Here is a 57,397-nt window from a genome sequence, read left to right as displayed (position 1 = left end):
GGAGAGCACGGCGATGGCTGCGGCCGCGATCATAACGGGCCGCCGGTAACGCGAGGGTGTCATGGACGTAACGCTACAGCTCCATCAACCAGGCCGGGGAACATCGTTTCCGTGGACTCACGGCCAGGGTCGCATAGCGGCGCTGAAAGCGGGATTAGCCCACCGGGCAGGATAACCTTGGAGGACAGACCAACGCGGTCTGGAGCTGCCATACCCTGAACCCGCACAACAAGGCGGATGCGGTGGCGGCCGGCCGCGTCTCATGACAGCAGAACGAAGAAGGTTGATTACGTGCCTACCGGCAAGGTCAAGTGGTATGACAAGGACAAGGGCTTCGGGTTCCTCGCGGGCGAGGACGGCCAGGAGGTGTTCCTGCCGAAATCGTCGCTGCCCGAGGGTGTGACGGAGCTCAAGGCCGGGACCCGGGTTGAGTTCGGGGTGGCTGATGGCCGGAAGGGCGCCCAGGCACTGGGCCTGCGTGTATTGGACAAGACGCCCTCGATCGCCAAAGCCAAGCGACCCAGCGCCAGGGATCTCGCTCCGCTTGTGCAGGACCTGGTGACAGTGCTGGACAACCTGTCGGGGACCCTGTCCAAGGGCAAGTACCCGGAAGGCAACAAGGGCAAAGCCATCGCCGCTGCCTTGCGTAAGGTTGCCGACGAGCTGGACGTTTAGGCACTGATGAACGCGGAAGCTGAACAGCCGGTATCAACCCAGCGGGAACTGCAGATTCCGGCCGCCGGAACCTCCGGCACCGCCGCGGCTGCCAAAGCCGTCTCTGCACGCCGCAAGGGGGTGCCGGTATGGCGTACCGGCAAGCCCGACGCCTTCCTGGCCGCCGCCGTCGACACTGCGCGCACCGCGATTGAAGGTATTACCGCGGCGGCGACCATTGGCCGGCACCTGGCGGCCAAGAGCGAGGGGGACCGCCTGGTGACGCACCTGTTTGAATCCAGGCTGCCCGGCTACGTGGGCTGGCAGTGGTATGCGGTGCTGACACGCAATTCCCGGTCCAAGGTTGTCACCGTCAACGAACTGGGTTTACTGCCCTCCGAGGACTCCATCCTCGCCCCGGAGTGGGTGCCGTGGGCGGAACGCGTTCGTCCGGAGGATGCCCAGCAGCAGGAATCTGAAGGCGCTGAACCGGAGGAAGCGTTGCTGGAAGCCGGGGAAGCGGCTCCGGTGCGGGATGGGGAAGAGGCCGCGCCGGCCGGCGGTGATCCGGACGCTGCGGATTTTGACGCTGACGTTTCCGACGTTGTGGATGGGTCCAGCAGGGACGACGCCGGCGAGGAGTAAGCGCGGAGTCTCCCTGTGCAGGGGAAGCATTTCCTGCCCGGGCTCAACGGAACGGCGCCGCCCGGGCAGGACCCGGGCGGCGCCGTCGTACATTAACTCCTTGGGTTGGACCTTACTTGCGCAGTTCGCCCACGACGTAGTCGATGCTTGCCAGCAGGGCAGAGACATCTGCCGGTTCGATGGCCACGAACGTTGCGATGCGCAGCTGGTTGCGCCCGAGCTTCCGGTACGGCTCGGTGTCCACGATTCCGTTGGCCCGCAGGACCCTGGCCACCCCTGAAGCATCCACGGAGTTGTCGAAGTCGATGGTTGCGATGACGTTGGAACGCTCGTCCGGGCTGGCGACAAACGGCGTGGCGAATTCGGAGGACTCCGCCCAGCTGTAGATACGCCCGGCGGAGTCGGCAGTACGTGCTGAAGCGAAGTCCAGGCCGCCGTTGGCGTTCAGCCACTGCACCTGGGCATCCAGGGTCACCAGCGTGGACAGCGACGGGGTGTTGTACGTCTGGTTGAGCCGTGAGTTGTCGATGGCGGTCTGCAGGTCCAGAAAATCCGGGATCCAGCGATCCGTGGACTTGATCCGGGCCGCGCGTTCCAGGGCGGCGGGGGAGAACAGGCCGAGCCAGAGCCCGCCGTCGGAGGCAAAGTTCTTTTGCGGGGCGAAGTAGTAAACGTCGCTCTCCGCCACGTCCACGTCCAGGCCGCCTGCAGCCGACGTGGCGTCAACCAGCACCAGCGAGCCTTCGTCCGCGCCGGTCACGCGCTTCACGGGAGCGAAAACGCCGGTGGACGTTTCGTTCTGCGGCCAAGCATAAACGTCAACGCCGGCTTCCGCCTGCGGCTCGGGCCGGGTGCCCGGCTCCGACTTAATGATGGAGGACGCTTCCAGGAAAGGTGCCTTGTTGGTGGCGGCCGCGAACTTCGACCCGAACTCGCCGAAGGAGAGGTGCTGCGCCTTCTTCTCCACCAGGCCGAAGCTGGCAACGTCCCAGAAAGCGGTGGAACCGCCGACGCCGAGCACTACCTCATAGCCCGCAGGCGCACGGAAGAACTGGCTCAGGCCTTCACGTACCGATCCCACCAGGTTCTTGACCGGAGCCTGCCGGTGCGAGGTGCCGAGAATGGTTTTCGATACAGCGGACAGGGCATCAATCTGTTCCTGCCGGACCTTTGACGGGCCGGCACCGAACCGCCCGTCCTGGGGCAGGAGGTCGGCGGGAATAGTGATGCTGTTTTCGCTCACAGGTGCTCCAATTTCGGCGTGGACGCGGCAGGGGTCCGGGACGGTTGTTTGCTGGCAGACAGTCGGCGGTGACGGCGACTCGGCCCTCCTCATTCTGCCCGAACAGCTGTTGCGGCGGGAACCGGGGCCGTCATAGTCCAGACATTGAGACGGAGTCCTGTGCCCCCGCCCAACTATTCGGACAAAGTCAAAATAGGCTAAGCTTTCCAACGGACTACGTCGCTCTGAAGGCGATACGGTGGGACAACGCAAGGTACTGCGCTCGAGGAGCTGAGCTGGATGACGGATCTGATCGACACTACGGAGATGTACCTTCGGACCATCCTGGAGCTCGAGGAAGAAAACATCGTCGCCCTCCGCGCGCGGATCGCCGAACGCCTGCGCCACTCGGGGCCCACGGTCTCGCAGACCATCGGCAGGATGGAACGCGATGGCCTGGTTGTTGTTTCCGGCGACCGGCACCTGGAACTGACGGAGGTGGGCCGGAAGCGCGCCACTGAGGTGATGCGCAAGCACCGGCTCGCGGAGCGGCTCCTGGCCGACGTCATTGGGCTGGACTGGGCCTACGTGCACGATGAAGCGTGCCGCTGGGAACATGTCATGTCTGAGCGGGTGGAGCGCCGCATCTACGAGATGCTGGACCACCCCACTCAGTCTCCGTACGGCAATCCCATTCCCGGCCTGGCCGCCCTGGGCGGAGAAGCAACTGCGCCCGCTGCTGACGCAGCCATCAGCCTGCTGGAGGCGATGAAGTCCTACGGGCCGGCGTCCGCGGTCACGGTCAGCCGCCTGGCTGAGCCCATCCAGGTGGAGCCCGAGCTTCTGGTCCAGCTGGATGAGGGCGGCATCCGACCGGGGGCGGCGGTATCCCTCGAACGGGTGGGCGACTACATTTCAGTGCGGGTTCCGGGCATCGAAGGCGCCTTGGAGCTGCCGCCCGAAGTAGCCGCGCACGTGTTCGTGGCAGTCCGCTAGCGGGCCCATATCCGGCCGTCCGCTTACCCCTTGTGGGACCGGTCACGCGAAGATAACGGAATTGTTACTTAGGGACTTAAGGCCCTATAGTTAACGGCAGCGTTGATACATAAGCGTTACCTGATCTGGAGCCGAGCTCTGCCAGCGGATCAGGTGTACGAGTCATTACTGGCAGAGGCGGGGGAACCACAACCGGCAGCGGGGGACTGCCTTGGGGTGAAGTCCGTCAGCAGCAAGCCTCTTCCAGTGAAGGATCCTTCCGGGGATATCTCTGTGCCGAAGCTTGCCTACGGCGGACCGGGTCTTTGAACTCTCTGACCCGAATCCGACAGCTAACTTCGCAGGCTTTTCAGAGAGGAACCCTACTTGACCATGCAGACCCCCAGGGGACGCCGCCGTGCGGCAGTCCCCGGTTCGACGCCGCGTGCTGTCGAAGCCGTCACGATGGAACGCCCCCGCGATCCGCACCGTGATGCGCGCCGCCGTCGAGGTCCTTTCCGTCAGATCACCGAATTCGCGTCAGCCAGCGGAATCGGCCAAAAGGCCGGCATCGCGCTTGCTGCAACAGGCCTCGTGCTGACCGTGACCGTGCCGGCCACCAGCCCTGTCATGGCAGACGAAGCAGCAGGTGTCACCCCGGTTGCAGCCACCGCTGTCACCCCGCAGCCACAAATCACGGCCGAAGCGGCCGCACAGATCGACTTCAGCCGCTCCGCCGTGGTCACCCAGGCAGACCCTGACGGCAAGCTGAAGCAGCTGCTCAGTGCGCAGTCTGCCGGTGCCGTCAGCCGCGCCGCCTCGGTAGGCAGCCTGGGGGCTCCGCTGGCCACCCTTTCCACCGCTTCCCCGTTCGGGTACCGGGTCAGCCCAATCACCGGCGGCTCTGGGGACTTCCACCGCGGCCAGGACTACGTGGCCCAGTGCGGCACCTCGGTTCTGGCTGCCGCCACCGGCACCGTTACCTTCGTGGGCTGGCACCAGTACGGCGGCGGGAACCGGGTGGTAGTGGACCACGGCAACGGCCTGGAGACCACGTACAACCACCTCTCGTCCTTCAGCGTGACCGAGGGGCAAACGGTCTCCCGCGGCGATGTCCTTGCCCTGAGCGGCACCACCGGCGCCTCTACCGGCTGCCACCTGCACTTCGAGGTGCAGGTCAACGGGGAAGTTGTCGATCCCACCGGTTGGCTCTAGTCAAATGATGGCTTGCTATCAAATGACCGTGACCTGCCGTGACCTGAATGTGACATTTCCGGAAAACTGCTGTACCGTCTAACTCGCGTCAACTTTTCCGAAGTTGACGCTCTTGCGCGGATTGCCTAACTCTGCCACCGCTCAAGGTCCGTTCGCATTTCATCGTCTGGCAGGGGCGGGGGAACCAATTTTTGGTCTTGGCTTTGGCGAAGACCTTGGGGTTAAGTCACAAAGCTTCCTGGGGAAGCAGCGTGGCCGGGTGACTCCCATCCGAATCCGACAGCTCACCTCGCAGGCATTGGGAGAGGCTACCTTCGTGTCTTCACGCCATAATTCTGCGCGCCACCGTGCCCACGCGGTTCGTACCAACCCCTTGGATACCGTCTCCAAGGCCGTTAGTGCCAATGCCGGGACAGTAGGTCGCCAGGCTGCCGTTATCGCAGCCGCTTCCGGTCTCATCCTCAGCGTAGGACTGCCCGCCAACGCAACGGACGCCACCGCCGGTATTTCCGCTTCCACCGAGTCCGGGTCTGCACAGTCCGCCCTGGCAGTGACTGCGGCGCCCACTGCCACCGTTTCCTTCGAGCGTCCGGTGGTCAAGACCACCGCAGCTCCCAAGCCTGCACCGGTGCGGGCACAGTCCACCGCCTCCGAAACCCGGGAAGCCTCCACGGCGGCGGCTCCGGCGTCTGCGGCGGACAAACTGGCTGAAACCGCCTCTTCCGCTGCCACTTCCGGGCTGGCCGCCATCGCCTACACCGGCATCGGCAGCCCCTACGTTTGGGGCGGCACCAGCCCCACCAGCGGCTGGGACTGCTCAGGATTCACCCAGTGGGTCTACGCCCAGGCCGGCATCAGCATCCCCCGCGTCAACGCCTGGACTGCCATGACGCCTACCTCCACCCCCCAGCCGGGTGACCTGGTGATGCAGAACGGTGGCGCACACGTGGGCATCTACGTCGGCAACGGCATGATGGTCAGCGCACTCAACCCTTCGCAGGGGACCCTGCTCCACTCGGTAGCCGCCACCGGAAGCTCGGCTTTCTTCACCATCAACAAATAGTTCTTGGACCTTCGGGTCCAGGAGCTTTTTCTTTGCTCCACGCACTTTCCGCTCCACCACATCCCCGTTCGGGACGTGCCGGCGTACCCCCAAGATGCCGGCGCGTCCAAACCCCTGTGTGCCCACACGGCGCTGAGGACAACGAAAGAGAGAACTGATGACTACTCGTGCTACCGCACGGCACCGTGCCGAGGTCACCAAGACCAACTCAATCGCCATCATTGCGAAGGCCGTCGGCGACAACGCCGGTGGCGTAGGACGCCAGGCAGCAGTCATCGCGGCTGCCTCCGGCCTGGTGCTGACCAGCGGCATTGCTGCAAACGCTGCCGACTCCAACGTTCAGCGCGACTCCGCTCCCGCTTCCACACTGGAAGTTGAATCCACTGTCGAGGCACCGATCTCTGCAGCCTCCACCATTGCCATCACATTCGAGAAGCCTGCCGTCACCACCACGCCGGCGCCTGTCATCGAAGAACCCGAGCCTGTTGAGGTCGAGGAAGCCGAACCGGCTCCCGCAGCCGAGCCGGTGGCTGCCCCGAAGGTCACCGCCAAGGTTGCCACCGCTTCGGCTCCGGCTCCGGCTCCGGCCGCAGCTCCTGCCGCTTCCGCCAGCGGCAAGGGTGCAGCCATCCTGTCTGCCGCATACGCCCAGCTCGGCGTTATGCAGGACTGCACCATGCTGGTCACCAACTCCCTGGCAGCAGTGGGCATCAACTTCCACGACTGGCCCGCAGGGTATCTCTCCCTTGGCCGCACGGTGAGCGCTGCGGAGGCCCAGCCCGGCGACCTGATCTACTACGCCGACGGCGGCTCGGGCATGGCCCACATTGCCGTTTACGCAGGCAACGGCCAGGCCGTGCACGGCGGTTACAACGGCAACCAGACCGTCGTCTTCAGCGCCAACGTGGGTTCAGGCCCGGTCTTCATCCGCGTGAACTAGTACACTCCGGCTCCTGCCGAGCTGGATAAACTTTGCGGAAAACCCCTGCCGGGCGGCGGGGGTTTTCCGCTTTAAACCCCGGCAATGGGGGATGCGCGATCGCCTGGTAACGGACGTGCAAAGCTCCGAAGACCCTGTGACAGATCCGACACGGTGGTTTCGCAAATCTGCGATTAGCTGATAGTGCACTTCTTTGTTTACTCTTGTGGTGTCGATCCATAGCCCGGATATGCCGAGGGCAGCCGGCCCTCGTGCCCCTGACGGGTGCGGCCGTGAAGAGGTACGTGCATGCGCACTCTCGTTCTGAATGCTGGATATGAACCGCTGGCGGTGATCACTTTCCGCCGGGCGCTGGTGCTTGTGCTCACGGGCAAGGCCAGTGTGGTTGCGGAAGGCGACGACCCCGTGGTGGGGCCGCAGGAGATTCTGGGCCGCCCGTCCGTGATCCTGCTGAACCGCTACATCCGTCCCAGATACAACCAGCCCACCGCTGTCAGCCGACGCGGGGTCCTGAGGCGCGATGGCCACAAGTGCGCGTACTGCGGCAAGGCGGCACACACCATCGATCATGTCCACCCGAAGTCCCGGGGCGGCGCAGATTCCTGGGAGAACCTGGTGGCGGCCTGCCTGCGCTGCAACAACGTCAAGGGCGATCACACGCCGGCGGAGATGGGCTGGAAACTGCGGATCGTCCCCGAACCCCCGCATGGAACCATCTGGCAGATCAAGGAACTCGAAAAGCCGACACCGGCCTGGGATCCCTTCCTGTTGCCGGAGCGCGCCGCCTGACCGGATCTGCCGGGCGCTTCCCTGAAGCTCCTGATGGCTAGGCTGGGGGAGTGGAGCAGAACGTTGTGGACTTCGATGCCGTAATTCTGGCCGGCGGCCGGTCTTCCCGGTTGGGCGGTGTTCCAAAGCAGAGCCTGGTGTTCCACGATGCCACCCTCCTGCAACGGGCACTGGCTGCTGCGGCGGGTGCCGGCCGCGCGGTGGTGGTGGGCCCCGAGACCGCAGTGCCGGTGCCGGGCGTGCTTTGGTGCCGGGAGGAGCCGGAGTTCGCCGGCCCGGCAGCGGCCGTCGCCGCGGGACTGGAGACCTTGTCGCAGGATGGGAACGACTCCGACTATACGCTGGTGCTGGCCTGCGACATGCCCAGGGTCCAGGATGCGGTGGTGGTGCTGAAGGCAGCGCTGGCCGCCACTGGTGGAGACGGCGTCATGGCCCGCGCCGAGGACGGACGCCTCCAACCCTTGGCCGGTTTTTACCGCACAGCCATGTTAAAAAGGTCGGCAGCGGAGCTTGCCTCCCGCGGCTCCTTAATCAACGGTTCGGTGCGCTCCCTCCTTGCTAGTCTTGACGTGCAGCCTGTCACCGTGCCCGCCGGTTCCACAGCAGACGTGGACACCTGGGACGATGCCGCCGCACTAGGGATTGCCGCCGGACGCCAGGACCAGGACCGGCGGAGCCGGAGTCGATTTGGGAGGCAAGTTCATGAAAAGCCAGGATGAAACACTGGACGAGTGGTGCAGGTCCCTGCTGCAGGCCTATGAACTCGAAGATGTCCAGGTGGACGTCAACGCCGTACTTGCCCTGGCCGGCGTGGCCGCCCACTCAGTGGTCCGTCCTGCTGCACCGTTGACCACCTTCATTGCCGGGTATGCCGCCGGCCTGGCCTCCGGTTCAGGCCAGGCCACCAATACTGCTTCGATGGCGTCCGCGCTGGCAGTGGCCCGCTCCCTGGCCGCCGACTACGACGACGAAGCCGCCGGGACCCCCGGCGAATGACGACGGAAGCACAGGACGAACCAAGCCCTCCCGAAACCGGGCCGCCGCGGCACCTGGCGCACACCTGGGAAGAAGCACGCCAGGCCGCCTTCGATGCCGCTACGCCAATTCCTGCCGGCCCTGTCGCCCTGGAACTGGCGCTCGGGCGCAGGCTGGACCGCGACATTGTTGCGCTGCACGACATGCCCCACTATGCGTCGTCGGCCATGGACGGCTGGGCAGTCAACGGCACCGGGCCATGGATCCCGGTGGAGCCAGGCACCCCGCTGGCCCCGCACCAGGCAAGTCCCATCGTCACGGGCGGCCTCATCCCTCCCGGCGGCAAATCCGTACTCCGCAGTGAAAGCGCGGTTCTGGGCGAGGACGAGGAGGGACTGCCCATCCTCATGACCGGTGGAACGGCGCGCCCAGGTGAGCCCCGCACCGGCCAGCACGTGAGGAAAGCAGGGGAAGAAGCCCTCGAAGGGGACGTCCTGGTCACAGCCGGTGTAGTGCTGAACCCCGCACACCTGGCACTGGCTGCCCTCGCCGGGTACGACGAACTCGTGGTCCAGGGAAGACCGCTGGTGCGGCTCTTGCTGACCGGTTCCGAGGTTGTGGAGCATGGGGTCCCGCTTCCCGGACAGGTGCGTGACACGTTCGGCCCGCAACTGCCGGCAGTGGTGGAAATGCTCGGCGGGATCGCCGGCGGTCAACAAAGGATCGGCGACTCCTATGCGGACTGGCTCGCCGGGCTTGAGGACGTGGTACCTGAGGCGCCGGGCGCACCGGACCTGCCCGCCGACGTCGTCATCACCACTGGCGGAACGGGACGGTCCCGCACGGACCATCTCCGGCGGGCAGTGGCCGAACTGGGTGGCCGGCTCATCATCGACGGCGTGGCGATGCGTCCCGGGCATCAGGCTGTCCTGGCGGAACTCCCTGACGGCCGGTTCGTCCTGGGGCTGCCGGGCAATCCGCTGGCTGTGATGATCACCCTCTCCACCATCGGCGCTCCGCTGCTGGCGGCCTTGGGGCATGCTGCCCTTCCGGCAGTGCAGGAGGTTCCCTGCGGAACGGTCCTTGAACCCGAACCGGGACCTACGCGCCTGATGCCCTTCCGCCTGCTCTACGGGATGGCCTCCCCGGCGCAGCACACAGGCCCTGGCATGATGCGCGGGCTGGCTGCGGCCGACGGCGTCATGGTGGTTCCCCCGCACGGGGTCCAGTTGGGGGAGCTGGTGCCTGCCTTCGCACTGCCCTGGGGGCCGCCCATTCCGCCGCTGCCCGACCCCTCCGCCAAGGCCAAGCCACGCAGCGGCGGGCGGACCGAGAGGACCACGGCCAAGCCCGCGGCATCCGGACCGGTCGACTGGAGTGCGCTCCTTGGCTGAGGTGATCCGGCACCATGTGCTGGTGTCACCCCGGCCCGGTTGCGATGATGGAGGGATGAAGAGGGAGAGTGTGGCATGGGACGCGTAACGCAGCGCCGCAAGGTGCATAAGTATGTGTTGGATGGTTCGCCGAACGCCCTCGAGTTCCCCGTCAGGTACCGCGAGGATGTGCTGGCGGTGGAGGAGCCGCTGGAGATCAGGCTGGGCAACCTGTCCTACTCGGTCACCATGCGTACGCCCGGTGACGACTTCGACCTGGTGGCGGGGTTCCTGGTGGGCGAGGGCGTGATCTGGAACTCCGAACAGCTCGTCTCGCTGCGGTTCTGTGCGGGAGAAGACGAAAACGGAGTGCAGACCTTCAACGTGGTCGAGGCGCAGTTGCGGCCGGATGTGGAGATTCCCTCCATCGGCCGGAACGTTTACACGTCCAGCTCGTGCGGGATTTGCGGCACGGACTCCATCGAGGCCGTCCGGAAATCCTCCCGCTACAGTCCTGCTGCGGATCCCTTGACCGTATCGGCGGAGGTATTGGCGTCGCTCCCGGACATCCTGCGACAGTCGCAGCGGCTCTTTGAGGATACCGGTGGGGTGCATGCTGCCGGACTGTTCAAGGTTGATGACGACGGCGGGGCTCAGCTTCTGTGCCTCCGTGAGGATGTGGGCCGGCACAATGCAGTGGACAAGGTGGTGGGGTGGGCCCTGCGGGAGGGATTGCTGCCGCTGAGCGGCACGGTCCTCCAGGTTTCGGGCCGGGCGTCCTTTGAGCTCGTGCAAAAAGCCGCGCTGGCCGGAGTTCCGGTCCTCGCCGCAGTGAGCGCGCCGTCGAGCCTTGCCGTTGAACTGGCGGAGGCCAGCGGCCTTACCCTCGCCGGTTTCAGCCGGCGGACCAGCCTTAACGTTTATGCCGGGGACGCGAGGATCACGCGGCCGGAGGCGGCAGCCCCGCCGTCGTAAGAGTTGGCCCTGGGGCTCCTGTACCGCGGAAAACAGCAGGCGATACGGTTGTGGAAAAGGTTGGTAAAAGGGCTACCAGCCGGTAGATTATCCATCGAATGGACACCCTGATCCAGTCCCAAGCGCTAAAGAGGGCCAACATTGCATGACGACCGCCGGGTCACGGAAGTCCGCCTGCAGAGGTTTGTGCGCGAGCGCATTAACCCTGCCCTGTACAGCCGCAGCCTTCCGCTGACGCTGAGCAGCTGGAAGGTGCCGGATGAGCCTGTTCCCGCGCTGGAGGCGATGCGGCAGAAGTTCCAGCCGCAGGAGCAGGGCGCTTTGTGGGGAAAGCCCTGGGGTACCAAGTGGCTCCGGCTGCAGGGCGAGGTCCCGGAATCGTGGGGCACGGAAGCGGACACCACGGTGGAGATACTGGTGGACCTTGGTTTCACCACCGAGATTCCCGGCTTCCAGTGCGAGGGCATGGCCTGGCGTCCGGACGGCACCACCATCAAGGCGATATCGCCGCGGAACCAGTACATCCCGTTGAAACTGCTGGGCAGCGGGATGGCGGTGGACTTCTACGTGGAGGCTGCCGCTAATCCGGACGTGGCGCAGGGCTGGACCTTCGCGCCCACTCCCTATGGCGACAAGGCGACGGCTGGAACAGCGCCGCAGTACAGGCTCGGAACCATCGCCATCGCTGAACTGAACCAAAACGTTTGGGAACTCCAGCAGGACATTCGGACGCTGGCCGGGCTGATGGCCGAGCTGCCGGTGGAGCTGCCCCGGCGGCACGAGATCCTCCGGGCCCTTGAACGCATGATGGACCTCATGGACCCTGACGATGTTGTGGGGACCGCCGCGGTGGGGCGTGAAGCCCTGGCCGCAGTATTGGCGCGGCCCGCCTACGCGTCGGCCCATCAGCTCGTTGCCACCGGGCACGCCCACATCGACTCAGCCTGGCTCTGGCCGGTCCGGGAGACCATCCGCAAATGCGCCAGGACGTTCTCCAATGTGGTGGCGCTGATGGATGAGAATCCCGGCTTCGTGTTCTCCTGCTCTTCAGCCCAGCAGTTCGCCTGGATCAAGGAGTTCTACCCGGAGCTCTTCAGCCGCATCCGGGAGAAGGTCCGGACGGGGCAGTTTGTGCCGGTGGGCGGAATGTGGGTGGAATCAGATACCAACATGCCCGGTGGGGAAGCGATGGCACGGCAGTTCGTGGAGGGCAAAGGGTTTTTCCTGTCGGAGTTCGGCGTCGATTGCCGGGAGGCGTGGCTGCCGGACTCGTTTGGTTACTCAGCCGCGTTGCCGCAGATCGTCAAGTCTGCCGGCAGCCGATGGTTCCTGACCCAAAAAATCTCCTGGAACCAGACCAACCGGATGCCGCACCACACGTTTAACTGGGAAGGGATCGACGGCACCCGCATCTTCACCCATTTCCCGCCCATTGACACCTACAACTCGGAGTTGAGCGGCCGCGAGCTGGCCCACGCCGAGCGGAACTACCGTGACCACGGCCGCGGAACCGTGTCCCTGGTGCCCTTCGGCTATGGCGATGGCGGCGGCGGGCCAACGCGGGAAATGCTTGCAGCGGCGTCACGCGCCGCTGACCTGGAAGGCTCCCCGAAAGTGCGGGTCGGCTCTGCGGAAAGCTTTTTCGCCCAGGCCGAGGATGATTACCCGGTCCTGCCGGTGTGGGTGGGCGAGATGTACCTTGAGCTGCACCGAGGCACCTACACCAGCCAGGCCAGGACCAAGAAGGGCAACCGGCGCAGCGAGCACCTGCTGCGGGAGGCGGAGTTGTGGTGCGCCACCGCCTCAATCCGGACGGGAGGCGCTTTCGCCTACCCTGCCGCCGAGCTGAAGCGGCTGTGGCGGCTGGTCCTGCTGCAGCAGTTCCACGACATCCTTCCCGGCAGCTCCATCGCCTGGGTGCACCGGGATGCCGAGCGCAACTACCAGGCCATCAGTGAAGGCCTTGAGGACATTATTGCGCAGGCGGCAGCTGCGGTACTGGGCAGCGGGGACCGGACCTTCCTGCTGAACGCGGCACCCCACGCCAGGGACGGCGTGCCAGCCCTGGCCGCCGGCGAACCTGCCTCACCGGCAGAACCGGCAGGCCTTGCACAACCGGCCACTGCGGCCGCTCGCCACGGCGGCTATGTCCTGGACAACGGCGTGATCCGGGCAGTCCTGGACGCTGATGGGCTTCTTGCTTCGCTGGTGGACCACGTTAGCGGCCGGGAAGCCATGGCTCCCGGCCAGCGGGGCAATTTGCTTGAGCTGCACCGCGATACCCCGAACGAATGGGACGCTTGGGACATCGATGAGTTCTACCGGCGAAACGTCACTCCACTGACCGGGGCAACCTCCCTTCGCCTAACAGGTGAAGGTGCAGAGGCGGCTGTGGTGGTGGAGCGGTTTGTGGGCAGTTCGGCCGTCAGGCAGCGCATCAGCCTTGCCCCTGGCAGCCCGTCGCTGGCCATTACCACCTCTGTGGACTGGCAGGAGCGGGAAAAGCTGCTGAAGCTCGGCTTTCCCCTGGATGTCAGGGCTGACAGGTCGGCCGCGGAGACCCAGTTCGGGCACGTTTTCAGGCCCACGCACACCAACACCTCATGGGAAACGGCGAAGTTCGAGGTATGTGCACACCGGTGGATCCATGTAGGTGAGCCTGGCTACGGCGTGGCGATTTCCAACTCTTCCACCTACGGTCACGATGTCATGCGCAGCATCAGGGATGCCGACGGCGGCACCACCACCACCGTGCGCCTGTCACTGTTGCGCGCCCCCAAGTTTCCGGACCCGGATGCGGACCGCGGGTTGCACGAGCTGACGGTGACCATTCGTCCCGGTGCAGCTATCGCCGATGCAGTGGAGGAGGGCTACCGAACCAATCTTGCTCCCCGGCTGGTCCGCGGGGGTTCCCCGGTGGAACCGCTCTTCTCCGTCAGCCACCCTGCACTGGTCATTGAAGCGGTGAAGCTGGCAGAGGATGGATCCGGAGACGTGATCGTGCGGCTGTACGAATCACTGGGCCAGCGCTCCGCGGGCCGGCTCACCGCGAACTTCCCGGTCCGGGAAGCGGTTCCCGTTGACCTGCTGGAGCGCCCCGTCCAGGCTTCGGGTGTTGAAGTCGGCGCAGATTGTGCAGAGCTGCGGTTGCGGCCATTCCAGCTCGTTACGTTGAGGTTTGTCCGGAGGTAGCGGCTGACCCAGCCCGCCGGGAGTCCGGGGCAACCTGGAGCGGCGGTCCGAATGATGCAGGCCTTAAATAGGCTGAGTGGGGGCGGTCCCCAACGGCCGCCACCACTCATCCCCCCAATGCGTGCGAAGGCCCCCGGAGCGGCGGATAACGTTCAAGAATTTATCCCCGTTCGAAAACGTCCTGAGCTCCACCTTCACACATTCATGATTGTTTCACATTCTAATGATTTTGTGAAAGCCGGTCAGGTTACTTTTCGGTATATGTCCTGTGAGTGGAGATTCTTTTCCCGCTGCGCACCCTTGCTGCCCAAATCACCGCCAGGCCAACGACGAAACAGAGCACTGCCGTGTAGTTGATGATGAATTCGAGCGCGCCCAGCGCGGGCGGGATCAACGGAAAAGTCAAGGTCAGGCCTGTGGCTACGGCGCCAAGGGCCAGAACTCCGGCAGCGATCCGGATCAGGACAGGCAACCGGCTGGGCACGGCGCGGACCATGGCGGGCAGCAGAACGAGTGTGATGTAGGCAGGGTAGGCGCGGCCTGCCGCACCGTAATACTCCAGCAAGGCGGAGTTCCAAGGGTCAGTGCCCACAACGCCTGTTAGTCCCGCAGACGATCCCGTTGTATCCATCATGAGGAACAGCGCCACCATCACGAGGGAGACGACCAGGAGCACCACCATGCCCGCCTTGCCGGTGATAAGCCGGAGGGCGCCCCCGGCCCCGAAACCCCGGCTGACGCGGATCCCCACGAAGTAAATAGCCGCGAAGATCACGAAGCGCAGCAGGAGGTTGGCCAGGTTGATCCCGCCCAGCGCCCGGTCTATAGCGACATAGGGGCCCTGGATACTCAGCAGGATAGCGAGGGTCATGAGGGCAAAGATGTAGAACAGCGACCTGTTCTCCCCGCGGATGGCACTGGGCACCCGGGCTGCGGCGATCAGGCCACAGATGGCCAGCGTTGACCACTGAAGTATTTCGATCATCCCAGGTTCTCCCAAATCTTTTCTGTTTGTGCTTGGTCCTGCTCCTGGCGCCGCAGCACCTTGCCCAGTGCCTGCAGTCTGTCGCCGGCCAGGGTTGTGAGGTCGCCGTCGGACAGGCTGTCCAGGGCGCCCTGCCGGGCTCCGGGCGGCCAGCCTGCTTCTTCCTCGGTGATCAGGCCGGTAGCCACCAGGCCGCCAGTCGGTCCAACGCCCGCTGCATGCGAGGTGGCGATGGCAAGTTCCGGTGACAGCCGGTTGGCCGTCAACTGGGCAGAGTAGTTTTGGGCTGCGATGCCGGTGGCTGCGGAGACGCGGTGCCGCACCTCGCCGTCGTCGATCGCATCAACCCAGTTCTTCACGGAGGTGGCATGCGGGGCCGGCGACAGCGGCGGCGGGCTTTTTCCGCCGGCGGCTGGATCCATGGCAGGACGCGCCAGCACTGCACGCAGGAGGTCTGCAGTGGATATTTGGCTCACCAGTTCATTGCGGGTGGGCGAAGGCAGGGGGCCGGCCAGGGACCGGTATGGCTCGAAGGTGGCCAAGGCCGCAACCGGGTTGATGTTGTAGGCGCGGCTGATGCTGACCACCGTGCTGACGGCAACCTTCCCGCGTACCAGCTGCTGGGCGAGAGTGGTCCTTTTGATTCCGGAGACCCTGCAGACATCTGCCGTGCTGGCGTCCGGCGCAATTCCTTGCAGCCAGCGCTGGAACGCCTTGGCGGGGAGGGTCATTGAGGGCTCTCTGCAGAACGGGTGATGTGATGATTTTATCCTGCCTTTTCCTGACCGGTTTTGCGCGCGCTGCCGTTTCGACTATGCTTGATGGTCGAGCCCGTTGGTCCGTACACCCCCCAAGTCCGGACCAGCGGGTTCTTTCATGTCCGGCGGCACGGACGCCCTTCGCCGCAGTGGGACGTGCCCTGCCGGTTCCGGCAGGAAACCCGTTGCCCGCGCAGCGGCGAAAGGATTATCAATGACTGCAACGCTTGTAGCGAAGGACATTTCCGGCGGTCACGACCATCGGCAGCTCTTCTCGGGCCTTTCCCTGACAGTGGCGCCGGGGGACGTTGTGGGCGTAGTAGGCGCCAATGGAGCGGGCAAGTCCACGCTGCTGCGGCTCCTGGCCGGCGTCGACCAGCCCCAGGAAGGTTCGGTCAGCCTTGCCCCCTCCGATGCCTTTGTTGGCTGGCTGCCCCAGGAACACGAACGCGTGCCGGGTGAAACGGTGGCGGGGTATATTGCCCGCCGTACGGGTTGCGCCCGGGCAACAGCTGACATGGAATCCACGGCCGAGGCGCTGGGCTCAGGTGCCCCCGGTGCCGACGATGCCTATGCACATGCTTTCGACCGGTGGATGGCCTCCGGTGCCGCCGATCTGGACGATCGCCTTCCTGCCGTCCTGGCGGACCTGGGGCTGGAGACCGACCCGGGGTCGCTGATGACTGGGCTGTCAGGTGGGCAGGCAGCACGCGTTGCGTTGGCGGCGCTGCTGCTGAGCCGGTTCGACGTAGTACTGCTGGACGAGCCCACTAACGACCTTGACCTTGAAGGCCTCGCCAGGCTCGAGGACTTCGTGCGGGGACTGCGCGGCGGCGTGGTGCTGGTGAGCCACGACCGGGAGTTCCTGGCCCGCTGCGTCACCACCGTGGTGGAGCTGGATCTGGCTCAGAATGCCGTGGCAGTTTACGACGGCGGCTACGTAGCTTTTTTGGAGGAGCGCGCAGTTGCCAGGCGGCACGCACGCGAAAAATACGAGGAGTTCGCGGCCACTAAGGCCGACCTGGTGTCCCGGGCACGGACCCAGCGTGAATGGAGCTCCCAGGGAGTCCGGAACGCCATGAAGAAGAACCCGGACAACGACAAGATCCGCCGCGCCGCGAGCACCGAGTCATCCGAAAAGCAGGCCCAGAAGGTCCGGCAGATGGAGTCCCGGATCGCCAGGCTGGACGTGGTGGAAGAGCCGCGGAAGGAATGGCAGCTGCAGTTCTCCATAGGCAAGGCGCCACGCTCCAGCTCCGTTGTGGCCACCCTCCGCGACGCCGTGGTCCGCCAGGGCAGCTTTACCCTGGGCCCGGTCAACCTCCAGCTCAACGCAGGGGAGCGGATCGGCATTACCGGTCCCAACGGCGCAGGCAAGACCACGCTGCTGCGGCTGCTGCTGGGCGGCATCGAGCCGGAGTCCGGCAGTGCAGCCATGGGCGCGTCCGTCGCCATCGGAGAAATCGACCAGGCCCGCGGGCTCCTCGCCGGCAACCTCCCACTGGCAGATGCGGTGGAGGCTGTCCTCGTGGACCTGAACCCTGCGGAGGTGCGTACGCTGCTCGCCAAGTTCGGGCTCAAGGCGGACCATACGACCCGCACCGTTGACTCCCTGTCGCCGGGTGAGCGGACCCGTGCGGCGCTCGCACTGCTGCAGGCCCGCGGGGTCAACCTCCTGGTGCTGGACGAGCCGACCAACCACCTTGACCTTCCCGCCATTGAGCAGCTCGAAGAGGCCCTGGAGAGCTATGACGGGGCGCTGCTGCTGGTCACCCATGACCGCAGGCTGCTGGAAAACGTCCGCCTGGATGTACGTTGGGTTGTGGAGAGCGGAATGGTAGAGGAGCAGCAGCAATGAGCATGGAAGGGGTGGCCTGGAACTCCCTGTACAAGATCACGCGGGCTAAGAGCGGGTCCAAGCCCTTCTCCAAAGCCACCCTGAAGCGGGTACTGGCTTTCGCCCGCCCGCACCGGGGCAAACTTATCGCCTTCGTGGCACTGTCCGTGGTGATGGCATTCCTGGCCGTGGCAACGCCGGTCCTCGCCGGGCAGGTGGTGGACGCCATCGTGGCAAAGGCAGCGGCGGAGGAGGTGATCCGGCTTGCCGTGCTCATCGCCGTCGTGGCTTTTGCTGAGGCAGGCCTGGGCCTGGTGAGCCGCTGGCTTTCCTCCACCATTGGCGAGGGCGTGATCGTGGACCTCAGGACCCGGGTCTTTGACCATGTCCAGAAGATGCCCATAGCGTTCTTCACCCGCACCCGTACCGGTGCCCTGGTCAGCCGCCTGAACAACGACGTCATCGGCGCCCAGTCGGCGTTCGCGGGCACACTGTCCGGGGTGGTCAGCAACGTAGTGGCCCTGATCCTGACACTCATCGTCATGCTGGGGACGTCCTGGCAAGTAACGGTCCTGGCCATGATCCTGTTGCCGGTGTTCCTCATCCCGGCACGGCGGATGGGATCAAGGCTGGCGGATCTGCGACGGGAGGCCGCGGAGCACAACGCGGCCATGGGAACCCAGATGACCGAGCGTTTTTCTGCTCCGGGTGCCACCCTGGTCAAGCTCTTTGGCCGCCCGGACGAGGAATCGCGCGAATTCGCCGTCCGTGCAGGACGTGTCCGCGACATCGGCGTACGGACAGCGATGCTGCAGTTCACCTTCGTGACGGCGCTGACCCTGGTCTCGGCGCTCGCGCTGGCCCTGGTCTATGGCCTCGGCGGCTGGCTGGCCATTACGGGCCAGCTTGCGGCGGGCGACGTGGTGGTGCTGGCCCTGCTGCTGACCAGGCTTTACGCACCGCTCACCGCGCTGTCCAACGCCCGGGTGGAGATCATGAGCGCCCTGGTCAGCTTTGAACGGGTCTTCGAAATCCTCGACCTCAAACCGCTGATCCAGGAGAAACCGGACGCTGTGGCGGTTCCTGCCGGCCCGGTCTCCGTGGAGTTTGACGACGTCCGGTTTGCCTACCCGTCGGCCGACAAGGTCTCCCTCGCGTCGCTGGAGGAGGTGTCCACGCTGGATACCCGCGGCGGGGAGGAAGTGCTGCACGGCATCAGCTTCCGGGTGGAACCCGGGCAGACCGTGGCCCTGGTGGGCTCATCAGGCGCCGGCAAATCGACCATTGCGCAGCTGCTGGCCCGGCTCTATGACGTAGATTCCGGCGCCGTTCGCCTGGGCGGCAGTACACCCGGCACCGGCATGGACCTGCGCGACGTGACGTTCGGATCCCTGCGGGACACTTTGGGCATGGTCACCCAGGACGGGCACCTCTTCCACGAAACCATCGCCTCGAACCTGCGCCTGGCCCGTCCGGACGCAACCGAAGCGGACATGTGGGAGGTCATCCGGCAGGCCCGGCTTGAAGGCATGATCCGTTCCCTGCCGGACGGGCTGGACACCGTGGTGGGGGAGCGCGGCTACCGGCTCTCGGGAGGTGAAAGGCAGCGCCTTACCATCGCCAGGCTGCTGATCGCCCAGCCGCGGGTGGTCATCCTCGATGAGGCAACGGCCGCGCTCGACTCGACGAATGAAGCCGCAGTGCAGGCAGCCCTGGGCGCCGCGCTGGAGGGGCGTACCGCCGTCGTCATTGCGCACCGGCTCTCAACGGTCCGCGCCGCCGATGCGATCCTGGTGGTGGAGGACGGCAGGATCGTTGAACGCGGGACGCACACCGAACTCCTGGCTGCCGAAGGGCGTTACGCGGAGCTTTACCGCACACAGTTCAATGAAGCCACGGCAGTGGCGCAGGAAGCTGTTCCCGAGTTCTAGTCTCCGCTGTGCGCGGAGCTCTGTGCAGAGCACCGCTTGTTGGCCAGTTCGGGCAGAATGTGGTCGGTCAGCAGCGGCGCGAGGTCCGGCGGCAGGGCTGCGCCCCGGTCGACGGCAGCGAGGTCCAGCCAGCGTATTTCCGCGATTTCTCCGGAGGGACGGGCGTCCCAGGTGCCGGGCGCGGCGAACACGGTGGCTTCGATGTCGGTGGCCGCCTCGTTCGCGGCGTCGGCAATCCAGACACCCATCAGCTGCAGTTCCCGCGGGTCCACGACAATGCCCACCTCTTCAGCCAGCTCACGGGCTGCCGCCTGGAGGGCACTTTCGCCCGCCTCAGGCTTGCCGCCCGGATGCATGAACATGGCCGTGCCGCGCTTCCTCACCGTGAGCAGCCGGCCGGCGTCATCAAAAACGCAGACGGCGGAAACGACTATGCGGTTCTTCATGCTGCTGTGCTCCTTGCCCGTGTCAGGTGTGAGGTCAGCAGCAGGTCCTTTCGCGGCCCTTTTACGTCCCACGTGTAGCTGAAGCTGTCCGGGCTTTGATAGGCGTAGGAAACCCGGTACGTATCCGGATCGCACCAGTGGCTGTCCAGGCTGGCTTCCGGGGAAAAGCTCATTCTGTGGAAGGGCCGGCCGTCGGGGAAGAACACGTCAAGGGCGTCAGGGCGTTCGGCGGTCCGCAGCAGGTAGTCCCGGGAGGCGGGGCCGGTGAAGGACGGCCAGTGCATGGTGCCTTCCTCACGCAGGGCCAGGCCGCCGTCGGGCGTTGGAACAAAAAGTACGACGCCGGAAAAGGTTCCGTGCGTGCCTTCCGCGCGGTCCAGCAGGTCCCGCTGGATAGTCCAGCGGCCGGCCCCGGCGCTGCCGGCCGAGGGGCTGGGGCCGCCGGCGCCCAGGAGGTAGGCGCGAAGATCTTGCTCCGGAGAACGAAGGTTCAAGTGCCCTCGATTGGAATCGAACCAACGACACCGGCTTTAGGAGAGCCGTGCTCTATCCACTGAGCTACGAGGGCCTGGTCCGTTGGGCTGGCAGGCAGTCCGGCCGGACACGGTTACAAGCATACAAGGTGCAGCGCCGTATTACGCTCAAGGCATGACTTCAGTGCCGTCCGCCGCCCCAGCCGTGGCCTTCATCCCGGACACCGTGTCCACCCGGCAGTACATCGGAGCGTGGTCGGTGCTGAGTGTGCTGCAGTATTTTGCCGCGGAGGCGGCGGTGATTGGTGCCTGGGCGGGGCCGCGGCCCTACGACCTGCGCACCGGCTACATCAGCGACCTCGGTGCGCTGTACTGCGGCGTGTTCGACGGCCGTGAGGTCTGCTCGCCGTTGAACTGGCTGATGAACGCCTCGTTCGTGGTTCAGGGCATGGGAATGCTGCTGGGCGCTGTCCTGCTCAGCTCCGGGCTGTTGTGCGTCGCGGCACGGGCGGGGATACGGGTCCAGGCGGGCCGCCGGAAGCCATGGCTCGCGGCGGTCTGGGTGCGCCTGCTGACCGGAACGGCCGGGGCGGGGACCGTCATCGTGGGGCTGGTGCCGGAGGATGCCGGTTCCGGCTGGCATTTCGCGGGAGCGGTGATGTACTTCCTTGCCGGGGCTGCCGCCCTGCTGGTGTTGGGCGTCCTTTGGCTGCGGAAATCGAAGATGGCCTGGTTCATCCTGGTGTGCGGCGGAGTCTCCCTCGCAGCGCTGGTGACCGGCGGTGTGACCGGCATGGACATCCCGGAACCAGGGACCCTGGAACGCCTCATGGCGTACCCCGTCACGGTAGGAATGGCAACCGCGGGCCTGGTGATCGCGCACCGGGTGCACCAGCACCGGAAACAGGCGCGCATGGCGGCAGCCCTCACGAAGTAGCTTTCGGCCTCCGGGCGCCCAGAATCACTGCAACAGCTCCCGCAACCAGGCTCAGGACGAGCAGGACCCACCCTGCGACGGTGAGCGATGACGCGAGGGCCACCTGCCCGGGGGCCGGAGCTTCCGTGGCCAGCACGCCGTCGATGGCAGCGTTACCCCAGAGCCGGACGACAACGAACAGCAGCGGCAACGCCCAGAGCGCCCAGCGGAGGGCCTTCCGGGCCACGTTCGTCCCGATCAGCAGCAGCCAGGTGAACCCGAAGATCAGCGGAAACAGGGTGCCTGCGGTCTTGTGGACGTAGTTGAGCTGGCCGCGGGCGTCTTCGTCCATGGCCGCGTGCAGTTGGCCGATGTAGGCGGGGTCGAAGCCGCCGATGAGTGAGTCGGGCATGGCCAGGCCGGTGGAGAGCTGCCGCAGCTGGTCCAGGGTCAGCAGGTGCAGGTACCAGAACAGGAACAGGCTGGCCACCACGCCGGCGATCACAATGAGGTTGCTGTTGCTCTGGGCCTTTTCCGGCGTCCGGGCCGTGGTGGGATTCACCGCCGGTGGAAGGTGGTGTTGCGGGACAGCCGCCTTGGAGCCGTGCTTCTTGATCCGCTGTGCAGGTGTCTTGGCCATGGCACCATTATCGCGCCCCATAAACTGAAGGCATGAGCATTGGCCGGCACAGCGCTGTTGAACTTGACCCCTCACTGGACGACTACCAGCTGGCAGCAGCCCTGGTGCGTGAGGCCGGCCAGTTGGCGCTCCTCATGCGGATGGCGGGCCTGCAGTCGCAGCAAAAGACTTCGATCTCCGACGTCGTGACGGCGGCCGACCATGCGGCCGAAGCCTATGTGCTGGAACAGCTGCAGCGCTGCCGGCCCGAGGACGGCATCCTGGGTGAGGAGGGCGCGTCGGTGCAGGGCAGCAGTGGCCGGACCTGGGTGATCGATCCCGTGGACGGCACCTACAACTTCCTGCACGGATCCACGTACTGGTGCTCCGCCATCGCCCTGAAGGATTCCGCCGATGCTGTGCTCGGGGCGATCTTCCAGCCGGAGGAGGACAAGCTTTGGCTCGGCGGCCGGGAACACCCCGCAAGCCTGAACGGCGAGGCACTGAAGGTGTTCCACGACAATGGGGGAGAGCGGAACGCAACCTCCGTAGGGCAGTTGGGAGCGGCAACGTACATCCATCCCAGCTGGCTGATGGATCCGCTGTGCGCCATGCCGTGGCACGCGGCGGCAACCTCGGCGGCAGCTCTTCGGATGCTGGGTTCGGGGTCCTGCGATCTTGGCCGGGTGGCGGACGGGCAGATCGGATGCTGGTTCCAGCACAGCTGCCCCGAATGGGACTGGCTCCCAGGCAAGGCCATTGTCCGCGCCGCAGGCGGGGCCGTGGATACCGTCCGCGTCAATGGATTGGAATGGTTCATGGCAGGAGGAACGACGGCGGTCCGCGAGTTGCGTGCCGCCCTCGAGTCCGGGTCGGTCGCCTAGGACAGGGTAATCACCCGTTCTGTGGATAAGGGCCGTCATCCACAGGCTGGAAGTCCGTGTCGGTCCCACCGCCTAGACTTGTAGGCACCATGGATATGTTGTTTGACCCGTACTCTGACGGACCGTTCAAGGCCGCTCCCACAGCTGCTGCCCGCACCAAGTCGCCCTCCGAAGGCGCTGCTGCGGCACCGGGGACCGGCGGCAGCATCCGTGAGGACCGGGTGCCGGAAGGGCAAGGCCACCGGGGCCACCGCCTGGACGCTGCCGCGCTTTTGGAGGGACTCAACCCCCAGCAGGAGGAGGCCGTCAGGCATGCGGGCTCCGCGCTGCTCATCGTGGCCGGCGCCGGTTCGGGCAAGACCCGTGTGCTCAGCAACCGGATCGCCTACCTGATTGCCACAGGCCGTGCCCACCACGGCGAAATCCTGGCCATCACCTTCACCAACAAGGCCGCCGCTGAAATGCGGGAACGCATCGAAAAGCTCGTGGGCGGACGGGCGAAGATCATGTGGATCTCCACTTTCCACTCATCGTGCGTCCGGATTCTCCGGCAGGAAGCAGCCAACGTCGGCCTGAAGTCGAACTTCTCCATCTACGACTCCGCCGACTCGCTGCGGCTGGTCACACAGGTTTCCAAAACGCTGGACCTGGACCCCAAGAAATTCGCGCCCAAAGCCATTCAGCACAAAATCTCGGCATTGAAGAACGAACTCATTGATGCCGATTCCTACGCTTCCGCCGCCAACTACAACGATCCGTTCGAGCAGGCAGTAGCGGATGTCTACAAGGGGTACACCCAGCGGCTGCGCCAGGCGAACGCCATGGACTTTGACGACCTCATTGCAGAGACCGTCTACATGTTCCGCGCCTTCCCCGCCCTGGCCGAGTCCTACCGCCGGCGGTTCCGGCACGTGCTGGTGGATGAATACCAGGACACCAACCACGCGCAATACGCTCTGGTGCGCGAGATCGTCGGCGAAGGGCCGGGGGCGTCCGAACTCACCGTTGTGGGTGATTCAGACCAGTCCATCTACGCCTTCCGCGGCGCCGACATCCGCAACATCGTGGAATTCGAGAAGGACTACCCCGAAGCCCGGACCATCAAGCTGGAACAGAACTACCGCTCCACGCAGAACATCCTCAGCGCGGCAAATTCCGTGATTTCCCGGAACCCCAACCGGCCCGAAAAGCGGTTGTGGACGGCCGAGGGCGAAGGCCACAAAATCATCGGCTACGTGGGCGAAAACGAGCATGACGAGGCCCAGTTCATCGCCAAGGAGATCGACAGGCTCCAGGACGAGGACAACCTCCGCCCCGGAGACGTTGCCATCTTCTACCGGACCAACGCGCAGTCCCGCTCAATTGAAGACGTATTGGTACGGGTGGGCCTGCCCTACAAAGTGGTGGGCGGCACACGGTTCTACGAGCGCAAGGAGATTAAGGACGCCCTCGCGTATCTTCGCGTCCTCGTTAATCCGGACGACGACGTGAACCTTCGCCGGGTGCTCAACGAACCCAAACGCGGTATCGGTGACCGCGCTGAGGGTGCCGTGGCAGCCCTCGCCCAGCGGGAACGGATCTCGTTCATGGCGGCCGCCCGCCGCGCTGAGCAGGCTCCGGGGATGGCCACCCGTTCCGTCAACGCGGTCCTTGGTTTCGTGAAACTGCTGGATGACCTCGCTGAGGTAGCTGCCGGTTCGGGCGCAGCGGCGGCACTGGAAGCCGTCCTGGAGCAGACAGGCTACCTGGCGGCCCTGCGCGCCAGCACCGATCCGCAGGACGAATCCCGGGTGGAGAACCTGGCGGAGCTCGTTGCCGTCGTCCGCGAATACGAACAGGAGAACCCCGAAGGATCCCTGGAGGCCTTCCTGGAGCAGGTGTCGCTTGTGGCTGATGCCGACCAAATTCCCGATGCCCCCGGAGCGGACATCGATGCCGCCGTCGCTGAGGCCAGGCGGCTGGGCGTGGTCACCCTGATGACGCTGCACACCGCCAAGGGCCTGGAGTTCCCGGTAGTGTTCCTGACCGGCATGGAGCACGGGCTGTTTCCGCACCAGCGCTCGGCCACCGACCCCAAGGAACTGGCGGAAGAGCGCCGGCTTGCCTATGTAGGGTTGACCCGTGCCCGGAAGAGGCTCTACGTCACCCGCTCGGAGGTCCGCAGCATGTGGGGGCAAAGCCAGTACAACCCGGCAAGCCAGTTCCTGGAGGAGATCCCCGCCGAGCTCCTGGAGTGGAAGCGTGAAGGAACCAGCAGGCAGTCCGGCGGCTGGGGCGGCGGATCCATCAGTTCGGGCCGCTACGGCGGATCCTTCTGGGGCGCCGGGACCGCGCGCGGCGCCGCTGCCGACTCCTCCGCCGGTTTCAACGCGGATGTCCCTGCTGCTGTCGCGCGGAACCGGGTGCAGCCCCAGAAGGAGATCGTGGCCGTCAGCGTGGGGGACAAGGTCAACCACACCAGCTTTGGCAACGGCACCGTCCTCGCCCTCGAAGGCGCCGGGGACAAGACCGTGGCAAAGGTGAAGTTCGACGTCGGCGAGAAGCGCCTGCTGCTGCGGTACGCGCCGCTCACCAAGCTCGACGCCTGACAGTCCCAGTTTTAGGGGCGCAGACCCCCGCAGCTCCGGCCGGCGCCGCCGTCGTATGAGCGGCGGCGCCAGGGGAGGCTGAGCCCAGCAATGCCGCATAATGGAGGCCATGCGACGGACTATTTGGGGGATGCTGGCCGTCCTTTTCCTGCCGGCTGTAACAGCATGCACCGTGGCCGTGGAGGACCCTGACTACGTGCCGCCCGGTCCGCTGCCGCCGATGGAGCAGTTGGAGCAGGCACCACTGTCAGATCCGCAGGACTTTTCAAGCGGCGAAGATGTCCTCTCCTTCATTACGCAGGACCGGACCGTAGCCTGCTCCCTCACTGCAGCCCGCGGAGCGCACCTCAACCTGCCGTATCGGCAGAACAGCTTCAGCGACGCTGAAAACAACAAACTGGCGACCGTTCCCGTGGCCCATTGTGAACTGGCGGAGTACCCGAAGCCCGTTGCCGGCGACATCACAGACGATTGCGCCGGGACCGGGCTCGGCTACCTGGGCGGGGCGGCGCTGCTCACCCCGGACATCGCCAAGTACGGCGAGTGCCGCTCCGGCGTCACACAAATGGAGGCAACCTATGGTCCGAACGGCAGCAAGACAGGCCCGCTGGCCGAACTGCCGGTCCTGGCCGAGGGCCAAAACCTGGAACGGAACGGACTGCGCTGTTCTGCCTACAACGGTGGCGTGGCGTGCGGAAACGTGTCGGCCGGGATCGGATTCTTTGTTTCCGGGCAGCGTTACGAACTGATTTCCGCACGCCCGGGCAGCAGCCCGGCGGGCCCCTCAGAGCCCTCAAAAACCCCGTAATTCCGCGGTTTTTCTACGCCTCATAGAATAGTGTCCTTACTCACATAAGAGGTAGTCTGGGACGGCCCGGTCCTTCCAAAGGACTAGAGTTCCCCATGGAGCATTACGCCGCGTGGCTCGTTTCCAGACAGGCCGCCGGTGCGTGCATTCCGCAGCCCGGTCATCGTCTTCGATGGTGTCCGACTGTACAGAAACTACTTCGACGTAGAAGGACACTAAACCGTGGACCTGTTTGAATACCAGGCGCGCGATATGTTCGAGGCGCACGGTGTACCCGTGCTTGCCGGCATCGTGGCGCACACCCCAGAAGAAGCAAAGGCAGCTGCCGAAAAGATCGGCGGCGTGACCGTCGTCAAGGCACAGGTCAAGGTCGGCGGCCGCGGCAAGGCAGGCGGCGTGAAGGTTGCCAAGTCCGCCGATGAGGCCTCTGAGCACGCCACCAACATCCTGGGCATGGACATCAAGGGCCACACCGTCAATAAGGTGATGATCGCCCAGGGCGCGGACATTGCCGAGGAATACTACTTCTCTGTCCTGCTGGACCGGGCCAACCGCAACTACCTCGCCATGTGCTCGGTCGAAGGCGGCATGGAAATCGAACAGCTCGCCGTCGAACGCCCGGAAGCACTGGCCAAGATCGCCATCGATCCTGCCGTCGGAATCGACCAGGCCAAGGCCGATGAGATCGTCGCAGCCGCAGGCTTCGCTGAGGAACTTCGCGGCAAGGTCGCCGCCGTGATCCTCAAGCTGTGGGACGTCTTCAAGAAGGAAGACGCCACCCTCGTGGAGGTCAACCCGCTGGTCAAGACCGGCGCCGGCGAGATCGTCGCCCTGGACGGCAAGGTCTCCCTCGATGAGAACGCCGAATTCCGCCACGCCAAGCACGCCCTCCTTGAGGACAAGGATGCGGCCGATCCCCTCGAGGCCAAGGCAAAGGCCCAGGACCTCAACTACGTCAAGCTCGACGGCGAAGTAGGCATCATCGGCAACGGCGCCGGCCTGGTCATGTCCACGCTCGACGTCGTCGCCTACGCCGGTGAAAACCATGGCAACGTCAAGCCCGCCAACTTCCTGGACATCGGCGGTGGAGCCTCCGCCGAGGTCATGGCCGCCGGCCTGGACGTCATCCTGGGTGATGAGCAGGTCAAGTCCGTGTTCGTGAACGTCTTTGGCGGCATCACCGCCTGTGACGCCGTCGCCAAGGGCATCGTCGGCGCGCTGGCCGAGCTCGGCCACACCGCGAACAAGCCGCTGGTAGTCCGACTCGACGGCAACAACGTCGAGGAAGGCCGCCGCATCCTGAACGAGGCCAACCACCCGCTGGTAACCCTGGCCGCCACCATGGACGAGGGCGCCGACAAGGCCGCCGAGCTCGCCAACGCAGCGAAGTAAAGGGACGCACCATGTCTATTTATCTGAACAAGGACTCCAAGGTCATCGTCCAGGGCATCACCGGCGGCGAAGGCACCAAGCACACGGCCCTGATGCTGAAGGCCGGCACCAACATCGTCGGTGGCGTCAACGCCCGCAAGGCCGGCACCACCGTCCTGCACGGCGACAAGGAAATCACTGTCTTCGGCACCGTGAAGGAAGCCATGGCAGAAACCGGCGCTGACGTCTCCATCGTCTTCGTGCCGCCGGCATTCACCAAGGCCGCAGTGGTGGAGGCCATCGAGGCCGGCATCGGCCTCGTCGTCGTCATCACCGAAGGTGTTCCAGTCCAGGACTCCGCGGAGTTCTGGGCCCTCGCGCAGTCCAAGCTGGACGCTGACGGCAACCAGGTCACCCGCATCATCGGCCCGAACTGCCCCGGCATCATCACCCCCGGTGAAGCGCTGGTGGGCATCACGCCGGCCAACATCACCGGCAAGGGCCCCATCGGCCTGGTCTCCAAGTCGGGCACCCTGACCTACCAGATGATGTACGAACTGCGGGACCTGGGCTTCTCCACCGCCATCGGCATCGGCGGCGACCCCATCATCGGCACCACGCACATCGACGCCCTGGCCGCGTTCGAAGCTGATCCCGAAACCAAGGCGATCGTGATGATCGGCGAAATCGGCGGTGACGCCGAAGAACGTGCCGCCGACTTCATCAAGGCCAACGTCACCAAACCCGTTGTTGGCTACGTTGCCGGCTTCACCGCCCCCGAAGGTAAGACCATGGGCCACGCAGGCGCCATCGTCTCCGGTTCCGCCGGTACCGCCCAGGCCAAGAAGGAAGCCCTCGAGGCTGCCGGCGTCAAGGTCGGCAAGACGCCGTCCGAGACGGCCAAGCTGCTGCGCGAAGTCTACGCAGCCCTCTAAGGCACCAGCACCCAACGCGGGACCGCTCATGCCCCTTTCCTTTGGGAGGGTAGCAGGAGCGGTCCCGCGTTGGTGTTTAACCGCAGGGACGCTAAGGCGCGACGCCGGGCTGGCGGCTTTTATGCGCGCGATGAGACTGCCACGGCTGCGGACGGACTTTTCCTGGGGCGCTTTGCGCACGATGCGGCAAACCTTGGCCGCGTGCTGGACGAAGCCCTGATGGCCCCTCAGACGCGCGACCCGCTCAGCAGCTCATCGAGCCGCTCGTAACCTTCGGTCATGCCGCCCTCCATGCCGGACTGCGCCATCCCGTCACGGGCCTCAATGCTGGGGTAGACGGAGTGGCCGCGCAGCCTGGTACGGCCGTTGCCCAGGTCTTCAAAGGTCATGAACTCGAGGCTGACGATGTCCGGGTAGCCCCCGAACTCAAACGTTTGGATGGCGAACTCATTCTCGCGGACCGTGTGGAAGATGCCCCTGAACTCGTAGGGGACCCCTTCCGGACCGGTATGGAGGTAGCTGTAACTGCCCCCGGTCCGGAAATCGTAATGGTCAACGTCCATCTTGTAGCCCCTCGGGCCCAGCCATTGGACAAGAAGGTCCGGTTCCTTGTGTGCGCGGAACACATCCGCCACCGGAAAGTCGAATTCACGCTCGTAATCGATGAAGGGGACGCCTTCAGGAACGCTGAGTTTCAGGGAATTGCTCATGATGACTCCTTGGACATTAGCCGCTGCTGTCCGCAGCCTGTGATCTGAGTACGGCGTCGAGGCTGCGGAACTGCCCTTCGCGGACCAACCTGTACTGGTCGATCCAGGCGGTCAGTGCCTCCAGCCGCGCCGGGTTCAGGTGCACGGGCCTGCGCTGGGCATCCCTGGATCGGGTCACCAGCTCTGCCTGCTCGAGTACCTGGATGTGCTTCGAGACCGCCTGCTTGGAAATCTCGAACGGTTCTGCCAATTCGTTCACAGTGGCCGGGCCCCGGCTGAGCCGGGCAATAATGCTCCGCCGCACGGGATCGGCCAGGGCCATGAAAGCCGAATCCAGTGCCGCACTTTCAGAGCCCATACCCAAGCCTTCTTGGTCAACCTGTTCGTTTATCAACCTATCGGTTGTTTAAGGATAGGCCCGGGCAGATGTTGTTTCAAGCCCTTGACTCTTGTTCTTTCAAGAAGGCATTTGTTAGTATGTCAGTACAAACTTTCTGAGGAGAAAAAGTGCCACTTGTACGAATCGACATCAATAAAGGACGCAGTGCTGAGGAGCTTCAGCGACTGAGCCGGGGCATCCATGACGCCATCCTCGCGGAGTACGGAATTCCGGAGCGGGACTACTTCCACATCCTTACCGAACACCCGGAGGGGCAGATCTTCGCCCAGGACGCCGGCCTGGGTTTCGAGCGCACCACCGGAGTGGTGATGATTCAGATCTTCACCCAGGGCGGGCGGTCGCAGGAAGCGAAGCAGCGGCTGTTTACCGCGGTGGCCGAAAAGCTGGCAGAGGCAGGTGTGGCCGGCGAGGACGTCTTCATTGGATACGTGGAAAACACCGCCGGGGACTGGTCGTTCGGCTACGGCCGGGCCCAGTACGTGACCGGCGAGCTGGCGGTTCCCAAGAAGTAGCGCCCGGCCTGCCATTGGGGGCGGGCCGGAAGTGAAATCGCGATGTAAGCATGTCAGTACAAACTTTTGACAGGACATTGAGATTCGGGCAAAGTAGTGCGTGTGGCCTCCACCACGGCCTGCCAGTCCTGGAACTCATCCGCGAAGGTTTAGAGTTTCACACCAGAAAGGTCCACGATCACCGTGACCCATGAGCTTCTAACGATCGGGCGCATCAGCGTTGATATCTACCCGAACGATATTGGGGTTGGCCTGGAGGATGTAACATCCTTTGGCAAGTACCTCGGCGGATCGCCGTCCAATGTGGCTGTCGCTGCTGCCCGGCATGGCCGCCGCACCGGTGTGATCACCCGCACCGGGGATGACCCCTTCGGCACTTACCTGCACCGGGAACTGGAGAAGTTCGGCGTGGACGATGCGTTCGTCACCCCGGTGCCGGGACTCCAGACAGCGGTCACGTTCTGCGCGATCAAGCCGGCCTCGGACAATTTCCCGCTGTACTTCTACGGGCGTTTTCCGACTGCTCCCGATCTGCAGATCAGGGCTGAAGAGCTTGACCTCGACGCCATCCGTGAGGCCGGGATCTTCTGGTCCACGGTGACGGGTCTATGCCAGGAGCCGAGCCGCGAAGCGCACATCAAGGCCCACGGGGCCCGTCCCCGCACCGGCCTGGCCGAGGGCCAGTTCACCATCCTTGACCTTGACTACCGGCCCATGTTCTGGGCCTCGGAGGAAGAGGCGCGGGCCGAGGTGGCCAAGGTCCTGCCACATGTCACTGTCGCCATCGGCAATGACAAGGAATGCGCCGTGGCGGTGGGGGAGGGAACCCCTGACGAGCAGGCGGACAGGCTGCTGGCAGCAGGCGTGGAGATCGCCGTCGTCAAGCTTGGTCCGGACGGCGTCATGGCCAAGACCCGCACCCAGCGCGTCGTCTCCGCTCCCGTCCCGGTAGAGACGGTCAATGGCCTGGGCGCAGGGGACTCCTTCGGCGGAGCCTTCTGCCACGGTCTGCTCTCCGGCTGGCCACTGGCTCAGGTCCTCGATTACGCGAATGCCGCAGGTGCCATCGTCGCCTCCCGCCTGTCCTGCGCGGATGCCATGCCGACGCCGGATGAGGTCACCTCGCTGCTGGCCGAACGCGGCCGCAATGTTCCGGGCGCTGCCCCCGGCTCAGCGGCTGCCTCCGCCCAGCAGCTTGCCACCGAAGGAGCAGCACTGTGACACTCACCCCCATCGCTTCGAACCACGCCTTGAATGACGATTCCCGCCGCTATGAGCACCTCAGCACCATCCGGCTGGAAGACCCGGAAGCTGTGGCACGCGCCGCCAAGGCCCGCCGCCGCCACCCGGGAGTGAAGGCTGGCCGGCAGAACTTCATCGTCGCGGCTGACCACCCCGCCCGCGGGGCGCTGGCCGTCGGAAATGATCCGGTGGCGATGGCTGACCGGCGCCAGCTGCTGGACCGGCTGCAGATCGCACTGGCAAATCCCGCTGTTGACGGCATTCTCGCCTCCCCGGACATCATGGACGACCTGCTCCTGCTGGGTGCCCTGGACGGCAAACTGGTTTTCGGTTCGATGAACCGGGGCGGGCTGTCCGGTCTGGTCAACGAGATCGATGACCGCTTCACCGGCCACACCGCAGCCGCGCTGGAAGCCCTGGGCGCTGACGGCGGGAAGATGCTGACCCGCATCTGCCTGGGTGACCCGGACACAGTCGCCACCCTTGAGGCGACGGCCAAGGCCATCGATTCGCTCGCTGAGCGCAGGCTGATCGCCATGGTGGAGCCGTTCCTGTCGGTCCGCGAAAACGGCAGGGTCCGGAATGACCTGTCCACGAACGCGGTGATCAAGTCGATCGCTATTGCCGAGGGCCTGGGTTCCACGAGCGCCTATACCTGGATGAAGCTGCCGGTGGTCGCGGAGATGGAACGCGTCATGGCTGCCACCACCATGCCCACGGTCCTGTTGGGCGGCGACCCGGAGGGGACCCAGGACGAGGTCTTTGCCAGCTGGCAGGCCGCCCTGGCATTGCCCGGCGTCCAGGGCCTGACTGTGGGCCGCACCCTTCTCTACCCGGCTGACGGGGACGTCGCCGGCGCCGTAGCCACAGCAGCCTCGTTGCTGAACCACACCGCAGAAGTATCGGAGTAACACCCATGGCATCAGTACAGGGATCCCGCCGCATGACGGTGGCCCAGGCCGTCGTCGAATACCTTTCGAAGCAGTACACCGTGGACTCGGTTGACGGCGTCGAGTACCGTGAACGGCTCATTCCGGGCACGTTCGGTATCTTCGGGCACGGCAACGTGGCCGGTGTGGGCCAGGCGCTGAAGCAGTACCAGCAGCTGGATCCGGCCATCATGCCGTACTTCCAGGGCCGGAACGAGCAGGCCCAGGTCCACCAGGCCGTGGGGTACGCACGGCACACGCGCCGCCGCCAGACGTTCGCGGTGAGCACCTCGATCGGTCCGGGGTCCTCCAACCTGCTGACGGGTGCGGCTTTGGCCACCACCAACCGGCTCCCTGTGCTGCTGCTGCCTTCCGACACATTCGCCACCCGCGCCGCTGACCCGGTGCTGCAGCAGCTGGAGCAGCCCTACGCGTACGACATCACCGTCAATGACGCCTTCCGGCCGCTGTCCAGGTTCTTCGACCGGGTGTCCCGGCCCGAGCAGCTGTTCTCCGCGTTCCATCACGGCCTGCGGGTCCTGACGGACCCGGCAGAGACCGGCGCGGTGACCATTTCGCTGCCGCAAGACGTCCAGGCCGAGGCCTTCGACGTGCCCGGGGAGTTCCTGGCCGAACGCGAGTGGCGGATCCGCCGCCCGGACGCGGACGACGACGATATCGCCCGGGCCGCAGAGACCATCCGGAGTGCCAGACGGCCGCTGATCATTGCCGGCGGCGGTGTCCTCTACGCCTACGCGAATGACGAGCTCGCAAAGTTCGTCGAGCTGACCGGCATCCCCGTGGGCTACACCCAGGCCGGCGTCGGCGTCCTGCCTTGGGACCACCAGCATTCCCTGGGTGCCATCGGCTCCACCGGCACGACGGCGGCCAACGCCATCGCTGCCGAGGCGGATCTGATCATCGGGATCGGCACCCGCTACGAGGACTTCACCACCGCGTCCCGCACGGCATTCCAGAACCCGGACGTCAAGTTCGTCAACATTAACGTCGCCCCCATCGACGCGTACAAGCACGGCAGCACGCTGCCGATCGTTGCCGACGCCCGCAAGGCCCTGGTCAAGCTGAACGCTGTCCTGGGCGGCTACCGCGTCGGCGCCGACCTTGAGCAGAGGGTGGCGGCGGAGAAGAAGCGCTGGAACGCCACAGTGGACGAGGCGTTCGACACCCGCCACACCCCGCTGCCGGCCCAGAACGAGATCATCGGGGCCACCTCCCGCGCCATGGACGCCCGCGACGTGGTGATCTGCGCCGCCGGTTCGCTGCCCGGTGACCTGCACAAGATGTGGCGCGTCCGGGATCCGTTCGGCTACCACGTGGAGTACGCCTACTCCTGCATGGGCTACGAAATCCCCGGTGGGCTCGGCGTCAAGCGCGCCGCCCTGGCCGAAGCCGCGGCAAGCACGACGGCGGCAGGCACGGGGCGCGCGGACGTGCGGGACGTCGTCGTGATGGTAGGGGACGGCTCCTACCTGATGATGCACACCGAGCTGGTTACCGCCGTCGCCGAACGCATCAAGCTGATCGTGGTCCTGATCCAGAACCACGGCTACGCCTCCATCGGATCCCTCTCCGAAATGCTCGGCTCGCAGCGGTTCGGCACCCAGTACCGGGCACTGAACGAGGAACAGCACAGCTTCGATGAGGGCGAGACCCTGCCGGTGGACCTGGCGCTGAACGCCGAGTCCCTGGGCGTGAAGGTCATCCGGATCGAGCCGGGGGAGAAGGTCATCGCCGAACTCGAACAGGCCATCCGCGACGCCAAGGCAGCACCCGAAGGCTCCGGGCCCATCCTGATCCATGTCGAGTCCGACCCGCTCCTGGACGCACCGTCCTCGGAATCCTGGTGGGACGTGCCCGTCTCCCAGGTATCCGAACTGGAATCCACCCGCCAGGCGTACCAGACCTACGCCGACCACAAGTCACGCCAGCGCAAACTGCTCGGCTGAACCCCCTTTCCACCACTCAAGGAAGAGTCCCCCCATGACTGCCACCACCACTGAGACCACCGTCATCAACCACTTCATCGACGGCGTTGAAACCGCAGGCGTTGGTGACCGCACCACGTCCGTGTTCAACCCGGCCACCGGCAAGGCCACCGCCACGCTGCGCCTGGCCAACCGTGCCGACCTGGAGGCCGCTGTCGCCGCAGCCCGTAAGGCCGCCGACACCTGGGGTGAGATCTCCCTGGCCAGGCGCACCGCGGTGCTGTTCAAGTTCCGCGAACTCGTTGCATCCCACGTGGAGGAGCTGGCGCAGCTGGTGACCGCCGAGCACGGCAAGGTCCTCTCCGACGCCAAGGGCGAGATCGGCCGCGGCCTGGAAGTCGTCGAGTACGCCTGTGGGATCCCCACCCTGCTCAAGGGCGACTACTCGGACCAGGTCTCCACCGGGATCGACGTGTTCAACTTCCGTGAACCGCTCGGCGTGGTAGCGGGCATCACCCCGTTCAACTTCCCGGTGATGGTGCCGCTCTGGATGGCCCCGATGGCGATCGCCACCGGCAACGCCTTCATCCTCAAGCCCTCCGAGCGTGACCCCTCAGCCTCGCTGCTGCTGGCAAAGCTGTGGAAGGAGGCCGGCCTGCCCGACGGCGTGTTCCAGGTCCTGCACGGTGACAAGGAAACCGTTGACGGGCTGCTGACCCACCCGGACGTGGACGGAATCTCCTTCGTCGGGTCCACCCCGATCGCCCAATACGTCCACGAAACCGCCACCAGGCATGGCAAGCGCGTCCAGGCCCTGGGCGGGGCGAAGAACCACGCCATCGTCATGCCCGACGCCGACCTGGACAACGCCGCCGACCACCTCGCCGCCGCAGCGTTCGGTTCCGCCGGTGAACGCTGCATGGCCATCAGCGTCGCCGTCGCCGTCGGGGATGCTGCCGACCTGATCGTCAAAAAGGTCGAAGAGCGCGCCCTGGCCGTGAAGGTCAACAACGGCACCGCCCCGGACGCCGAAATGGGCCCGGTCATCACCCCCGCCGCCAAGGAACGCATCGTCAGGATCGTCACCGAAGCCGAAGCCGCAGGCGCCGCCATGGTGGTGGACGGGCGTGACCTCGTGGTCCCGGGGCACGAAGACGGCTTCTGGGTCGGACCCACCGTGATCGACCACGTCAAGACCGAAATGACCGCCTACCAGGAGGAAATCTTCGGCCCCGTCCTCGTGGTGGTCCGCGTGGACACCCTCGAAGACGGCATCAAGCTCATCAACGCCAACCCCTACGGCAACGGCACCGCCATCTTCACCTCCTCCGGCGCTGCCGCCCGGAAGTTCCAGCGCTCCGTGACCGTGGGCATGATCGGCATCAACGTGCCGCTGCCGGTGCCGGTGGCCTACCACTCCTTCGGCGGCTGGAAAGCATCCCTCTTCGGCGACAAGCACATCTACGGCCCCGAAGGCGTCTCCTTCTACACCCGCGGCAAGGTCGTCACCTCCCGCTGGCCCGAAACCCACCACGCCTCCGGCGCCTCCTACAACTTCCCCTCCAACTGATCCCGCCGCGCGGAAGACCAGAGTAGAAAGACAACGCTGTCATGACTGAGAACAAACTGATCATCGGCACGGCGCCGGACTCCTGGGGTGTCTGGTTCGCGGACGATCCCAAGCAGACGCCGTGGGAACGTTTCCTCGACGAAGTGGCCGAGTCCGGCTACAAGTGGATTGAACTGGGCCCGTACGGCTACCTGCCCACGGACCCCGCCCGCCTCGCCGAGGAGCTCAAGCAGCGCGACCTCCAGATCTCAGCCGGTACGGTCTTTACCGCCTTCCACCGCGGCCTGGACCAGTGGGAAAGCGCCTGGGAGCCGGCCCGCAAGGTGGCGGAGCTGACGGCAGCCATGGGCGGGGAGCACATCGTTGTCATTCCGGCAATGTGGCGTGACGATGTCACGGGGGAGGCAGTGGAAAGCGGAACACTTAGCGGGAAGGCCTGGGACGACCTGTTCGCCGGCCACAACCGCCTGGGCAAGACCCTGCTGGAGGACTTCGGCCTGAAGCAGCAGTTCCACTCGCACGCGGACTCCCACGTGGGTGCGCAGGAGGACATCGAAACCCTGCTCGGCGCCACGGATCCCCAGTACCTCAACCTCTGCCTGGACACCGGCCACGCCGAATACTGCGGGGCGTCCAGCCTGGAGCTGATCAAGAACTACCCTGACCGGATCGGCTACCTGCACCTCAAGCAGATCAACCCGGAGATCCTCAGGAAGGTCAACGAGGAAAACATGACCTGGGCCGCCGCCAACCTGGCCGGCGTCATGACCGAGCCGCCGAACGGCCTGCCGGACCTGCGCGCGGTGATCGAAGCTGTGGAAGGCCTGGACCGGCCCATCTTCGGCATCGTGGAGCAGGACATGTACCCAGTGGCGTTCGACGTGCCGATGCCCATCGCTAAGCGCACCCGCAACTACCTGCTGTCCTGCGGTTCCCGCACCACTGTCAATTGACAGCTACCCCTCCTCATTTCCCCACAGACACCGAAGGACAGAACAATGACTGAAACACTCCGCGTAGCCGTCATCGGCGCCGGGCGCATGGGTGCCGACCACATCCAGCGCCTCAACAAGCGCATCCACGGAGCCGAAGTGGCCGCCGTCGTGGATGTTGACCTGGCCCGCGCGCAGGCCGCCATCGAAGGCATCCCGGGTGCCGTGGCGCTCGCCGATGCCGAGGAGGCCATCAACAACGGCGACGTCAACGCGGTGCTGATCGCCACCCCTGGATTCCTGCATGAGGACATCCTGTTCAAGGCCCTTGCCAAGGACATCCCCATCCTCTGCGAAAAGCCCCTGACTCCCGGTGCTGACTCCTCCTGGAAGGTTGTCCAGGCAGAGGTGGCACTGGGCCACAAGCGCATCCAGGTGGGGTTCATGCGCCGCTTCGATGCCGAGTACGCCGCGCTGGGCGGGATCATCCGGAACGGTGAACTGGGCGAGCTGCTGATGCTGCACCACCAGCACCGCAATCCCAGCACCCCGGCGGGCTTCACCAACGAGATGCTTATCAACGACTCGGTGGTGCACGAGTTTGACGCCATCCGGTATTTCACCGGTGAGGAAATCACCAGCATCCAGGTCCGCCTGGGCAAGGCCACCAGGAACGCTCCGGCCGGCCAGCATGACCCGCAGCACGTCCTGCTGGAGACCGAGTCCGGCGTCCTGGCCGACGTGGAAATCTTCGTCAACGCCAAATTCGGCTACGAAGTGGCCACCCAGGCCTCCTTCGAAGAGGGCATCGTGAGCATCGGCGGCGACAACGGACCCTACACCCGCAGCGCCGGCCACTGGGGCGGCAACGTGACCCCCGGCTTCGAGGAGCGCTTCGGTGCGGCTTACGACGTCGAAATCCAGTCATGGGTTGACGCCGCCCTCAAGGGCGAAATCGGCGGCCCTACGGCCTGGGACGGTTACGCTACGGCAGCCTGCTGTGAAGCGGGCGTCGAAGCCCAGAAGAACGGCGAAAAGGTGGCCGTCAAGCTCGCCCCCAAGCCAGACCTCTACAAGTAGAGCCACCCACTTCCCTCCAGCCTTACTGATCCACAATGGAGTGTTTTTCGTGAAAATCGCACTTGATCCCACCCCGTTCCACCACTCGCACAGCCTGCTGGAGTTCCCCCAAGTGGTGGCGGACCTCGGCTACAAGTACATGCAGATGACCCCGCACGCGGACTTCATCCCCTTCTACAACCACCCGAAGGCCGATGACGAACTCGTGGGCCAGCTCAGCAAGGCCTGCAAGGACGCGGGGATTGAGATTGCGTCCGTCCTGCCCGTACTCCGCTGGTCCGGCCCGGACGAGGACGCGCGCGAAGCTGCAGTCCGCTACTGGAAGCGGGCCATCCAGATCTCCGTGGACCTGGGCGTCAGCACCATGAACACCGAATTCAGCGGACGGCCGGAAAAGGCAGAGGAATCCGAGCGGGCGTTCTACCGCTCAATGGAGGAACTGCTGCCGATTATTGAGCGGGAGGGCATCGACCTGCTAATCGACCCGCACCCGGACGACTTCGTGGAGGAAGGCCTTGCCGCCATCCGCGTGATCCGCGGCCTGAACTCCAGGAATGTGGGCATGGTCTACGTGGCCTCGCACAGCTTCCATATGAAGGACTCGCCCCTGGACATCATGCGCGCCGCGGGGGACAAGCTGCGCCTGGTCCACGTGGCTGACACCATGGACCACCACGCCTCGCATGGCCTGCGGTACATCACCAACCCGCCGGGCAACCCTGTCCGGGTCCACCAGCACCTGAAGATCGGCGACGGCGACGTCAACTGGGACGAGTTCTTCGGCGGCCTCAAGGAGATCGGCTTCCTGGACCGGGACAACACTGTCATGGTGTCCAGTGTCTTCGCCGAGGACGAAAAGGCCCAGGACGTCTCCCGGTACCAGCTGGAGACCATGAAGCAGTACGTCCAGAAGGTCAGCGTATGAGTTCCCCTGTCCCGTCCGGTACCGCGAAGGTCCCCGGGAACCACAGGAAGGCCTTGCGGACCGTCACCATCATCTCCACGTTCGGCGGCCTGCTCTTCGGTTACGACACTGGCGTGATCAACGGTGCGCTGCCGTACATGCAGGAGGATCTGGGCCTCACCCCGCTGACGGAAGGGCTTGTGACGTCCTCCCTGCTGTTCGGTGCGGCCTTCGGTGCCTTGTTCGGCGGCCGGCTGGCAGACCGGAACGGCCGGCGGAAGATGATCATGGTCCTTGCCGTGGTGTTCCTCCTCGGCACGCTCGCCTGCACCTTTGCACCCAGCACAGAAGTGATGATTGCCGCCAGGTTCGTGCTTGGGCTCGCCGTCGGCGGCGCCTCGGTCACGGTGCCCGTGTACCTGGCGGAAGTATCGCCAAGCGCGCGGCGCGGACGAATCGTCACGCAGAACGAGCTGATGATCGTCACGGGCCAGTTGCTGGCGTTCATTTTCAACGCCTACCTCGGAAACACCTTCGGGGAATCCGGCGGCATCTGGCGCTGGATGCTGGTCATCGCCACGCTCCCTGCCATCGCATTGTGGATCGGGATGAACTTCATGCCCGAAAGCCCGCGCTGGCTGGCGTCCATGGGCAGCTTCGGCGAAACCCTCAGTGTGCTGCAGCGCATCCGCTCGCAGGCGGAGGCGCGTGCGGAGTTCGAAGAGGTCAAGGCCATGGCCGTCGAGGACTACAAGTCCAAAATGGGTTCCTGGCAGGACCTGGGGATTCCATGGTTCCGCCGGATCTTCTTCGTTGGCCTCGGCCTGGCGGTGATCCAACAGATCACCGGCGTGAACTCGATCATGTATTACGGCACCCAGATTCTGGCGGAGTCCGGATTCGGACGGGAGGCTGCGCTGACGGCCAACATTGCCAATGGCGTGATCTCGGTGCTGGCCACGTTCGTGGGAATTTGGCTCCTCGGCAAGGTGGGACGCCGGCGGATGCTGATTACCGGGCAGGTGGGTACGACGACGGCGCTCCTCCTGATCGGGCTCTTCTCGCTGATCCTGCCGGAGGGCGCAGCCCGGGGTTTCGTGATCCTGTCCCTGACTGTGACCTTCCTGGCCTTCCAGCAGGGAGCCATTTCACCGGTTACGTGGCTGATGCTGTCAGAAATCTTCCCTCTGAAGATGCGTGGTCTGGGCATGGGAGCTTCGGCGTTCGTACTGTGGATCGTGAACTTCCTGGTGGGCTTCGGCTTCCCCCAGCTCCTGGCCGCCATTGGGCTATCCAACACGTTCTTCGTGTTCGCCGTGCTGGGTGTTGGTGCCATAGCCTTCGCCGCCAAGTACGTCCCGGAAACCAAGGACAAGAGCCTTGAGGACCTGGAGCACTACTTTAAGAACCTCGCGCCCGAAAAACCGGGAGCCGCCCTGGACCAGCGCATTTAGCCGGCGCCGCCGCCACCCTAAACCGCCTGATGCCCCGCTGAGAGTTTTCTCGGCGGGGCGTTCAGTTCGTGGGCCCGGTCACGATCCCGCGCCGGGGCTGGAGGAGCGCCGGACCATCAGCGCGGGTTCGAGCTTGCGGGTCACGGCCGGTACTGAGCCTCCAGCCAGGCGCTCCAGCATGACCTGCGCCGCCAGCCGGCCAAGTTCCCCGGCGTGCTGGTCGATGGACGTCAGTCCGATCAGAGGCGACGCTGCCACCTCGATGTTGTCGCAGCCTACGATCGCCACGTCGTCGGGAACGGCCACGCCATGTGAAGCAAGGGCTTCCATGATGCCGACGGCGGTGAGGTCGTTGTGGGCGAAAATGGCCGTGGGCAGGGCGGCGCCTGAGGCAAGGAACTGTTCCATGACCGCGCGCCCGCCGCGCCCGGTCATGTCGCTGTGCACCAGCATCGGCTCAAGGCCGAACTGCCGCATGGCCCACAGGTAGCCTTCCCTGCGGGCGGTGTACGGCAGCCAATCCGAGATGTCCACATGGGCAATGTGCCGGTGCCCCAGTCCGTGCAGGTGCTCCACGGCCAGAGCTCCGGAACGAAAGTCATCCGTCAGGACGGAATCGACGCCGTCGACCTCCAGCTCCCGGGTGATGACGACGGCGGGTGTCCCCCGCAATGCCGTCTCCAGCTCCTCCGGTGAGCCGGTGTAACCGGCAAGGAGGATCCCGTCCACCCGCAGGTCGGCGAACGAGCGGATTGCCTCCAGCTCTGTACCGGGATCAGCGGAGCCGACGGCGACCATCACCTGGTTGCCGCTGCCGGCGAGGCCCTCGGCAATGCCGTCGTAGATGTCGGCGAACACCGGGTTGTGCAGGTCGAGGAACAGGACGCCCACGGTGTTGGTGCGATGGCTGGCCAGGCGGCTGGCCAGCCGGTTGGGGGAGTAGCCCAGGGCGGCGGCGCTTTCCAGCACCGCCGTCCGCTTGGCAGGGGAAACCTTGGGCGAGTCGCGCATAACCAGGGACACCAGCGCGCGGCTCACACCGGCGTCGCGGGCCACGTCCTCCATGGTGACGGGCCTGCGGGTGGGGAAAGTCTGCTTCACAACACCCCACTATTCCACCGGCGTCCGGCGATGCGGCGGAGCTAGGCCCCGAACGGCAGGCGCGGGTCGATGTCCTGGCCGTCCCAGGTCTGCCGGACCCAGCCGTGGTGGGGGTCGTCGCTGATCAGCCACTCGCGCACCGGCCCGGGACCTGCCATGACGTTCAGGTAGTACAGGTCGTAGCCCGGGGCCGCCATCGCGGGGCCGTGCCAGCCGTAAGGCACCAGCACAACGTCGCCGGTACGCACCTCGGCGGACACGTCGATGGGGCGCTCGTCGGAGGCGTACACGCGCTGGTAGCCGATGGCATCGGCGTCGGCGGGAGCTGCTGAACCTGCGGCCACCTGCGTCTCGAAGTAGTAGATTTCCTCGAGGTGCGTCTCGCCGTCTTTCTCCTCGTCATGCTTGTGAGGAGGATAGGAGGACCAGTTGCCGGCGGGGGTCAGGACCTCGCACACGATGAACCGGTCTGCCTCCAGGGCGGCGGGGGTGCCGAAGTTGTGGACCTGGCGTGAGCAGTTGCCGGCTCCGCGCAGCTCCACCGGGGTCTCGGCGGCGGGCACCAGGCGGGTGGGGTACGAGGCGTTGGCCGGCGCCGTGGCAACCGCCACCCGGCCGCCGTCGGCAGAGCTGATGGTGACCGCGCGCCCAGTGCCGGAGTAGAGGACGTCGGTGGGGCCGCTGAAGACGGAGGCGCGCCCCGCAAGCTGGTATTCCATGCCCTCCACGGTGACGGTGAAGGATCCGCTGAGCGGCACCACGATGCGTTCCTCGTCCGCGGCGGGAAGGACGACGTCGGACCCTGCTGGCAGGGTGGCAACCTTCAGTCCGGTGTGTGCCCACCCCTCCACAGCGAGTGAGGAATCGGACGTTCCGATCGAAACGTCCCACTTGCCGTCGGCGGCGGTGCCCAGGGGGTAGACCCAGTTGGTCATGGAGTTGGCTCCTTGAGTTAGCGCTGTACGAGTGTCATTTCAAAGCTGTAGGAATCGGCCCGGTACACGTGGTGGCCGGTTTCCACGCGGCGGCCGGTATCGTCCACGGCCGTTCGTTCCATGGTGACCAGGGCCGAGCCAGCCGGTGTGTCCAGCATGCTGGCCTGGTAGTCGTTGGCGGTCATGGCCCCGATCCGCTGGGTGGCCAGGCGGAAGTTGACGCCGCCGCGGCGAAGGATGGCATAAAGTCCTTCGGCCGACAGCATGGCCTCGTCCATCTCGGCGATGTCGTCCCGGACCCAGTTCTCCATCAGGGCCAGCGGCTTGCCGCCGACTTTGCGGAGGCGGGTGAAGTGGTAAACCTTGGAGCCAGTGGGTAGCTGAAGGGTGGCCAGGGTGGAGTCATCCGCCTCCACATGCGAGAAGCTCAGGACTTCGGTGGTGGGCTTCTTGCCGTTGTTAGTGAGGTCGTCATAGAGGCTGGAGAGCTCAAGCGGACGGCGCACCTGGCTTGAGACCACCTGGGTTCCAACCCCGCGCTTGCGGACGAGCAGTCCGGACCTGACCAGCTCATCCATGGCCTTACGCATTGTGGGGCGGGACAGGTTCAGTTGGGCGGCGAGGTCGATTTCATTATCCAGGCGGCTCCCCGGCTCAAGGACCCCGCTGTAGATTGCAGCTTCAATGCCCTGCACCACCTGGTGGTAAAGGGGCACGGGTGAGGAGCGGTCGATGCTGAGACCGAGGTTGTTCGCCACGTTCGTTCCTGTTCCTTGATGCAGCTGCAGCAGGCTCCGTACGCCACCGGCCACTTTGCCTTCATATGTTCTCTTGATAGGACATACTCTGCCTTCGATGGTAGCAGGAGCGCCGGGCCGGTCAAGGGATTCCCGACGGCCAAGAGGAAGCAGTGAAGAAGAAAGCACATGTTCTGACATTAAGACTTTTCCTTGACGGCGACAGTTAGAGCGCTCTAATGTGGTGTCACGCATCACATTCCCGACCGTCCTTCCGGTCCCCGAGAGAATTTGAGAGGCAACAATGCTGTTGCAAAAGACTTCGACTGCCGCCCAAGGGTCCCGGCGCCGCGGCTACCTCGCCCGGCTCACGGTCATTTCCACCCTGGGCGGGCTGCTCTTCGGCTACGACACCGGCGTGATCTCCGGTGCGCTGCTGTACATGAACGACTCCCTGAATATGAACGCTGTCGAGGAAGCCACGGTGGTCAGCGCCCTTTTGTTCCCCGGAGCCGCTGTGGGCGCCCTCACCGGCGGGCGGATGGCTGACAGGCTTGGACGGCGGGGCTCCCTGCTGATCTGCGCCCTGCTGTTCCTGTTCGGTGCCATTGGCTGCGCCATCGCCCCCACCGTTCCCTTCATGATCGCAGCGCGCATCCTCCTGGGCCTGGGAGTGGGCGCTGCCGCCGTCACCTGCCCCCTGTACCTGGCGGAAATGGCCCCGGCACACCTCCGCGGCCGCATGGTGACCATCAACGAACTCATGATTGTCACCGGCCAGATGCTTGCCTTCGCCATCAACGCCCTGCTGGATGCGCTCATACAGGACCCCGAAGTCTGGCGCACCATGCTGGGGATCGCGTCGCTGCCCGCCCTTGCGCTGCTCGCCGGCATGCTCCTGCTGCCGGAGTCGCCCCGCTGGTACGCCATCCGCGGCCGCCTCGAGGACAGCCGCCGGGTCCTGAACCTGAGCCGCAGCCCGGAAGAAGCGGAGAGCGAGTTCCAGGAGATTGCGCAGGCAGCCAAGACCGCGAAGCAGGAACGCGGCCACGCCTGGCGCGACCTGCGGGACAACCCCTGGATGCGCCGCCTGCTCTGGATCGGCATCGGGCTTGCCACCGTGCAGCAGGCCACCGGCATCAACACCGTGAACTACTACGCGCCCAGCATCCTGGAAAAGAGCGGCCTGGGGGTCAGCGCATCACTGGTTGCCACCATCGGCGTGGGCGTCACCTCGGTGCTGATGACCATCCTGGGCATCTGGCTGCTCGGCTTCATCGGCCGCCGGAAGATGCTGATTATAGGCTTCTCCGGTGTGGTGGGGTCGCAGGCCCTGCTGGCTGTGGTGTTCCTGCTGCCCCAGTCGGACCTCGCCAGCTACATCATCCTCGCCGCCATGATGCTGTTTGTTGCCTTCGTCCAGTGCTTCATCGGCACCTGCGTGTGGCTGCTCCTTTCGGAGATGTTCCCGCTGGCTATCCGCGGCTTCGCGATGGGGATTGCTGTCTTCGCGCTGTGGACCGTCAATGCCGCCATCTCGTTCCTGTTCCCGATCGTCGTCGAGGCGCTCGGCTCCACCGGAACCTTCGGCCTGTTCGTCCTGGTGAACCTCGCGTCCCTGATGTTTGTGAGGAAGTTCGTTCCGGAAACCAAGGGACACTCGCTCGAGGATCTCGAGGCACACTTCCGCCACGGCGAGCCCGTCCGGGTCCCGGCCTGACAACAAGTCCTTTCCTGAGCGCGGGGCCGGATCCTGCCCTTCCAGAAGCTCTGGAGGGCGCGGCTTCCGGTCCCGCGCTGCCGATTCAACAGGCCTGCTGCAGGGAATGCTCGACGGCGGGTGGCCTACGCTGGGTGCATGACCAACCGGCGCAGGACTGCGACACAGCCATGAACCTCTATGGAAACCTGGGTCCCAGCCCCCACAACCTGGAAGTGGAGGACCTGGAAAGCTTCGACCGGCTGGTAAGTGGCGGCGCAACGGATATGCACGGCTGGCACGCCCAGTCCCTGGACCTGCGGGGGAGGGCCGCCGCGCTGGAAGGCATGCACGCCGAAGGTGCCATCTTCCTGGGATGCACCTTCGACGAGGGAGTGGAAGACCTGCTCCGCCGACGCGGAGCGCTGATCTTCCCGCGGCTGGAATCGGTCCCGTTCGACCCCTACCGCTCCACCCTCTATGCGCCGCAGGAGCTCTACGCCGGACTGGCCGACTCTTCGTACGAGGACCTCCCGGATGCCCGGATCTACCAGTGGAGCATCCAGCCCGGCCAACGGCACCGGCTGGACGCCACCCTGGCGTCCGCCCTGCACGACCACGCCGTCGGCGACGCCTTGGAGGAGGCGATCCGGACAGGGCCGTGGCAGGGCCGGTCCATGGTGGGAGTGATGGGCGGGCACGCGGCGCAGCGTGGAACGGGAGAGTACGCAGAGGCTGCACGGCTGGGCAGGCTCCTTGTCCGGGACGGGCATGCAGTTGCCACCGGCGGGGGACCGGGGGCCATGGAAGCAGCGAACCTGGGCGCTTACCTCGGCGGGGCGTCCGACGGCGACCTCCACGCCGCGCTGGGCATGCTCGCCTCCGTCCCCGGCTTTCGTCCCTCGGTGTCCACGTGGGCGCGCGCAGCCGCAGCCGTCGTCGAACGTTTTCCGGACGGGACTCCGTCCCTCGGTGTCCCCACCTGGTTCTACGGCCACGAGCCGCCAAACTACTTTGCCACGCACATCGCCAAGTACTTCGCCAACGCGGTCCGTGAAGCCATCCTGCTCGAACTGTGCACGGGAGGCATTGTCTTCCTGCCGGGAGCCGCCGGCACGGTGCAGGAGATCTTCCAGGATGCCTGCGAGAACTACTACGGGGCACGGGAAAAGATAACACCCATGGTGCTGGTGGGCAGGCGCCACTGGGAACAGCAGTACCCCGCGTGGCCCATGCTGCGGAGACTGGCGGCGGGCCGGCTCATGGAGGACCGGATCTTCCTGGTGGACACTGTGCAGGAGGCGGTGGAGGTGCTTCGGGGGCAGTCGCTGCCCGGCTAAGCACAAACCCGGCTAAGCGCAGACGCTGTGCCGGACAATCACAGGCGGCGCCCCGGTTACAGGTCCTTCCGGCACTGGGCCTTGCCCAGCTCATACAGCCCGTTGAAATCCCCGGGGGACAGCCCTTCCGGCGTGCCGATCTCCGGGTACATCAGCTGGGCCGGATCGTCCACGTGGTCGAGCCCCATCACGTGGCTGAGTTCGTGCAGGATTACCGCCCTGGCATAGAGGTGTCCGTCCGGGTTAAGGAGCTCATCCGCAATCTGCGGCGCGTCAAGGTCCAGGCCGCCGGTCACGAAGGTCTTGGGACCGCCGTCGTAACTGAAATGGGTGCTGCCGCCGGTGCCGATGACTTTGCCTTTCAGCTGCGGTGCCGTTTCAGGGGTTGTCCAGGCGATGAGCAGAGGGGCCCACCGCTCGCCGTAGGAGTCCGGCTGGTACGGAGGCCGCTGCGGCGAGGGCTGCTCACCGGTGGCCCCGTCGTACACGAACTGGATCCCGGTGGCCGTTGAAATGGTGGAAATGGCTTCGGTGACCAGCTGCTGCGCCCCAGCCGGCGCCAACTGGTCATTGACCACGTAGTGCAGCGGCCGGCACGGGGAGTATCCTACGGGGCTGCCGTCACCGTTGACGGCAAGGAACCGGTATGCGTCGCTCCCCACGGCCGGCGGCGCGGCTGCAGCCAACGGAGCGTCTGCTTCCTCGAAACCGGGAGGCGGCGTCCCCGTCCGGGCCTCCGATGGCGGCGCCTGACCCGATTCCCCTGCTCCATCCCGCTCCTGCTGTCCGGCGGACTGGCCCTTCCCAGGGCCGATACGGATATCCAGCAGGTCCTTGAAGCGGGGATCGCCCAGTGCCACCATCGCCCCGAACGCTGCCGCCGCAGCCAGGGCTGCGATCAGCAGAAGCCGCACAATCTCCCGCGCGCCGCGGCGGACCTTTGTTCCCGCGTGGCGCGGCGTCCGGCCGCCCACTACCCAATCCCCACTGGCTGCCCGCTGCTAATGGATTACGGTGCCGAAGACAAGCCCCAGCAGGTACGTGACAGCGGCGGCACCCAGCCCAATGGCCAGCTGGCGAAGGCCGCGGGTCAGGGGAGAGGTGCCGGACAGCAGGCCCACTGTCGCCCCGGTGATCAGCAGGGCAATACCCACCAGGACGCCCGCCACCGCCAGGGCGGCCACGCCGGTCAGGCCGAACACGAACGGCAGGATGGGAACGACGGCTCCGGAGGCGAAGAAGCAGAAGCTGGACAGGGCGGCGCCCCAGGCGGTGCCCACCGCCTCATGCTGGTCTTCGACGTCGGGCAGTTCCGGCTGCAGGGAAAGGCTGGGATCGCAGTCGCAGGGGAGCAGGCCCATGCGTTCGGCCACGCGGTGCTCGGCCGCTTGCTGCGTCATGCCGCGGGCCAGATACACCAGCAGCAGTTCGTTGTGCTCGAGGTCAAGCTTGGGGGCCGCCACCAGGGTGACCTGCGTGGGCCGGGTGGCAGCCAGGAGTTCGCGCTGCGAGCGCACGGAGATGAACTCGCCCGCCCCCATGGACATGGCGCCGGCCAGGAGCCCGGCGATGCCGCTGAGCAGCACCACACTGCTTGCCACGCCGGAGGCCGCCATGCCCATCACCAGGGACAGGTTGCTGACCAGGCCGTCGTTGGCACCGAAAACAGCAGCCCGGAAGGTGCCCGCCAGGCGGTTCCGTCCCCGGGTTGCCAGGCCACGGACCACTTCCTCGTGGATCTGCTCGTCGGCTGCCATCGCATCCGTGGCGTTGGGGTCCTTGGCATAGGGGGAGCGGCCTTCGGCGCGCTGGGCCAGGGCAAGGACGAACACCGATCCGAAGTGGCGGGCCAGGAAGCCCAGCAGACGGCTGCGGATCGACGCCGGTCGCGGCTTGCCCGCCCGGTCCCCGAGCAGTGCCAGCCAGTGCGCTTCGTGGCGGCGCTCGGCTTCAGCCAGGGCCAGCAGGATGTCACGTTCCTCGCCCTGGCGGTTCTGGGCCAGGTCCCGGTAGACGGCAGCTTCGGCGCGTTCGTCAGCAAGGTACTGCCGCCACCGCTTGATGTCCGACGGCGATGGCTGGGTCTGCTGCTTCTGGGGCCGGGCCTGTGGCTTGCGTTCTGCGTGCTGGCTGGGTTCTGTGTGCTGGCTGGATTCGGCGTGTTGGGACACGGACACTCCTGGGCTGGATGGGGCATGGTTCGGCCCCATTGCAGTGCCAGCTTACTGCGGAAATCCGCGGTTTTTTGGCTGGTCAACCTGTCCCCTGCTTTTCGGTCCGCCTCAATTCCGCGCCCGTGGCCTGGCCGGCTGCACCCGGCTCCGCTGCTATTGACCCGCCTGCCGGCCGGTGCTGTGATGAAGGTGTGGCGCGGCCAGCGCCCTCACTGAAAGAGCACGTCAGGCGAATAAACGGAGGTTCAAACATGAGCACCACCGGACAGCACCCGGACATGCCGCATCTGGAGTCTGTAGAGGCGGATCCCGCCTACGATTACGCTGAGGATGCACCGGCAGTTGAGGACGACTGGGATACGGAGGACGAATTCCTGGACGAAGAGGAGCCTGTAGTGCAGGCCCCTCCCGTCGTGATCGACGCCGAGGACCGACCAGTTCCGCTGGAGGACCCGGACGAAGTTCGCGACACCGAGTAGGACTGACGACGGCGGCACCTGGCTGCGCTAAAAAGCGAAGGCCGGGTGCCGCCGTCGTGCTTCCCTCCAACGTGCCGCTACGCGGCGGGCATCTGCTCCCGGGAGCCTTCAGCATCCTGCCCGGCCACCCGGCGCTGCCAGTTGCTCATCACCTGCGGGTCCGTGGGCTTGGTCAGCAGGGAAACCGCGATGTACACCGCGGCGGAGGCCAGCAGGCCGTAGTAGATGGGCTCGTTGGCGTAGATGCCGTCCAGCGGCGCCTTGGCGTTGATTTCCAGGATGATCATGGTGCCCAGCGTCACCACTGAGCCCACTGCCATGGAAGCTGCGGCCGCGAGACCGGTGCCCCGCTTCCATACCAGTCCACCGAGGATGGCCACCAGGAGCCCGCCCACCAGGATGTCGTAGGCGATGGTCAGGGCGGCCACCACGTCCTTGGTGATGATCGCGATAACGATGGCAACGATGCCCAGGGCAAGGACCCAGATCCGGTTGGCCTTGACGTCGTGCTCCGGGTTGTCCGTGTCCCCGGTGTTGATGTCCTTGCCGAACCAGCTGGCGACGAATGGCAGGACATCGGCGCGGGCAACCGTTGCGGCGGCGATGAGGGCCCCGGAGGCGGTGGACATCATGGCGGCCACGGCAGCTGCGAGCACCAGTCCGCCGATGCCGACGGGAAGCAGGGTCTGGGCCACTTCGGCGTAGACGTCGTCCTTGGCGGCGATCTCAATGTTGGACAGGGCAACGCTGGCCGCCATGCCGATCAGGGCGCCGGCGACGCCGTAGAGGATGCAGTAGATGCCGGCGGTGGCACCGCCCCACCGTGCAACAGCCGGTGTTTTGGCGGTGAAGACGCGCTGCCAGATGTCCTGGCCGATCAGCAAACCCAGGGTGTAGACCACGAAGTAGGTGATGATGGTCTGGACGCCGATCCCGTCGACCTGGAAGAAGCTTTCGTCCACCCTGCTGCGGATGCCGTCCATGCCGCCGGCTGCGTTGAGCGTGAAGGGGAGCATCAGGAAGAAGATGCCCACAGTCTTGATGATGAACTGCACCTGGTCCGCCAGGGTGATGGACCACATGCCGCCCACAGTGGAGTAGACCAGCACAATGGCACCACCCACGGCAATGGCGATCGCCCGGTCCCAGTCAAAGAGGACCACGAAGATCGTTGCGTAGGCGCCGGTGGACGTGGCGCACAGCATCAGCGTGTAGGCGAGCATCACAATGCCTGAAGCTTCAGTTGCCCTGCTGCCGTAGCGCAGGGTGAGCATCTGCGAGACCGTGTAGATCTTCAGCTTTTGGATGGTCCCGGCGAACAGCAGGCTCAGGAGCAGGACACCGGCGCCGATGGCCACCACCAGCCACATGCCGGAAATGCCGAACTTGTAGCCAAGGCCCACACCGCCCACTGTGGAGGCACCGCCCAGGACGACGGCGGCCATGGTTCCGGTGTAAAGGAACGGGCCGAGCCGGCGGCCGGCAACCAGGAAGTCGCTGTTGTTCCTGGTGCGGGATTTGCCCCACCAGCCAAAGGCCAGCATTGCCAGCAGATACACCACCACAATGGCGATGTTGATGACGCTTACGTCCATGTTGGGCTCCTTTGAGCATAAGGGCAGCGAGGCGCTACATCCGGTGGCGGGAAGCCTGCCGTGCTGCAGGGAAGGGAGCGAGAGGGGATTCTCAGATATTGCCCATTAGGCAACAAGTGTTTTCCAAAGAATAGGCTGTGACGGTGATAACAGTCAAGGCATATTCGGTGGGCCGGGGCTCGCCTGCAATGCCGCGTCACAGAAGGGGCTGACCACTAGTATTGCTCCAGAGCGGGGCCGGGTGGCCGGCCATGAAAGGTTCGTAAATGAAGGCACTGCCAGTTGAGCCGAGCAACGTTCCGGTAGCCATCGGTTCGAGGATCCGGGCAGCCCGGCAGTCCCAGCGGCTCACCATCGAGCAGGTTGCTGACGCCACGGGACTCACCAAAGGGTTCCTTAGCCGGGTTGAACGCGACCTGACGTCACCCTCTGTCGCGTCCCTGGTGACGTTGTGCCAGGTCCTGTCCATCTCCATTGGCGACCTCTTCGCGGCGCCCGAAACGCACCTGACCAAGCGCAACGAGGGGCCCCGGATCTCATTGGGCGGCCAAGGGATCGTGGAGCGTCTGCTGACCGCCCGTTCCGAACGGCGCATCCAGATCATCCAGGCGATGATCGAGCCGCACGGCCGCGGCGAGTCTGAACTGTATGCGGTGGACTGCGATGTTGACGTCCTCCACGTGATTAGGGGCAACATCCGGCTGATCCTCACGAACGAGGAGTATGACCTCAGTACCGGAGATACCGTGACCTTTCCCGGCCGCGAGCCGCACACCTGGATCAATCCCACGGACAAGACGGTCGAGGTGCTCTGGGTCCTGGTGCCCGCCGCCAGCCGCTGAGCAGTTCCTGGCGGGGACCGGGCTCTATCGGTGGCCGGGGTTATTGAGCGGTCCAGTTTATACGGCCAAGTTTCGCAGGAGGCCGGCTTTCGGGGGAGGCCGGGTTGCGTGCGCCAGGCCGCTTGGCTGGCCGGGCGTGCCCTCCTGCCCCTTTCGCGCCGCGGCTTTGAATTGTCCTCCCTGCAGCTGCGGAGTTCGTGCCCGAGTTCCTTGTCGGCCGGTCAGGGCAACTGGGCTGGAGCGTCCAATGTTTAGCCCGAACGGCCCGCCCTGAGTGCGAGTGCTGCCCGGACATCGGCCAGAACCTGCTGCTGGTTGAACCAGATGTGCTCAGGCATGTAGCGGAGAACGGCAAACCCTTTCACAGTTGACGAGTTGTTCCGGTCCCGGTCGCGGAGCATGTCAACCCGCTTCGAATGAAAGGCATGGCCATCTATCTCAATGATCAGGAACCCGGCAATGAGGAAGTCGACCCGTCCAATGCCGGGCAGGAAGACCTGCGGTTCAAAAGCAATGCCATTCGTCCGGAACAAGTGCTGGGCGTCCACCTCTACAATCGACTCCGCGCGAAGATCGAGCTCCCGAAGCGCGCGCAGGACCGGCGCGGACCGGTCCCCGCGAAGCACGTTTTTCAGGAGTTCAAGGGGCACCCCGTGCAGCCTGATAGCCGAGGTGGCAAGTGCGGTCGAGGCTGGCGGCTTGAGGCATCCCAGTGCGTGCAGTGCCACATCCTCCACTCCTGCAAGGGGCAGTGTAGGGTGTCCATCGAAGCGCACCGTCCGATGCCGGATGAAGCCTGAGCCGTGACCGTGGTTGCAGGCCAAGTGCATGTGGGTTGGCGGGTTTCGAATCCAGAGCCCGTAATGGCCGGCGGCGCTTGCGCATGTCAGCCGCCCATTGTGGTGGATTGCCGCCGCCAGCCCGGGATTGCAGCCCGGCGCGAGGAAAACTCCCCGCCGTGGCTGCGTTGCGCCGTGGCTGACGAGCCTGGCGATTTGCCGTTTGGAGTATCCCGCCTCAATGAGTTGGGCCGTGCGGGCCGCTCCGCCTGCCTGGACGAGATATTCGAAGATGTCCACGGAACCAGTCCACACCAGGCCGACCCTGCCAGCCAGAGTGTTTAAGTTGTATGTGAGATCAGGTACCCGGTCGTAACCGGACCTTCCAGCCCGGTTGCACTGCCCGGATTCTGGCTGCCGTTGCCACCGGCCGCGCCAACCGGGGCCAGGGGCACCTCGGGCGGGAGTGGGGCGGCGGCAACTGGGCAGGAAGGGACGCGATGCACCCTGGCTGCCAACCGGCACCTGGAATGGGCAACAGTAAACAAGTGGTGCACATAGGAAAACCGGGGTGTATGATGGCAGTCACACGACGTCCCTGAAGTCCTTGAAGGAGAGGCCCCCTTGGAAGAGCTGCGCATCGAAGCTAACGGCAACCTTGGCCCTATCGATTCATCCCGCATTCCCCGCTATGCCGGTGCTGCCACCTACGCCCGCCTGCCGCGGCTGGACCAGGTGGCTAAAGCTGATATCACGGTGGTGGGGGTCCCTTTCGATTCCGGTGTCTCCTACCGCCCCGGCGCCCGGTTCGGGGCCAACCATGTGCGCGAGGCCAGTCGCCTGCTGCGCCCCTACAACCCGGCGTGGGACGTCAGCCCCTTTGAAAACGTTCAGGTGGCGGACGCCGGCGACATGGCGGTCAACCCCTTCAACATCAACGAGGCCATTGAAACTGTGCAGCAGAACGCACTGGACCTGACCGCTAATGGCAGCAAGCTTGTGACCCTTGGCGGTGACCACACCATCGCCCTTCCGCTGCTCCGGGCTGCCGCGGAACGCGCCGGAGAGCCGATTGCCATGCTGCACTTCGACGCCCACCTCGACACTTGGGACACCTACTTCGGCGCCGAGTACACCCATGGCACTCCGTTCCGCCGTGCCGTGGAGGAGGGCATCCTGGACACGGAGGCCATCAGCCATATCGGTACCCGGGGACCGCTGTACGGCAAGAAGGATCTCGACGACGACCATCGCTTCGGGTTCGGAATCGTCACCTCCGCAGACGTCTACTACCAGGGCGTCCTGGAAACCGTCGCAAAGGTCCGGGACCGGATCGGCAACCGCCCGCTCTACATTTCGGTGGACATCGACGTCCTTGACCCGGCCCACGCGCCCGGCACCGGCACTCCTGAAGCCGGCGGCATCACCAGCCGCGAGCTGCTGGAAATCATTCGGGGCTTCCGGGGCATGAACCTTGTCGGCGCTGACATCGTGGAAGTGGCGCCGGCCTACGACCATGCGGAAATCACCGGCGTCGCCGCCAGCCACGTCGCCTACGAACTGGTCACCCTCATGGCGGACAATGCCCTTGCCGGTGACCGCTTCGGGGCAGCCAACGGCTACGCGGCGCAGGCCCTCGGCCAGGAGGTCCGTCAGCCGGCGGGCTTCGCCGCCGGCACGGAGTAGGAAAGATGGCCAGTCTCGAAGCGGATACCGCTGCCGGAGGAAACAGCGAAGGTGCGGGTGTGCGCAACGGCGGGGACCTCGTCGTCGAAACCCTGGAAGCGCTGGGTGCCAAGACTGTCTTCGGCATCCCCGGGCAGCACGCCCTGGGACTCTTTGACGCCATGGGCCGAGGCAACCTGCAGTTCGTCTCCTCCCGCGTGGAGAATAACTCGGCCTTCGCGGCGGACGGATACTCCCGGGCCACCGGAGACGTCGGAGTTCTCTTCCTCTCCACCGGCCCCGGTGCGCTGACGTCGCTGGCTGGGCTGCAGGAAGCCTATGCCACGGGTGTGCCCATGGTGGTGGTGGCCAGCCAGATCCCGCTGGAGGGCCTGGGAGCAAGGCGCAAGGGCATGCTGCACCAGCTCGATGACCAGAAAGCGTCAGCTGCAAACGTCACCAAGAGCCAGCGGCTCATCCAGCACGCCTCGGGGATTCCCTCTGCCATCCAGGATGCGTGGACGGAGGCCATCTCCTCCCCGCAGGGGCCGGTGTGGATCGAAATTCCGCAGAATGTGCTGCTGGATCCCATCATGGTGCCGCCTGTTGAAGACGCGTTGGCCGAGGCCACGGACAACCCGCCCCGGGTGGAACTGGTCCGCGAAGCAGTGAAATGGCTGGAGGCGGCGGAACGCCCAGCCATCATCGCCGGCGGCGGCACCCGCCGTGGCCGGGCCGAGAAGTCGCTGCTGTCCATTGCGGAGAAGCTTCGTGCCCCGGTGATCTGTACTCCGGGTGGCAACGGAGCTTTCCCCTGGAACCACGAGCTGTCGCTGCAGGCCTGGATCGAGGACCGCTACATGACCGACCTGCTGGAGGACGCGGATGTCCTGCTGGTCATCGGCTCGTCACTCGGCGAGGTCACCTCCAACTACTTCACCTTCGAACCCCGCGGCAGGATCATCCAGATCGACGCCGAACCCCGGGTGCTGGAGTCCAACCGGCCGGGCCTCGGCATCCGCGCGGACGCCGGTCAGGCACTGGCCGCCCTGGACGAAGCCCTTAGGCCAGAGAAAACAGCGGAACCAAGCTGGCACGGTCAGTCACCGGAAGACCTGGTGAAGGTTACCCTGGCAAAGGTCCGCGCCCGTCTCGAGTCGCAGGACCTGGGCAAGGAACTGAAGTTCATGGCCGACATCCGTGATGCTGTCCCGGCGGAAATGCAGACGTTCTGGGACATGACCATCGCCGCCTACTGGGCCTGGTCCTGCTGGGACGCCCGCGAGGGCCAGTTCCACTCCGCCCAGGGCGCCGGTGGTCTTGGCTATGGCTTCCCGGCCGCGATCGGAGCGGCGGTGGGACTGGAGACCCTCGGCAAGCCGGGCCGCGTGCTCGCAGTATCCGGCGACGGCTCCTCCATGTACTCCATCTCCGAGCTCGCCACAGCAAAACAGCACAACGTCCCGGTCACCTGGCTGATCGTGGACGACGGCGGCTACGGCATCCTGCGCGAATACATGGTGGGCGCCTTCGGCAAGGCCACCGCCACGGAGCTCGCACGGCCAGACTTCGTCAAACTTGCAGAAGCTTTCGGCGTGCCCGCCACCCGGGTAGCGCCCGAAGACGTGGGGGACGCGCTTAAGGCAGGCTTCGCCGCGGACGGCCCCAACGTCGTCGTGGTGGAAACCCTGCTCAAGATGTTCGCGCCCACCCACCTGGACCACTAACACAGCGGGAACAGAAAAAACCCGGCTCCCACAAGGGGCCGGGTTTTTCGCGTCTGCAAGCAACAGGTGCCGGGCCAGCAGATAGTTTCCACAAGCAACCAATTTGGGGTATAGTTGCTTAAGGCAAACAACCGAGGGGTAGGAATCATGGCGGTAGCGCCGGATACGGCGGCGGATCTCGTCTACCAGATCTTCGACCTCCAGCGCGCAGTGCGGTGCATCGCCACGGCCAGCGTCCGGGGTCAGGAAACGGGCGTCGCCCTGCAGGGCGTGCTGCGGTTCGTAGGGGAGGGGGAGTCCCGCGCCACCAGGCTTGCCGAGCGGCTGGGGGTTAGCGCCCCGGTTCTCAGCCGCCACCTCGCGGACCTGCAGGAGCAGGGCTTTGTGGTCCGGCGGCAGGATCCCGACGACGGCCGGGCCCAGCTGGTAGGCCTCACCCCTTCCGGTGCGGAAAAGCTCCGGCAAATTGAGGAGCAGCGTGCAGCTGCCCTGCAGGACTACCTGTGCGACTGGAGCGAGGAGGACGCCGGCAACACCGCGCGGACGTTGTACAAACTCACTGAATCACTGAAGAAATCAGCCCGGGCAACGGCGGCCGGCACCCCAACAACAACGCTCGAGGAGCAGAAACATGGCTAGCCAAACCGCCGCCGCAGCCGTCCCGGACACGGCCCCTGAGATGTCCCACCGCCAAATCATGGAAGCCCTCACCGGGCTCCTGGCAGCCTTCTTCACGGCCATCCTCAGCAGCACCATTGTGGCCAACGCGCTGCCCACCATCATGGCCGATCTTCGCGGAACGCAAACAGACTTCGCGTGGGTGATCACCGCCGCGCTGCTTGCCAACGCCGCCACAACCCCCATCTGGGGCAAGCTCGCCGACCTCTTCAACAAGAAGGTCCTGGTCCAGCTCAGCATTGTCATCTTCGTTGCCGGGTCCGTCATGGCCGGGCTCTCCGAAACAATCCCGCTGCTGTTGGTGGCCCGCGTTATCCAAGGCGTGGCCATGGGCGGCCTGACAGCACTGGCGCAGGCCATCATCGGCACCATGATCCCGCCGCGCAACCGCGGCAAATACTCCGGTTACATGGGTGCCGTCATGGCAGTGGGCACCGCGGGCGGGCCGCTGCTGGGGGGATTCATCGTGGACAGCCCGCTCGGCTGGCGCTGGACGTTCTTCGTCTGCGTGCCGCTCGCCGTCGTCGCCCTGATCCTGCTGCAGGTCACCCTCAAGATCAGCCACGTGCGGCGCCCGGCCAAAATCGACTGGCTCGGCTCCATCCTGCTGACCTCCGGCGTGAGCCTGCTTCTCATTTGGGTCTCCTTCGCAGGCAACCCGGCCTACTACGACTGGGTCTCCTGGCAGTCCGCTTTGATGGTGGGAGGCGGTGTGCTCCTGCTGGCGCTGCTGGTGCTGGTGGAGTCCAAGGTTGAACAGCCCATCATCCCGCTCAAGATCATCTCCGAACGCACCACCGCGCTGGCCATTCTCGCCTCCGTGGCCGTCGGCATCGCCATGTTCGGTTCCTCCACGTTCCTGGGCCAGTACTTCCAGGTGGCCCGCGGCGCCACCCCCACGGAAGCCGGGCTCCTCACCCTTCCCATGATCGCCGGCAACCTGGCCGGGTCCGTGGCTTCCGGGCTCCTGATCAGCCGCACGGGAAAGTGGAAGGGCTACCTGATTGCCGGGTCCATCCTCCTGATTGGCGGACTCGGCCTTGCCGGCACGATGGACCACACCACGGAACTGTGGCACGCGGGTGTCTTCACCGCAGTCCTGGGCCTTGGTTTGGGCATGCTGATGCAGAACCTGGTCCTGGCAGTGCAGAACACCGTCCGCGCCGCGGATATCGGGACTGCCAGCGCGTCGGTGGCCTTCTTCCGGTCTGTGGGCGGCGCCATCGGCGTCTCCGTGCTGGGCGCCATCCTTGCCAACCGGGTGAGCGAACTGGCCACCCAGGGGCTGGCGGCGGCGGGCATCCCGGTGCAGGGCGGAACGGCAGGCTCCAGCATGGACCTTGCCCACATGCCGGAGCCGGTGCGTGACATCATGCGGGCAGCCTACGGCGACGCCAC

General features: G+C 65.4%; 52 protein-coding genes, 1 tRNA gene, 2 pseudogenes and 2 riboswitches (2 of these 57 running past the window's edge). Of the genes and pseudogenes, 38 read left to right on the top strand and 17 right to left on the bottom strand.

The window, feature by feature from the left end; all coding sequences use genetic code 11:
- Positions 1-63, bottom strand: partial view of a hypothetical protein gene (locus FDW84_RS13940; RefSeq protein WP_138134352.1) — the beginning only. The gene continues 171 nt to the left of window position 1, outside the view; the window shows 63 of its 234 coding nt (coding positions 1-63); its start codon is at positions 61-63; its stop codon lies off the left edge, out of view.
- 228 nt (positions 64-291) lie between these two features.
- Between FDW84_RS13940 and FDW84_RS13935 the strand changes: the two genes are divergently transcribed.
- On the top strand, positions 292-675 hold the full coding sequence (locus FDW84_RS13935; RefSeq protein ID WP_050056250.1) for a cold-shock protein: 384 nt from the start codon (positions 292-294) through the stop codon (positions 673-675).
- A 6-nt stretch (positions 676-681) separates the two neighbouring features.
- Complete coding sequence (locus FDW84_RS13930) at positions 682-1,299, top strand: DUF3027 domain-containing protein (RefSeq protein WP_138610119.1); 618 nt, start codon at positions 682-684, stop codon at positions 1,297-1,299.
- A 112-nt stretch (positions 1,300-1,411) separates the two neighbouring features.
- On the opposite strand, the gene serC is transcribed toward FDW84_RS13930, so the two are convergent.
- Positions 1,412-2,542, bottom strand: a complete 1,131-nt coding sequence (gene serC / locus FDW84_RS13925) for a phosphoserine transaminase (RefSeq protein WP_138610118.1) — start codon at positions 2,540-2,542, stop codon at positions 1,412-1,414.
- Between the two features lie 279 nt (positions 2,543-2,821).
- Here serC and FDW84_RS13920 point away from each other — a divergent pair, with 279 nt between their 5' ends.
- The 10 genes from FDW84_RS13920 (at position 2,822) to FDW84_RS13880 (ending at position 14,018) form a co-directional block, all read left to right on the top strand.
- On the top strand, positions 2,822-3,517 hold the full coding sequence (locus tag FDW84_RS13920; protein ID WP_138610117.1) for an iron-dependent transcriptional repressor DtxR: 696 nt from the start codon (positions 2,822-2,824) through the stop codon (positions 3,515-3,517).
- Positions 3,518-3,636: 119 nt separating this feature from the next.
- Positions 3,637-3,879: riboswitch (cyclic di-AMP (ydaO/yuaA leader) on the top strand.
- A 10-nt stretch (positions 3,880-3,889) separates the two neighbouring features.
- On the top strand, positions 3,890-4,711 hold the full coding sequence (locus FDW84_RS13915; RefSeq protein ID WP_138610148.1) for a M23 family metallopeptidase: 822 nt from the start codon (positions 3,890-3,892) through the stop codon (positions 4,709-4,711).
- A gap of 113 nt (positions 4,712-4,824) precedes the next feature.
- Positions 4,825-5,023, top strand: a riboswitch (cyclic di-AMP (ydaO/yuaA leader).
- Between the two features lie 61 nt (positions 5,024-5,084).
- Positions 5,085-5,774: a C40 family peptidase gene (locus FDW84_RS13910; protein WP_138610147.1), complete on the top strand. Its 690-nt coding sequence runs from the start codon at positions 5,085-5,087 to the stop codon at positions 5,772-5,774.
- A gap of 157 nt (positions 5,775-5,931) precedes the next feature.
- Positions 5,932-6,714 carry an NlpC/P60 family protein gene (locus tag FDW84_RS13905; protein WP_138610116.1) on the top strand — a complete coding sequence of 261 codons (783 nt, stop codon included), beginning with the start codon at positions 5,932-5,934 and terminating at the stop codon, positions 6,712-6,714.
- Positions 6,715-7,002: 288 nt separating this feature from the next.
- A complete protein-coding gene (locus FDW84_RS13900; protein WP_138134358.1) occupies positions 7,003-7,503 on the top strand; it encodes an HNH endonuclease in 501 nt (166 codons plus the stop codon).
- Between the two features lie 50 nt (positions 7,504-7,553).
- Complete coding sequence (locus FDW84_RS13895) at positions 7,554-8,222, top strand: NTP transferase domain-containing protein (protein ID WP_240721520.1); 669 nt, start codon at positions 7,554-7,556, stop codon at positions 8,220-8,222.
- Positions 8,206-8,499 carry a DUF6457 domain-containing protein gene (locus FDW84_RS19350; protein WP_171046783.1) on the top strand — a complete coding sequence of 98 codons (294 nt, stop codon included), beginning with the start codon at positions 8,206-8,208 and terminating at the stop codon, positions 8,497-8,499. Before FDW84_RS13895 ends, FDW84_RS19350 begins: the two co-directional genes overlap by 17 nt.
- Complete coding sequence (locus FDW84_RS13890) at positions 8,496-9,872, top strand: molybdopterin molybdotransferase MoeA (protein ID WP_138610115.1); 1,377 nt, start codon at positions 8,496-8,498, stop codon at positions 9,870-9,872. The genes FDW84_RS19350 and FDW84_RS13890 overlap by 4 nt, the downstream gene beginning before the upstream one ends.
- A 75-nt stretch (positions 9,873-9,947) precedes the next feature.
- Entirely contained in the window at positions 9,948-10,826 is an 879-nt protein-coding gene (gene fdhD / locus FDW84_RS13885) for a formate dehydrogenase accessory sulfurtransferase FdhD (RefSeq protein ID WP_138610114.1), read from the top strand.
- A gap of 141 nt (positions 10,827-10,967) precedes the next feature.
- Positions 10,968-14,018, top strand: coding sequence for an alpha-mannosidase (locus FDW84_RS13880; RefSeq protein ID WP_138610113.1), 3,051 nt, complete (start codon positions 10,968-10,970; stop codon positions 14,016-14,018).
- A gap of 247 nt (positions 14,019-14,265) precedes the next feature.
- Here FDW84_RS13880 and FDW84_RS13875 read toward each other — a convergent pair whose 3' ends face one another.
- Together FDW84_RS13875 and FDW84_RS13870 are read right to left on the bottom strand one after the other, a co-directional pair.
- The gene (locus FDW84_RS13875; protein ID WP_138610112.1) at positions 14,266-15,003 is read right to left on the bottom strand and encodes a hypothetical protein; all 738 of its coding nucleotides are present in this window, start codon (positions 15,001-15,003) and stop codon (positions 14,266-14,268) included.
- Complete coding sequence (locus tag FDW84_RS13870) at positions 15,000-15,734, bottom strand: hypothetical protein (RefSeq protein WP_138610111.1); 735 nt, start codon at positions 15,732-15,734, stop codon at positions 15,000-15,002. Before FDW84_RS13870 ends, FDW84_RS13875 begins: the two co-directional genes overlap by 4 nt.
- Positions 15,735-15,975: 241 nt before the next feature.
- Between FDW84_RS13870 and FDW84_RS13865 the strand changes: the two genes are divergently transcribed.
- Positions 15,976-17,619 carry an ABC-F family ATP-binding cassette domain-containing protein gene (locus FDW84_RS13865; protein ID WP_138610110.1) on the top strand — a complete coding sequence of 548 codons (1,644 nt, stop codon included), beginning with the start codon at positions 15,976-15,978 and terminating at the stop codon, positions 17,617-17,619.
- Entirely contained in the window at positions 17,616-19,529 is a 1,914-nt protein-coding gene (locus tag FDW84_RS13860) for an ABC transporter ATP-binding protein (protein ID WP_138610109.1), read from the top strand. The genes FDW84_RS13865 and FDW84_RS13860 overlap by 4 nt, the downstream gene beginning before the upstream one ends.
- Here the strand turns inward: FDW84_RS13860 and FDW84_RS13855 are convergent.
- The 3 genes from FDW84_RS13855 to FDW84_RS13845 all read right to left on the bottom strand — a co-directional run bounded on the left by FDW84_RS13855 (position 19,526) and on the right by FDW84_RS13845 (position 20,543).
- Positions 19,526-19,975 carry an NUDIX hydrolase gene (locus FDW84_RS13855; RefSeq protein WP_138610108.1) on the bottom strand — a complete coding sequence of 150 codons (450 nt, stop codon included), beginning with the start codon at positions 19,973-19,975 and terminating at the stop codon, positions 19,526-19,528. The genes FDW84_RS13860 and FDW84_RS13855 overlap by 4 nt on opposite strands.
- Positions 19,972-20,469, bottom strand: a complete 498-nt coding sequence (locus tag FDW84_RS13850; protein ID WP_138610107.1) for a DUF6314 family protein — start codon at positions 20,467-20,469, stop codon at positions 19,972-19,974. Before FDW84_RS13850 ends, FDW84_RS13855 begins: the two co-directional genes overlap by 4 nt.
- Position 20,470: 1 nt before the next feature.
- Positions 20,471-20,543 (bottom strand) — tRNA-Arg (locus tag FDW84_RS13845).
- 80 nt (positions 20,544-20,623) lie between these two features.
- Here FDW84_RS13845 and FDW84_RS13840 point away from each other — a divergent pair.
- Positions 20,624-21,385, top strand: coding sequence for a DUF998 domain-containing protein (locus FDW84_RS13840; protein WP_138610106.1), 762 nt, complete (start codon positions 20,624-20,626; stop codon positions 21,383-21,385).
- Here the strand turns inward: FDW84_RS13840 and FDW84_RS13835 are convergent.
- Positions 21,375-22,004: a hypothetical protein gene (locus tag FDW84_RS13835; RefSeq protein ID WP_138610105.1), complete on the bottom strand. Its 630-nt coding sequence runs from the start codon at positions 22,002-22,004 to the stop codon at positions 21,375-21,377. The two genes, FDW84_RS13840 and FDW84_RS13835, sit on opposite strands and share 11 nt — an antisense overlap.
- Positions 22,005-22,036: 32 nt before the next feature.
- On the opposite strand from FDW84_RS13835, the gene FDW84_RS13830 reads away from it, so the two are divergent.
- From FDW84_RS13830 to FDW84_RS20065, 6 genes and pseudogenes are all read left to right on the top strand, one after another.
- Positions 22,037-22,867: an inositol monophosphatase family protein gene (locus FDW84_RS13830; RefSeq protein ID WP_138610104.1), complete on the top strand. Its 831-nt coding sequence runs from the start codon at positions 22,037-22,039 to the stop codon at positions 22,865-22,867.
- 89 nt (positions 22,868-22,956) lie between these two features.
- Positions 22,957-25,455 carry a DNA helicase PcrA gene (pcrA, locus tag FDW84_RS13825; protein ID WP_138610103.1) on the top strand — a complete coding sequence of 833 codons (2,499 nt, stop codon included), beginning with the start codon at positions 22,957-22,959 and terminating at the stop codon, positions 25,453-25,455.
- A 100-nt stretch (positions 25,456-25,555) separates the two neighbouring features.
- Complete coding sequence (locus FDW84_RS13820) at positions 25,556-26,263, top strand: hypothetical protein (RefSeq protein ID WP_240721519.1); 708 nt, start codon at positions 25,556-25,558, stop codon at positions 26,261-26,263.
- 222 nt (positions 26,264-26,485) lie between these two features.
- Positions 26,486-27,655, top strand: a complete 1,170-nt coding sequence (gene sucC / locus FDW84_RS13815) for an ADP-forming succinate--CoA ligase subunit beta (protein ID WP_138610102.1) — start codon at positions 26,486-26,488, stop codon at positions 27,653-27,655.
- A gap of 11 nt (positions 27,656-27,666) precedes the next feature.
- Entirely contained in the window at positions 27,667-28,569 is a 903-nt protein-coding gene (gene sucD / locus FDW84_RS13810) for a succinate--CoA ligase subunit alpha (RefSeq protein ID WP_138134373.1), read from the top strand.
- Between the two features lie 153 nt (positions 28,570-28,722).
- Positions 28,723-28,839: pseudogene (locus FDW84_RS20065) on the top strand (triosephosphate isomerase); the annotation flags it as partial.
- Here FDW84_RS20065 and FDW84_RS13800 read toward each other — a convergent pair.
- Positions 28,797-29,279 (bottom strand): SRPBCC family protein, encoded by a 483-nt coding sequence (locus FDW84_RS13800; RefSeq protein WP_138610101.1) that lies wholly within the window; start codon positions 29,277-29,279, stop codon positions 28,797-28,799. The pseudogene FDW84_RS20065 and the gene FDW84_RS13800 sit on opposite strands and share 43 nt — an antisense overlap.
- Positions 29,280-29,295: 16 nt before the next feature.
- Positions 29,296-29,637 (bottom strand): ArsR/SmtB family transcription factor, encoded by a 342-nt coding sequence (locus FDW84_RS13795; protein ID WP_138610100.1) that lies wholly within the window; start codon positions 29,635-29,637, stop codon positions 29,296-29,298.
- A 149-nt stretch (positions 29,638-29,786) separates the two neighbouring features.
- Between FDW84_RS13795 and FDW84_RS13790 the strand changes: the two genes are divergently transcribed.
- The 9 genes from FDW84_RS13790 to FDW84_RS13750 all read left to right on the top strand — a co-directional run bounded on the left by FDW84_RS13790 (position 29,787) and on the right by FDW84_RS13750 (position 40,248).
- On the top strand, positions 29,787-30,191 hold the full coding sequence (locus FDW84_RS13790; protein ID WP_138610099.1) for a tautomerase family protein: 405 nt from the start codon (positions 29,787-29,789) through the stop codon (positions 30,189-30,191).
- A gap of 183 nt (positions 30,192-30,374) precedes the next feature.
- Positions 30,375-31,412: a 5-dehydro-2-deoxygluconokinase gene (gene iolC / locus FDW84_RS13785; RefSeq protein ID WP_138610098.1), complete on the top strand. Its 1,038-nt coding sequence runs from the start codon at positions 30,375-30,377 to the stop codon at positions 31,410-31,412.
- Entirely contained in the window at positions 31,409-32,344 is a 936-nt protein-coding gene (locus tag FDW84_RS13780; protein WP_138610097.1) for a Cgl0159 family (beta/alpha)8-fold protein, read from the top strand. The genes iolC and FDW84_RS13780 overlap by 4 nt, the downstream gene beginning before the upstream one ends.
- Before the next feature lie 32 nt (positions 32,345-32,376).
- Entirely contained in the window at positions 32,377-34,329 is a 1,953-nt protein-coding gene (iolD, locus tag FDW84_RS13775; protein WP_138610145.1) for a 3D-(3,5/4)-trihydroxycyclohexane-1,2-dione acylhydrolase (decyclizing), read from the top strand.
- 34 nt (positions 34,330-34,363) lie between these two features.
- Positions 34,364-35,878, top strand: coding sequence for a CoA-acylating methylmalonate-semialdehyde dehydrogenase (locus tag FDW84_RS13770; RefSeq protein WP_138610096.1), 1,515 nt, complete (start codon positions 34,364-34,366; stop codon positions 35,876-35,878).
- Between the two features lie 41 nt (positions 35,879-35,919).
- Positions 35,920-36,831 (top strand): sugar phosphate isomerase/epimerase family protein, encoded by a 912-nt coding sequence (locus FDW84_RS13765; RefSeq protein ID WP_138610095.1) that lies wholly within the window; start codon positions 35,920-35,922, stop codon positions 36,829-36,831.
- A 45-nt stretch (positions 36,832-36,876) separates the two neighbouring features.
- The gene (locus FDW84_RS13760) at positions 36,877-37,890 is read left to right on the top strand and encodes a Gfo/Idh/MocA family protein (RefSeq protein ID WP_138610094.1); all 1,014 of its coding nucleotides are present in this window, start codon (positions 36,877-36,879) and stop codon (positions 37,888-37,890) included.
- 49 nt (positions 37,891-37,939) lie between these two features.
- Entirely contained in the window at positions 37,940-38,815 is an 876-nt protein-coding gene (locus tag FDW84_RS13755; RefSeq protein ID WP_138610093.1) for a sugar phosphate isomerase/epimerase family protein, read from the top strand.
- Entirely contained in the window at positions 38,812-40,248 is a 1,437-nt protein-coding gene (locus tag FDW84_RS13750) for a sugar porter family MFS transporter (protein WP_138610092.1), read from the top strand. The genes FDW84_RS13755 and FDW84_RS13750 overlap by 4 nt, the downstream gene beginning before the upstream one ends.
- A gap of 78 nt (positions 40,249-40,326) precedes the next feature.
- Here FDW84_RS13750 and FDW84_RS13745 read toward each other — a convergent pair whose 3' ends face one another.
- From FDW84_RS13745 to FDW84_RS13735, 3 genes are read right to left on the bottom strand one after another with little or no spacing between them, the layout of a single operon-like run.
- Positions 40,327-41,349: a LacI family DNA-binding transcriptional regulator gene (locus FDW84_RS13745; protein WP_138610091.1), complete on the bottom strand. Its 1,023-nt coding sequence runs from the start codon at positions 41,347-41,349 to the stop codon at positions 40,327-40,329.
- A gap of 41 nt (positions 41,350-41,390) precedes the next feature.
- Positions 41,391-42,284, bottom strand: a complete 894-nt coding sequence (gene iolB, locus FDW84_RS13740; RefSeq protein WP_138610090.1) for a 5-deoxy-glucuronate isomerase — start codon at positions 42,282-42,284, stop codon at positions 41,391-41,393.
- 17 nt (positions 42,285-42,301) lie between these two features.
- A complete protein-coding gene (locus FDW84_RS13735) occupies positions 42,302-43,042 on the bottom strand; it encodes a GntR family transcriptional regulator (protein ID WP_138610089.1) in 741 nt (246 codons plus the stop codon).
- A 283-nt stretch (positions 43,043-43,325) separates the two neighbouring features.
- Between FDW84_RS13735 and FDW84_RS13730 the strand changes: the two genes are divergently transcribed.
- Both FDW84_RS13730 and FDW84_RS13725 read left to right on the top strand, forming a co-directional pair.
- Entirely contained in the window at positions 43,326-44,741 is a 1,416-nt protein-coding gene (locus tag FDW84_RS13730; protein WP_138610088.1) for a sugar porter family MFS transporter, read from the top strand.
- 170 nt (positions 44,742-44,911) lie between these two features.
- Positions 44,912-46,060 carry an LOG family protein gene (locus tag FDW84_RS13725; RefSeq protein WP_138610087.1) on the top strand — a complete coding sequence of 383 codons (1,149 nt, stop codon included), beginning with the start codon at positions 44,912-44,914 and terminating at the stop codon, positions 46,058-46,060.
- Positions 46,061-46,116: 56 nt separating this feature from the next.
- Here FDW84_RS13725 and FDW84_RS13720 read toward each other — a convergent pair whose 3' ends face one another.
- Positions 46,117-47,034: a matrixin family metalloprotease gene (locus FDW84_RS13720; RefSeq protein WP_240721518.1), complete on the bottom strand. Its 918-nt coding sequence runs from the start codon at positions 47,032-47,034 to the stop codon at positions 46,117-46,119.
- A 27-nt stretch (positions 47,035-47,061) separates the two neighbouring features.
- The gene (locus FDW84_RS13715; protein WP_240721517.1) at positions 47,062-48,231 is read right to left on the bottom strand and encodes a VIT1/CCC1 transporter family protein; all 1,170 of its coding nucleotides are present in this window, start codon (positions 48,229-48,231) and stop codon (positions 47,062-47,064) included.
- Between the two features lie 254 nt (positions 48,232-48,485).
- Between FDW84_RS13715 and FDW84_RS13710 the strand changes: the two genes are divergently transcribed.
- Entirely contained in the window at positions 48,486-48,713 is a 228-nt protein-coding gene (locus FDW84_RS13710; RefSeq protein WP_138134403.1) for a hypothetical protein, read from the top strand.
- A 77-nt stretch (positions 48,714-48,790) separates the two neighbouring features.
- Here the strand turns inward: FDW84_RS13710 and FDW84_RS13705 are convergent, their stop codons facing one another.
- Positions 48,791-50,308 (bottom strand): sodium:solute symporter family protein, encoded by a 1,518-nt coding sequence (locus tag FDW84_RS13705; RefSeq protein ID WP_138610085.1) that lies wholly within the window; start codon positions 50,306-50,308, stop codon positions 48,791-48,793.
- A gap of 266 nt (positions 50,309-50,574) precedes the next feature.
- Between FDW84_RS13705 and FDW84_RS13700 the strand changes: the two genes are divergently transcribed.
- Complete coding sequence (locus tag FDW84_RS13700) at positions 50,575-51,150, top strand: helix-turn-helix domain-containing protein (RefSeq protein WP_138610084.1); 576 nt, start codon at positions 50,575-50,577, stop codon at positions 51,148-51,150.
- A 251-nt stretch (positions 51,151-51,401) separates the two neighbouring features.
- On the opposite strand, the gene FDW84_RS13695 is transcribed toward FDW84_RS13700, so the two are convergent.
- Positions 51,402-52,229, bottom strand: a complete 828-nt coding sequence (locus tag FDW84_RS13695) for a type IV toxin-antitoxin system AbiEi family antitoxin domain-containing protein (RefSeq protein ID WP_138610143.1) — start codon at positions 52,227-52,229, stop codon at positions 51,402-51,404.
- Positions 52,230-52,553: 324 nt separating this feature from the next.
- Between FDW84_RS13695 and speB the strand changes: the two genes are divergently transcribed.
- From speB to FDW84_RS13675, 4 genes and pseudogenes are all read left to right on the top strand, one after another.
- The gene (gene speB, locus FDW84_RS13690; RefSeq protein ID WP_138610083.1) at positions 52,554-53,615 is read left to right on the top strand and encodes an agmatinase; all 1,062 of its coding nucleotides are present in this window, start codon (positions 52,554-52,556) and stop codon (positions 53,613-53,615) included.
- 5 nt (positions 53,616-53,620) lie between these two features.
- Positions 53,621-55,321: a thiamine pyrophosphate-binding protein gene (locus FDW84_RS13685; RefSeq protein WP_138610082.1), complete on the top strand. Its 1,701-nt coding sequence runs from the start codon at positions 53,621-53,623 to the stop codon at positions 55,319-55,321.
- Positions 55,322-55,468: 147 nt separating this feature from the next.
- Positions 55,469-55,960, top strand: coding sequence for a MarR family winged helix-turn-helix transcriptional regulator (locus FDW84_RS13680; protein ID WP_138610081.1), 492 nt, complete (start codon positions 55,469-55,471; stop codon positions 55,958-55,960).
- Positions 55,953-57,397: pseudogene (locus FDW84_RS13675) on the top strand (MFS transporter); its annotated part runs 109 nt beyond the window's last position; the annotation flags it as partial. The gene FDW84_RS13680 and the pseudogene FDW84_RS13675, both read left to right, overlap by 8 nt.

The sequence above is a fragment of the Pseudarthrobacter sp. NamE5 genome, from assembly GCF_005796225.1.
GTDB lineage: Bacteria > Actinomycetota > Actinomycetes > Actinomycetales > Micrococcaceae > Arthrobacter.
The sequence above is the reverse complement of the archived record's forward strand: the minus strand, read 5'-3'. Positions and strand labels throughout refer to the sequence as shown.

Bases quoted from the DNA above. Each gene is read 5' to 3' on its own strand.
- FDW84_RS13795 (WP_138610100.1), bottom strand. From the start codon at position 29,637: ATGGGCTCTGAAAGTGCGGCACTGGATTCGGCTTTCATGGCCCTGGCC.
- FDW84_RS13820 (WP_240721519.1), top strand. From the start codon at position 25,556: ATGGAGGCCATGCGACGGACTATTTGGGGGATGCTGGCCGTCCTTTTC.
- FDW84_RS13800 (WP_138610101.1), bottom strand. From the start codon at position 29,279: ATGAGCAATTCCCTGAAACTCAGCGTTCCTGAAGGCGTCCCCTTCATC.
- FDW84_RS13680 (WP_138610081.1), top strand. From the start codon at position 55,469: ATGGCGGTAGCGCCGGATACGGCGGCGGATCTCGTCTACCAGATCTTC.
- FDW84_RS13855 (WP_138610108.1), bottom strand. From the start codon at position 19,975: ATGAAGAACCGCATAGTCGTTTCCGCCGTCTGCGTTTTTGATGACGCC.
- FDW84_RS13905 (WP_138610116.1), top strand. From the start codon at position 5,932: ATGACTACTCGTGCTACCGCACGGCACCGTGCCGAGGTCACCAAGACC.
- FDW84_RS13685 (WP_138610082.1), top strand. From the start codon at position 53,621: ATGGCCAGTCTCGAAGCGGATACCGCTGCCGGAGGAAACAGCGAAGGT.
- FDW84_RS13875 (WP_138610112.1), bottom strand. From the start codon at position 15,003: ATGATCGAAATACTTCAGTGGTCAACGCTGGCCATCTGTGGCCTGATC.
- FDW84_RS13860 (WP_138610109.1), top strand. From the start codon at position 17,616: ATGAGCATGGAAGGGGTGGCCTGGAACTCCCTGTACAAGATCACGCGG.
- FDW84_RS13915 (WP_138610148.1), top strand. From the start codon at position 3,890: ATGCAGACCCCCAGGGGACGCCGCCGTGCGGCAGTCCCCGGTTCGACG.
- FDW84_RS13930 (WP_138610119.1), top strand. From the start codon at position 682: ATGAACGCGGAAGCTGAACAGCCGGTATCAACCCAGCGGGAACTGCAG.
- FDW84_RS13900 (WP_138134358.1), top strand. From the start codon at position 7,003: ATGCGCACTCTCGTTCTGAATGCTGGATATGAACCGCTGGCGGTGATC.
- FDW84_RS13750 (WP_138610092.1), top strand. From the start codon at position 38,812: ATGAGTTCCCCTGTCCCGTCCGGTACCGCGAAGGTCCCCGGGAACCAC.
- FDW84_RS13700 (WP_138610084.1), top strand. From the start codon at position 50,575: ATGAAGGCACTGCCAGTTGAGCCGAGCAACGTTCCGGTAGCCATCGGT.
- FDW84_RS13865 (WP_138610110.1), top strand. From the start codon at position 15,976: ATGACTGCAACGCTTGTAGCGAAGGACATTTCCGGCGGTCACGACCAT.
- FDW84_RS13770 (WP_138610096.1), top strand. From the start codon at position 34,364: ATGACTGCCACCACCACTGAGACCACCGTCATCAACCACTTCATCGAC.
- iolD (WP_138610145.1), top strand. From the start codon at position 32,377: ATGACGGTGGCCCAGGCCGTCGTCGAATACCTTTCGAAGCAGTACACC.
- FDW84_RS13870 (WP_138610111.1), bottom strand. From the start codon at position 15,734: ATGACCCTCCCCGCCAAGGCGTTCCAGCGCTGGCTGCAAGGAATTGCG.
- iolB (WP_138610090.1), bottom strand. From the start codon at position 42,284: ATGACCAACTGGGTCTACCCCCTGGGCACCGCCGCCGACGGCAAGTGG.
- FDW84_RS13760 (WP_138610094.1), top strand. From the start codon at position 36,877: ATGACTGAAACACTCCGCGTAGCCGTCATCGGCGCCGGGCGCATGGGT.
- fdhD (WP_138610114.1), top strand. From the start codon at position 9,948: ATGGGACGCGTAACGCAGCGCCGCAAGGTGCATAAGTATGTGTTGGAT.
- FDW84_RS13890 (WP_138610115.1), top strand. From the start codon at position 8,496: ATGACGACGGAAGCACAGGACGAACCAAGCCCTCCCGAAACCGGGCCG.
- FDW84_RS13765 (WP_138610095.1), top strand. From the start codon at position 35,920: ATGACTGAGAACAAACTGATCATCGGCACGGCGCCGGACTCCTGGGGT.
- FDW84_RS13840 (WP_138610106.1), top strand. From the start codon at position 20,624: ATGACTTCAGTGCCGTCCGCCGCCCCAGCCGTGGCCTTCATCCCGGAC.
- pcrA (WP_138610103.1), top strand. From the start codon at position 22,957: ATGGATATGTTGTTTGACCCGTACTCTGACGGACCGTTCAAGGCCGCT.
- FDW84_RS13710 (WP_138134403.1), top strand. From the start codon at position 48,486: ATGAGCACCACCGGACAGCACCCGGACATGCCGCATCTGGAGTCTGTA.
- FDW84_RS13830 (WP_138610104.1), top strand. From the start codon at position 22,037: ATGAGCATTGGCCGGCACAGCGCTGTTGAACTTGACCCCTCACTGGAC.
- FDW84_RS13725 (WP_138610087.1), top strand. From the start codon at position 44,912: ATGAACCTCTATGGAAACCTGGGTCCCAGCCCCCACAACCTGGAAGTG.
- FDW84_RS13920 (WP_138610117.1), top strand. From the start codon at position 2,822: ATGACGGATCTGATCGACACTACGGAGATGTACCTTCGGACCATCCTG.
- FDW84_RS19350 (WP_171046783.1), top strand. From the start codon at position 8,206: ATGAAAAGCCAGGATGAAACACTGGACGAGTGGTGCAGGTCCCTGCTG.
- sucD (WP_138134373.1), top strand. From the start codon at position 27,667: ATGTCTATTTATCTGAACAAGGACTCCAAGGTCATCGTCCAGGGCATC.
- FDW84_RS13705 (WP_138610085.1), bottom strand. From the start codon at position 50,308: ATGGACGTAAGCGTCATCAACATCGCCATTGTGGTGGTGTATCTGCTG.
- FDW84_RS13835 (WP_138610105.1), bottom strand. From the start codon at position 22,004: ATGGCCAAGACACCTGCACAGCGGATCAAGAAGCACGGCTCCAAGGCG.
- FDW84_RS13730 (WP_138610088.1), top strand. From the start codon at position 43,326: ATGCTGTTGCAAAAGACTTCGACTGCCGCCCAAGGGTCCCGGCGCCGC.